The 57,671-nt window shown below is 69.7% G+C and carries 49 protein-coding genes (2 of these 49 only partly in view); 21 read left to right on the forward strand and 28 right to left on the reverse strand.

The features are described 5' to 3' along the window. Positions 1–1,765 carry the 5' portion of an ATP-binding protein gene (locus EG812_RS12635; protein ID WP_126711641.1) on the reverse strand. 1,484 nt of this gene lie to the left of the window's left edge, so the window shows 1,765 of its 3,249 coding nt (coding positions 1–1,765); the start codon lies at positions 1,763–1,765; its stop codon lies beyond the left edge, outside the window. A gap of 65 nt (positions 1,766–1,830) precedes the next feature. Then, positions 1,831–3,168 carry an AAA domain-containing protein gene (locus tag EG812_RS12640; protein ID WP_126711642.1) on the reverse strand — a complete coding sequence of 446 codons (1,338 nt, stop codon included), beginning with the start codon at positions 3,166–3,168 and terminating at the stop codon, positions 1,831–1,833. 135 nt (positions 3,169–3,303) lie between these two features. Between EG812_RS12640 and EG812_RS12645 the strand changes: the two genes are divergently transcribed. Beyond that, positions 3,304–3,624 (forward strand): GYD domain-containing protein, encoded by a 321-nt coding sequence (locus EG812_RS12645; protein WP_013731801.1) that lies wholly within the window; start codon positions 3,304–3,306, stop codon positions 3,622–3,624. Positions 3,625–3,684: 60 nt separating this feature from the next. Here the strand turns inward: EG812_RS12645 and EG812_RS12650 are convergent, their stop codons facing one another. Then, a complete protein-coding gene (locus EG812_RS12650) occupies positions 3,685–4,296 on the reverse strand; it encodes a TetR/AcrR family transcriptional regulator (RefSeq protein WP_233579464.1) in 612 nt (203 codons plus the stop codon). Positions 4,297–4,357: 61 nt separating this feature from the next. Here EG812_RS12650 and EG812_RS12655 point away from each other — a divergent pair, with 61 nt between their 5' ends. The 4 genes from EG812_RS12655 to EG812_RS12670 all read left to right on the forward strand — a co-directional run bounded on the left by EG812_RS12655 (position 4,358) and on the right by EG812_RS12670 (position 8,927). Continuing rightward, positions 4,358–5,260, forward strand: coding sequence for an alpha/beta hydrolase family protein (locus EG812_RS12655; protein ID WP_126711644.1), 903 nt, complete (start codon positions 4,358–4,360; stop codon positions 5,258–5,260). Between the two features lie 74 nt (positions 5,261–5,334). Beyond that, positions 5,335–5,991 (forward strand): hypothetical protein, encoded by a 657-nt coding sequence (locus EG812_RS12660; protein ID WP_126711645.1) that lies wholly within the window; start codon positions 5,335–5,337, stop codon positions 5,989–5,991. Between the two features lie 33 nt (positions 5,992–6,024). After that, a complete protein-coding gene (locus EG812_RS12665) occupies positions 6,025–6,927 on the forward strand; it encodes a cellulose binding domain-containing protein (protein WP_126711646.1) in 903 nt (300 codons plus the stop codon). A gap of 461 nt (positions 6,928–7,388) precedes the next feature. Beyond that, positions 7,389–8,927: a DEAD/DEAH box helicase gene (locus tag EG812_RS12670; RefSeq protein ID WP_286047713.1), complete on the forward strand. Its 1,539-nt coding sequence runs from the start codon at positions 7,389–7,391 to the stop codon at positions 8,925–8,927. 44 nt (positions 8,928–8,971) lie between these two features. Here EG812_RS12670 and EG812_RS12675 read toward each other — a convergent pair whose 3' ends face one another. The 5 genes from EG812_RS12675 to EG812_RS12695 form a co-directional block, all read right to left on the reverse strand. Next, on the reverse strand, positions 8,972–9,229 hold the full coding sequence (locus EG812_RS12675) for a DivIVA domain-containing protein (protein ID WP_233579466.1): 258 nt from the start codon (positions 9,227–9,229) through the stop codon (positions 8,972–8,974). Further along, on the reverse strand, positions 9,226–10,422 hold the full coding sequence (locus EG812_RS12680) for an FAD-binding oxidoreductase (RefSeq protein WP_126711649.1): 1,197 nt from the start codon (positions 10,420–10,422) through the stop codon (positions 9,226–9,228). Before EG812_RS12680 ends, EG812_RS12675 begins: the two co-directional genes overlap by 4 nt. Then, positions 10,419–10,682, reverse strand: coding sequence for a hypothetical protein (locus EG812_RS12685; protein ID WP_126711650.1), 264 nt, complete (start codon positions 10,680–10,682; stop codon positions 10,419–10,421). Before EG812_RS12685 ends, EG812_RS12680 begins: the two co-directional genes overlap by 4 nt. A gap of 201 nt (positions 10,683–10,883) precedes the next feature. Then, complete coding sequence (locus EG812_RS12690; protein ID WP_126711651.1) at positions 10,884–11,693, reverse strand: hypothetical protein; 810 nt, start codon at positions 11,691–11,693, stop codon at positions 10,884–10,886. Between the two features lie 61 nt (positions 11,694–11,754). Further along, positions 11,755–12,225: a glycine-rich domain-containing protein gene (locus EG812_RS12695; RefSeq protein WP_126711652.1), complete on the reverse strand. Its 471-nt coding sequence runs from the start codon at positions 12,223–12,225 to the stop codon at positions 11,755–11,757. A 326-nt stretch (positions 12,226–12,551) separates the two neighbouring features. Between EG812_RS12695 and EG812_RS12700 the strand changes: the two genes are divergently transcribed. The 10 genes from EG812_RS12700 to EG812_RS12745 all read left to right on the forward strand — a co-directional run bounded on the left by EG812_RS12700 (position 12,552) and on the right by EG812_RS12745 (position 26,213). Next, complete coding sequence (locus tag EG812_RS12700) at positions 12,552–13,856, forward strand: helix-turn-helix domain-containing protein (protein WP_233579467.1); 1,305 nt, start codon at positions 12,552–12,554, stop codon at positions 13,854–13,856. Positions 13,857–13,891: 35 nt separating this feature from the next. Continuing rightward, positions 13,892–14,779 (forward strand): phosphotransferase, encoded by an 888-nt coding sequence (locus EG812_RS12705; RefSeq protein WP_286047714.1) that lies wholly within the window; start codon positions 13,892–13,894, stop codon positions 14,777–14,779. A 266-nt stretch (positions 14,780–15,045) separates the two neighbouring features. Beyond that, positions 15,046–16,644 (forward strand): restriction endonuclease, encoded by a 1,599-nt coding sequence (locus tag EG812_RS12710; protein ID WP_126711654.1) that lies wholly within the window; start codon positions 15,046–15,048, stop codon positions 16,642–16,644. A 3-nt stretch (positions 16,645–16,647) separates the two neighbouring features. Next, the gene (gene darT / locus EG812_RS12715) at positions 16,648–17,334 is read left to right on the forward strand and encodes a type II toxin-antitoxin system toxin DNA ADP-ribosyl transferase DarT (RefSeq protein WP_126711655.1); all 687 of its coding nucleotides are present in this window, start codon (positions 16,648–16,650) and stop codon (positions 17,332–17,334) included. Further along, positions 17,331–18,503: a type II toxin-antitoxin system antitoxin DNA ADP-ribosyl glycohydrolase DarG gene (darG, locus tag EG812_RS12720; RefSeq protein ID WP_199743856.1), complete on the forward strand. Its 1,173-nt coding sequence runs from the start codon at positions 17,331–17,333 to the stop codon at positions 18,501–18,503. Before darT ends, darG begins: the two co-directional genes overlap by 4 nt. Continuing rightward, on the forward strand, positions 18,463–21,561 hold the full coding sequence (locus EG812_RS12725; protein WP_286047707.1) for a DEAD/DEAH box helicase: 3,099 nt from the start codon (positions 18,463–18,465) through the stop codon (positions 21,559–21,561). Before darG ends, EG812_RS12725 begins: the two co-directional genes overlap by 41 nt. Before the next feature lie 207 nt (positions 21,562–21,768). Then, positions 21,769–22,455: a lytic polysaccharide monooxygenase auxiliary activity family 9 protein gene (locus tag EG812_RS12730; protein WP_043719779.1), complete on the forward strand. Its 687-nt coding sequence runs from the start codon at positions 21,769–21,771 to the stop codon at positions 22,453–22,455. 336 nt (positions 22,456–22,791) lie between these two features. After that, positions 22,792–24,903, forward strand: coding sequence for a choice-of-anchor J domain-containing protein (locus EG812_RS12735; protein ID WP_126711657.1), 2,112 nt, complete (start codon positions 22,792–22,794; stop codon positions 24,901–24,903). A gap of 151 nt (positions 24,904–25,054) precedes the next feature. Next, positions 25,055–25,408 (forward strand): nitroreductase/quinone reductase family protein, encoded by a 354-nt coding sequence (locus EG812_RS12740; protein ID WP_126711658.1) that lies wholly within the window; start codon positions 25,055–25,057, stop codon positions 25,406–25,408. A 70-nt stretch (positions 25,409–25,478) separates the two neighbouring features. Beyond that, positions 25,479–26,213: a DivIVA domain-containing protein gene (locus tag EG812_RS12745; protein WP_126711659.1), complete on the forward strand. Its 735-nt coding sequence runs from the start codon at positions 25,479–25,481 to the stop codon at positions 26,211–26,213. Positions 26,214–26,273: 60 nt separating this feature from the next. Here the strand turns inward: EG812_RS12745 and EG812_RS12750 are convergent, their stop codons facing one another. Next, positions 26,274–27,497, reverse strand: coding sequence for a multidrug effflux MFS transporter (locus EG812_RS12750; protein WP_013731781.1), 1,224 nt, complete (start codon positions 27,495–27,497; stop codon positions 26,274–26,276). 54 nt (positions 27,498–27,551) lie between these two features. On the opposite strand from EG812_RS12750, the gene EG812_RS12755 reads away from it, so the two are divergent. Beyond that, positions 27,552–27,995: a MarR family winged helix-turn-helix transcriptional regulator gene (locus tag EG812_RS12755; protein ID WP_013731780.1), complete on the forward strand. Its 444-nt coding sequence runs from the start codon at positions 27,552–27,554 to the stop codon at positions 27,993–27,995. A gap of 82 nt (positions 27,996–28,077) precedes the next feature. On the opposite strand, the gene EG812_RS12760 is transcribed toward EG812_RS12755, so the two are convergent. The 4 genes from EG812_RS12760 to EG812_RS12775 form a co-directional block, all read right to left on the reverse strand. Then, positions 28,078–28,458, reverse strand: coding sequence for a YciI family protein (locus tag EG812_RS12760; RefSeq protein WP_013731779.1), 381 nt, complete (start codon positions 28,456–28,458; stop codon positions 28,078–28,080). A gap of 32 nt (positions 28,459–28,490) precedes the next feature. Then, the gene (locus EG812_RS12765; protein WP_126711660.1) at positions 28,491–29,165 is read right to left on the reverse strand and encodes a DUF998 domain-containing protein; all 675 of its coding nucleotides are present in this window, start codon (positions 29,163–29,165) and stop codon (positions 28,491–28,493) included. 131 nt (positions 29,166–29,296) lie between these two features. Further along, positions 29,297–30,571 (reverse strand): RNA polymerase sigma factor, encoded by a 1,275-nt coding sequence (locus EG812_RS12770; RefSeq protein ID WP_126711661.1) that lies wholly within the window; start codon positions 30,569–30,571, stop codon positions 29,297–29,299. Between the two features lie 78 nt (positions 30,572–30,649). After that, on the reverse strand, positions 30,650–31,807 hold the full coding sequence (locus EG812_RS12775) for a hypothetical protein (protein WP_126711662.1): 1,158 nt from the start codon (positions 31,805–31,807) through the stop codon (positions 30,650–30,652). Positions 31,808–32,105: 298 nt separating this feature from the next. On the opposite strand from EG812_RS12775, the gene EG812_RS12780 reads away from it, so the two are divergent. Beyond that, positions 32,106–32,303 (forward strand): hypothetical protein, encoded by a 198-nt coding sequence (locus EG812_RS12780; protein ID WP_013731775.1) that lies wholly within the window; start codon positions 32,106–32,108, stop codon positions 32,301–32,303. A 63-nt stretch (positions 32,304–32,366) separates the two neighbouring features. Here the strand turns inward: EG812_RS12780 and EG812_RS12785 are convergent, their stop codons facing one another. From EG812_RS12785 to EG812_RS12825, 9 genes are all read right to left on the reverse strand, one after another. Next, entirely contained in the window at positions 32,367–32,651 is a 285-nt protein-coding gene (locus tag EG812_RS12785; protein WP_043719777.1) for a putative quinol monooxygenase, read from the reverse strand. 93 nt (positions 32,652–32,744) lie between these two features. Next, positions 32,745–33,503, reverse strand: a complete 759-nt coding sequence (locus tag EG812_RS12790; RefSeq protein ID WP_013731773.1) for a MerR family transcriptional regulator — start codon at positions 33,501–33,503, stop codon at positions 32,745–32,747. Between the two features lie 39 nt (positions 33,504–33,542). Next, positions 33,543–35,867 carry a putative bifunctional diguanylate cyclase/phosphodiesterase gene (locus EG812_RS12795; protein ID WP_199743857.1) on the reverse strand — a complete coding sequence of 775 codons (2,325 nt, stop codon included), beginning with the start codon at positions 35,865–35,867 and terminating at the stop codon, positions 33,543–33,545. Positions 35,868–36,092: 225 nt separating this feature from the next. Then, entirely contained in the window at positions 36,093–37,622 is a 1,530-nt protein-coding gene (locus EG812_RS12800) for a hypothetical protein (protein WP_126711663.1), read from the reverse strand. Next, complete coding sequence (locus EG812_RS12805) at positions 37,619–38,866, reverse strand: collagen-like protein (RefSeq protein ID WP_126711664.1); 1,248 nt, start codon at positions 38,864–38,866, stop codon at positions 37,619–37,621. Before EG812_RS12805 ends, EG812_RS12800 begins: the two co-directional genes overlap by 4 nt. 420 nt (positions 38,867–39,286) lie before the next feature. Next, positions 39,287–40,126, reverse strand: coding sequence for an SRPBCC family protein (locus EG812_RS12810; RefSeq protein WP_013731769.1), 840 nt, complete (start codon positions 40,124–40,126; stop codon positions 39,287–39,289). Next, a complete protein-coding gene (locus tag EG812_RS12815; protein WP_013731768.1) occupies positions 40,119–40,676 on the reverse strand; it encodes a winged helix-turn-helix domain-containing protein in 558 nt (185 codons plus the stop codon). The genes EG812_RS12810 and EG812_RS12815 overlap by 8 nt, the downstream gene beginning before the upstream one ends. 131 nt (positions 40,677–40,807) lie before the next feature. After that, positions 40,808–42,151 carry a class I SAM-dependent methyltransferase gene (locus tag EG812_RS12820; protein WP_126711665.1) on the reverse strand — a complete coding sequence of 448 codons (1,344 nt, stop codon included), beginning with the start codon at positions 42,149–42,151 and terminating at the stop codon, positions 40,808–40,810. Continuing rightward, positions 42,148–43,530 carry an FAD-binding oxidoreductase gene (locus EG812_RS12825; RefSeq protein ID WP_126711666.1) on the reverse strand — a complete coding sequence of 461 codons (1,383 nt, stop codon included), beginning with the start codon at positions 43,528–43,530 and terminating at the stop codon, positions 42,148–42,150. Before EG812_RS12825 ends, EG812_RS12820 begins: the two co-directional genes overlap by 4 nt. 107 nt (positions 43,531–43,637) lie before the next feature. On the opposite strand from EG812_RS12825, the gene EG812_RS12830 reads away from it, so the two are divergent. Continuing rightward, a complete protein-coding gene (locus EG812_RS12830; protein ID WP_043719772.1) occupies positions 43,638–43,922 on the forward strand; it encodes a DUF427 domain-containing protein in 285 nt (94 codons plus the stop codon). Between the two features lie 57 nt (positions 43,923–43,979). After that, on the forward strand, positions 43,980–44,678 hold the full coding sequence (locus EG812_RS12835; protein ID WP_126711667.1) for an RICIN domain-containing protein: 699 nt from the start codon (positions 43,980–43,982) through the stop codon (positions 44,676–44,678). Between the two features lie 10 nt (positions 44,679–44,688). Here EG812_RS12835 and EG812_RS12840 read toward each other — a convergent pair whose 3' ends face one another. Further along, positions 44,689–46,041 (reverse strand): MFS transporter, encoded by a 1,353-nt coding sequence (locus EG812_RS12840; protein WP_431882627.1) that lies wholly within the window; start codon positions 46,039–46,041, stop codon positions 44,689–44,691. Positions 46,042–46,060: 19 nt separating this feature from the next. On the opposite strand from EG812_RS12840, the gene EG812_RS12845 reads away from it, so the two are divergent. After that, positions 46,061–47,035 (forward strand): GlxA family transcriptional regulator, encoded by a 975-nt coding sequence (locus EG812_RS12845; protein ID WP_126711669.1) that lies wholly within the window; start codon positions 46,061–46,063, stop codon positions 47,033–47,035. Between the two features lie 40 nt (positions 47,036–47,075). Here EG812_RS12845 and EG812_RS12850 read toward each other — a convergent pair whose 3' ends face one another. From EG812_RS12850 to EG812_RS12860, 3 genes are all read right to left on the reverse strand, one after another. Continuing rightward, positions 47,076–49,028 carry a vWA domain-containing protein gene (locus EG812_RS12850; RefSeq protein WP_126711670.1) on the reverse strand — a complete coding sequence of 651 codons (1,953 nt, stop codon included), beginning with the start codon at positions 49,026–49,028 and terminating at the stop codon, positions 47,076–47,078. A gap of 2 nt (positions 49,029–49,030) precedes the next feature. Then, positions 49,031–50,482 carry a magnesium chelatase ATPase subunit I gene (locus EG812_RS12855; RefSeq protein ID WP_013731760.1) on the reverse strand — a complete coding sequence of 484 codons (1,452 nt, stop codon included), beginning with the start codon at positions 50,480–50,482 and terminating at the stop codon, positions 49,031–49,033. A gap of 81 nt (positions 50,483–50,563) precedes the next feature. Further along, positions 50,564–51,142, reverse strand: coding sequence for a TetR/AcrR family transcriptional regulator (locus tag EG812_RS12860; RefSeq protein ID WP_126711671.1), 579 nt, complete (start codon positions 51,140–51,142; stop codon positions 50,564–50,566). Positions 51,143–51,229: 87 nt separating this feature from the next. Here EG812_RS12860 and EG812_RS12865 point away from each other — a divergent pair, with 87 nt between their 5' ends. After that, entirely contained in the window at positions 51,230–51,685 is a 456-nt protein-coding gene (locus EG812_RS12865) for a GNAT family N-acetyltransferase (RefSeq protein ID WP_126711672.1), read from the forward strand. Between the two features lie 293 nt (positions 51,686–51,978). Here EG812_RS12865 and EG812_RS12870 read toward each other — a convergent pair whose 3' ends face one another. Both EG812_RS12870 and EG812_RS12875 read right to left on the reverse strand, forming a co-directional pair. Beyond that, positions 51,979–52,947: an aldo/keto reductase gene (locus EG812_RS12870; protein WP_126711673.1), complete on the reverse strand. Its 969-nt coding sequence runs from the start codon at positions 52,945–52,947 to the stop codon at positions 51,979–51,981. Between the two features lie 474 nt (positions 52,948–53,421). After that, on the reverse strand, positions 53,422–57,671 hold the 3' portion of the coding sequence (locus tag EG812_RS12875; RefSeq protein ID WP_126711674.1) for an RHS repeat domain-containing protein. Its footprint extends 1,873 nt past the window's final position; 4,250 of the gene's 6,123 nt are visible here — the last part of the coding sequence; the start codon falls outside the window, past its right edge; its stop codon occupies positions 53,422–53,424.

Below are 57,671 nucleotides of genomic sequence, written 5' to 3' on the forward strand. Positions count from 1 at the left end.
TGGCCCAGAGCGGGGTTTCCTGGTCACCGGAGCGGCGGGCCACCTCGCGGATCTCGGCGGTCAGCGCCGCCCTGTTGGCGGCCGTCCCCGGCCCCCATGCGGCGTCGTGGCGGGCCCAGAGGCTGACGCTGAGCGCGTCGTCGTCCTGGTTGCGTCGGGCAAGCTCCTCGGTGGCGTTGATCAGGCCGACTTCCAGGGTTTCGACCGGCACGTCGGACCCCGGCTCCCCGACGAGCCGCCGGTACGCCTCCCGCACCAGCGCCTCCGTGTCGATCTCCGGCCGCGAGGTGAGCTGACAGTGTCGGTAGACGCTGAGCGCGAAGCGGGCCAGCAGCGCCGGTTCGTCGACCGCCAGCGCCTGCACGGTGGTCTCGGCGAGCAGTCGACTCGCCTCGGCCTGATCGCCGGTGTGGAAAAGGCGATCGGCCAACTCGATCATGATGCGTACCCGTTGCACCTCGTTTCGGCTGACCACCAGCGCCCGACGCAGGTGCACCGTCGACTCCTCCAACGCGAGCCGGCAACTGGCGTCGCGGGCGGCGGCGATCAGCAGGTCGGCGCAGCGGTACGGGTCGAGCCGGTCACCGGCCAGCCAGGCGTGCCGGGCCAGGTCGGCGGGGACCAGCCGCTCGGCGAGCGCGGCGTGCTCGTCGACGGCACGGACCACGGCCGCGTGGTGATCATTGCGATCGTCGTCGGTGAGCCCCTCGTAGAGGGTCTCCCGGACCAGGTCGTGGGCGAAGGCGTACCCGCCGTCGGGCTGGGCGAGCACGAGGCGCGCGCTCACCGCGACGTCGAGCAGCTGGTCGAGGCGGGTCGGCGGCAGCCCGGCGCCGGCGGCGAGGACCGCGCGGTGGAACTCCCGGCCGAGCACCGCGGCGACCACGAGCGTGTGGACCACCGCCTCCGGCAGATGATCCAAGCGTCTGCGCACCACCTCCCGGACACCGGGCGCGATGCCGCTCGCCGCGCCGTCGACGTGCCAGAGCCGAGCGGTCTGCTCGACGAAGAACGGGTTGCCACCGGTGCGCCGGTAGACGTCGTCGACGCAGTCGGCGGTGGGTTCCTGCCCGGTGACGCGGGCGATCAGCACCCCGACCTCGTCGCGGGACAGGCCGGTGAGGGTGATCGGGGTGGCCTTGGCGGTCAGCGACATCAACAGCGGGCGCAGCGGATGATCACCCGCTTCGACCTCGGCGTCCCGGTACGTGCCGACGAACAGCAGCCGCTCGAACCAGGTGTGCTGGGCGGCGAACTGCAACAACCGCATGGACGCCGCGTCGGCCCAGTGCAGGTCGTCCAGGACCACCACGACCGGCCGACGTTGGGAGACCGCGACCAGGGCGGTGGTGACCGCGTCGTAGAGGGCGAACGCCTCCTGCTCGACCGCGTCACCCTCGCCGTGCGACCCGCTTACCATGCGGTGGCCGGCCGGCTCGCCGTGCAGCAGGGCGAGGGCCGGCTCGGCGGACTCCCGGGCCACCGCCCAGTCGGCGGCCGACCGGCGCAACCCACGCAGCACCTGCAACCAGGGCCAGTAACCGGGAGCGCTCGCCGAATCCCAGCAGGCGGCACCGAGGACCAGCGCGCCCTGCCGGCGGGCCTCGTCGGCGACGGCGGTCACCAGCGTCGTCTTGCCGATGCCCGGCTCACCGCCGACCAGCACGAGACCGCCGTGACTGGCGGTGGCGCGGTCCAGCTCCGCCCGGAGCAGGCCGGCCGGATGTTCCCGCCCGATCAGCGCCGCGCCGGACTGCGTCCCCATGAACCGACGGTAACCGACACCACCGACACCACGGGCAGGCCCGGGGCGGCACTCCGACGAGCCGATCAGCCCGATTTCTGGTGCGGGACCGCCGTCGCGCGCAGGTGGGCCAGGATGGCCTGGTTGGCCTCCCAGCCGTCGGGGAACTTCACCGGCACGTCCAGTTGTGGCACGTCGGTCGACGGGTGGGCGTCGAGCAGTTCACCGATGCCGGCCCGGGCCACCACCACGCAGGCCTGCCGGTGCCGGGAGGCGAGCACGCAGAGCCGCCCCGACTCCAGGTGGAAGGCGGTCGCGTCGCGTCGGCCGGAGAGCGGGTGCAGCACGATTGTCACGTCGTACTCCCGGCCCTGGAGGCGGTTGGCGGTGTCGACGGTGATGCCCGCTCCCGCCTCGCCCAGCTGGGCCCGGATGGCCGCGACCTGGTCGCGGTGCGCGGCCCCCACGGCGATCCGGTCCGCGGTGACCGGCGCGCCGTCGGGCGCCTGCTCACAGACCGCGACCGCGCCGCGCGCCAGCACCCGCAGCGCGAGCGCGGCGCACGCGGCGGCGGCCTCGGCATCGGTACGCAAAGTGTGCCGCGCCGGCAGCTCGTAGAGCGCCCAGCCGGTGTCGGTCGCCAACTCCACCGCCCGGTCCACCGCGTCACCGCGCCCGGCCCCGGTCAACCGCAGGGCCCGGTCGGCGGAGCCGGTGCCGGCCCGGAAGCCGCTGAACGGGTAGAACGCCGTCGACACCACCGGGGCCGCCGAGGCGGGCAGCCGCCACGAGACCGGCAGCCGATGCACCGGCAGCTGCGGGTTGTGCCGCAGCAGCACCGCCACCGCCGACTGCATCGGATCCCAGGTCAGCCCCGCCCACCGACCGACCTCCACAGTGGAGAACGGGTCGAGCTGCCCCGGATCCCCCACGAACAGGGCCCGCTCGAACCTGCCGGCCACTCGCAGCAGGGCGTCCGAGCGCATCTGGTACGCCTCGTCCACGATCGCCCACGGCCAGCGGCCCTCGGTGACCGTGGCCCACTTGGCGGCCGTACCGATGATGACGGCCGAAGCCGCGAGGTCGGTGACCTTCGCGGCGACCCGGACCTGCTCGTGCGCCCGCACCCGGGCCGACGGCCGGTAGTCACCCGCGGAGAGCCGCCCGACCCGCAGCTCGGGTGCCTTGCGGGCGAGCCGGTCGATCAGGTCGTCCACCTGCTCGTTGGTCTGCGCGATGACCATGAGCGGCTCGCCGGCGCCGGCCAGCTCCACGGCGGCCCGCACCACAAGTGTCGACTTGCCCGCCCCGGGCGGCGAGTCGACCACCACACCCCGATGCTCCCCGGAGCGCAGGTCGGCCAGCACGGCGGTGATCACCCGCTCCGCTTCGACACCCGGCGGCACGTCCCACTCGGCCCGCATCCTCGCCCACCTTCCGACCGACTCCTGCCCGCACCATAGTCAGCGGCACCGACACGACCGGGTCCGCCAGCGCCTGCATAACCTCCGGCGCAGCGGGTAGGCGCGTCGCCGAACCAGGCGGAAGGCGGTGCCGGGATGGCGAAGTTCCTGCTCACGACGAACTACACGGGCGGCGGGCTGGAAGGGCTGACCGCAGACGGCGGGACGGTACGCGTCGAGGTCGTCCGGGCGCTCGTCGAGAACGCCGGTGGCCGCCTGGAGGCCCTGTACTTCTCGTTCGGCCAGTACGACACGTACGTCATCTGCGACCTGCCCGACGAGGTCACCGCCACCGCCGTGGCGATCGCGGTGCGGGCGGGCGGCCTGGTGAACGCGCGCCTCATCCCGCTGCTCACCCCGGAACAGGTCGACGCCGTCGTCAACCTGCCCGTCGCATACCGACAACCCGGACACTGAACCCGCTGCAGATCCTGGTACGCGGCCCTGCGAGGGCGCCGTCGTACCAGGATCTGCGCGTCAGGTGTGCAGCCCTCTGATCAGGATGGCGACCAGGGGGCGGGGGTCGTATCGGGGGTCGGCGCCGATGCAGAGGTTGCCGATGCCGCGTAGCAGGGCGAACGGCTCGATCGGGGTGATCTGACCGGCGTCGACGGCGGCGTCCAGCAGCAGCGTCACCGCGGGGATCAGATGCTCCAGGAAGTAGGTGTGCAGGGGCTCGAAGGCGGCCGCGTCGGAGCGCATCGCCTCGGCGAGGCCGTGCTTGGTGATCAGGAAGTCGACGAACAGGTCGACCCAGGCGGCGAGCGCGTCGTGCGGGGTCGGGCCGGTCGCCAGCAGGGTGGGGGCGGCCTCGGCGCAGGCCTGCACCTGGTGCCGGTAGACGGCCACGATCAGATCGGCGCGGGCCGGGAAGTGGCGGTAGATCGTACCCACGCCGACACCGGCCCGGGCGGCGATGTCACGGACCGGGGCATTGACCCCGGCGTCGACGAAGGCGGCGGCGGCAGCCTCCAGGAGCGCCTGCTTGTTGCGCTCGGCGTCCGCCCGTTTGCGCGGCGGCGGTGAGTCGGTGTTGCGGGCCGGCACGGTCCTGTGGCCTCCGTCACGATGACTGAGCAAACGGAACATGGTTCCGTATCGTCTAAACGGAACGCCGATCCGCTTACCTCTCTGCTGAGGAGTAACAGTAATGAGCATCCCCCAGCACCTGCCCAGCCCGGTGGTCTCGGTACGCCCCGTGGTGCTGCCGGCGCCGGCCCGGGGCACCGACCTTCAGGTCCGCATCACCGCCCCGATCTCCGGGAGCGGGCTGCCGATCATCGTCTTCGCCCACGGCTTCGGCGCCGACATGGACAGGTACGCACCGCTCGTCGATCACTGGGCGGGCCACGGCTTCGCCGTGATCCAACCCACCCACCTCGACGCGCGGACCCTCGCCATCGGCCCGGACGACCCGCGGTACCCGGAGATCTGGCGCATCCGGGTCACCGACCTCACGCAGGTCATCGACTCGCTGAAAACGATCGAGGCAGCCGTCCCCGGCCTGGACGGACGACTCGACCACCAGCGCATCGCGGTCGCCGGCCACTCCTGGGGCGGCCAGACCGCAAGCATGCTGCTGGGCGCCCGGGTCCTCGACGCCGACGGCGTACCCGGCGAGGACATGACCGACCCACGGGTCACCGTCGGCGTCCTGCTCGCCACCACCGGCACCGGCGGCACCGACCTGTCCCCGTTCGCCGCCGAACACTTCCCCTTCATGAGCCCCGACTTCGCGGGCATGACCACGCCCGCCCTGATCGTCGCCGGCGACCAGGACGACTCACCGCTGTCGGTACGCGGACCGGACTGGTTCACCGACCCGTACCACCTCAGCCCGGCACCGAAGAGCCTGCTCACCGTGGTCGGCGGCGAACACTCGCTGGGTGGCGTCTCCGGCTACGGCGTCACCGAGACCACCGACGAGAGCCCGGAACGGGTCGCCCTGATCCAGCGGGCCACCACGGCGTACCTGCACAGCGCCTTCAACCCGCAGGACCCGGCCTGGTCGACAGTCGATCCCGGCCCGCTGGGCCAGATCGAATCCCGCTGACCCGTCGCCGCGTCGCTGGTGATCTCGGCTGTTCCGCCGATGAGATTCCCCAGCGACGCGGCGACGATCAACCGATGCGACCAGAGCACCCGCAGCACGTACCCGATCGCGCCGGCCCGTCCGGCGTCGAGGGCAGGTGGCAGGTCGTCCGCTGGCGGCACGCCCTGGCGGTTCCCGCACCGCTGATCGCGATGGTTCTCGGCGCCGCGATGGCCACCCAATGGGAGGTCGGCGGCGGCCGAGCCATCTGGTCCCTACCCGCTCCGGCGCGATGGATGGCCGAGAACCTCCCGTTGTTCGCGGGGTCGGAGCCGGCGTGGATCTGGCGCGGGCCCTTCTTCGTCTCGATGCTGCTGACGCTGCCGCTCGTCTGGACGGTGACCCGCCACGCCACCGCGACACCTCGACGCCTCACCAGGTACGGGCTCCTCGCCGCGACCATCGCGATCGGCCTCGAATACAACAGCCCCGGGTACGGGTGGGTGTTCGACCTCGTGGCCCTGTTGACGGCGCTGGTGGGCACCGTCTGGTGCGGGGTGCAGGGGCTGCGTCGCGGGGTGCTGCCACGCCGGGTCGCGTGGGCGCTCGTCGCCGCACTGCCGCTGACGCCACCGGCCGGCTTCCTCACGTTCTGGTACCTGCCGCCCGGCCTGACCATGGGCATCCTGCTCGCCTGGGCGGCTGCCGCCATCGCCGCCGGTCGCGACGAGCGCGACACCCCTAACCATTGATAAACATGCATGTAACTCTCTAGCATTCTCACCATGCGTGCTCGTCGCTTCACCCTCGTCGCGTTCCTCGCCGCCACGCTGGGGCTCACCGGCACGGCCATCGCGTACGCGGCCGACGACCCGGTCATCCTCACCACCCCCGGCGCACCGGTGGTGGTGACCAACGAGCCGCACCTGCTCACCCTGAGCTGGGCACCATCGACCTGGATCGGCGAGCCCGGCGCGACGCCCATCCGGCACGAGGTCCGGGCGTGGCTCGGCCCCAACACCTACCGCAGCCTCGGCACCACCACCGGCACCGAGCTCACGCTCACCGACCTGGCACCCGGCACCGAATACCGACTCACCGTCTGGGCCTCAACCAACGGCGGATACTCCCTCGACTCACCGCAGATCCCGGTGCGCACCGCGTACGGGAAGGCCAGAGTGAGCTACCACAACATGGACTGGTCACCCACCGACAACCAGATCCAGCACGCCCTCCAGATCGTCAACACGGGCACCACCCCGCTGGACCTGACCGAGGTGCGGGTGCGTTACCACGTGACGTTCGAGGGCGGGAACACCTCACTTGTCACCAACTGCGACTGGGCCGCGATCGGCTGCGCCAACGTGCAACGCCACGTTCAGTTCTTCCCGCTGCCCCAACCGCCACCGCCGCCGACCCGCACTCCGACCCCGACTCCGACTCGGACGGTCCTGCCGCCGCACGGTACGTCGATCCCCGGCTGGATCGAGCTGACCTTCGCCAGCGGGACACTGGCCCCCGGCGCCTCGACCGGCCCCATCCAGCTACGCCACCACCGCCAGAACTGGACGGCCATCGACGAGCGCGACGACCCCAGCTGGCAGCAGAGCACCGGCGGCTGGACCGAGAACAGCCGCATCACCCTCGACGTCAACGGCACCCGCGAATACGGCGACACCAACGCCTAAACCGCTCCGCCCAAGGCGGTACGGCCACACGGCCCGTACCGCTGATGGCACCGGGTGCCCGCCGTAGATCTTGGTACGAAATCGCCCTTCCGGGGGCGGTTTCGTACCAAGATCCGCGCTTCAGAGGCGTAATTCGGTGACAGCGGAGATGGCGAGAGTCCGCCTTGTTCAGGGGGCGACGCGGACAGGGCTCAGCTCAGGCGTCGCGGTTGGGGATCAGCCGGCTGAAGCGTGGATTTCAGCGGTCAGCACCAGGACGTCCTTCGCATCCTTCAAGTTGCCGCTCACAGCCCGGGCGACTCCACGCAGCCGATGCTCCTGATCTCCTTGCGCAACACATAATCCGCCCTCGCCCAATGCGCGCTCGAAGCGACATCCGGCTGATATGACCTATGTGGACGGATGTGCAAGGCTAGGGCGTGCAGCGATCCCAAATCGAGTCAGCGCTGCGGCAGTTGCTTGTGGAGCAGCCAGGCCAGAACAAGCGGCAGTTGCTCGCTGGGCTACAGCGCAGGGGTCTACCCGTATTGACGACAACGGACGTCAACCGGACGTTGTATGCCAGAAGGACGACGTTCGCCCATGACGGCGACACCCCACCGCGCTGGTACCTGAACACCTCATCGGGATACGACGGGGTTGCAACTCTCGCGACGACAGTCCTGCCTCGCTGCTATGACGGCAACCCGCCGCGATCCTGGCAGACCGAGGCGTTGGCCGTTTGGCAAGCCCGAGGGCGACGAGGCGTCGTGGAGGCTGTAACCGGCACCGGCAAGACGGCGGTCGGAGTGCTGGCAGCAGCCGCCGCAGTGGATGTTGGTGAACGCGTGCTGGTGCTGGTGCCCGGGCGTGAGCTGCTCGACCAGTGGTACAGCGTGCTACGACGTGACCTGCCGGGTATCCGGGTCGGCCGGTTCGGGGACGGCCACAAGGACAGCCTCTACAACCACTGGATCGTCGTGGCCGTCGTCAACTCGGCGGCCAAATACCAGATGTTGCCGGCGGGTACCCCGGGCCTGCTTGTCGCCGACGAAGTGCATCGGTACGGCGCACCCACATTCGCTCAAGCCCTCGAGCCGGGCTTTCATGCGCGCCTGGGGCTGACCGCGACCTATGCGCGTGAGGACAGCGGCTTGGCCGAGCGCCTGGAGCCGTACTTCCGCAGTGTGGTGGCGGGTTGCAGCTACGAACGTGGGTTGACCGACGAGATCCTGGCCCCGTTCCGCGTCGGGTTCCTCGGCACAGACTTCACCCCAGACGAACGAGCAAAACACGACGAGTACGACGAACGCGCCACGGCCCTCCGACGCCGGCTGATCCTCGACCACGGCTGCCCGGATGAACCGTTCGGTGAGTTCATGGCCGCCGTGAACCAACTCAGGCAGGGCGGCCACCCAGACGCCCGTGCAAGGGACGACGCCCGCAGCTACCTGAGCGCGTTCAGCAAGCGGCGCCAACTGTTGGCCGATTGCCGCCGCAAGCACGAAGTACTTGCCTCGCTGACGCCGATCTTTGCGCTGGCGGACCGTGGGCTGGTCTTCACCGAGACAACGACCAGTGCCGAGCAGGCGGCCAGCGTGTTGTCCGGAAAAGGCTTGCCAGCGTTGGAGATCACCAGCGAGCTGAAGAGAGATGAGCGCAAGCAGCGCCTGGAAGCCTTCAAGAACGGGCATGTCAAAGTGCTGACCGCTCCACGCATCCTGGACGAGGGAATTGACGTTCCGCAGGCGGACGTGGGTGTGATCGTCGCGGGAAGCCGGAGCAAGCGCCAGATGATCCAGCGCATGGGTCGAATCATCCGCCCGAAGCAGGACAGGCGTGCGGCAACCTTCCTCGTCCTTTACGTCACGGATACCGCAGAGGATCCCGGCAGGGGAGCCCATGAGGACTTCCGTGAGCAACTCATTGAGGTCGCCCAGGATGCGGTCGACTTCGGGCCGCATGCAACCGCGGCGGACGTGTTTGCCTGGTACTACCAGGGCAGGCAGCAGATCAGCTGATCGAACGTCGACTAGCGCTCACGGCGACCGTACGAACCCGCTGGTCAGGGGCTAAGTCTTCGGGCTGTCTCGGCCGACTGCCAGCTCCGCAGCGCGTTCTTGATCCGCCGGTTCTCGGCGCGTACCTCGGCGAGCTGGCGCGACCGCTCCCCCAGCTCGTAGGCGAGCCGGTGCAGCAGGGCGTCGACCTCGTCGACCTGGTAGCCGCGGCGGGCCAGCCGGGTGCGGGGCAGGGCGAGTTCGGTGATCCCGTCCGGGGTCAACGGGCCGCAAAGGGCGTTGTGGCTGCGGTAGACCGTCATTGCCACGGAATCCGTTCCGGCAGATGGATCCGCTCGCCCGGCACTCCGGCGGCGAGCAGCCGCAACCGTGACCCGGCCAGCATCGCCGGCGGTCCGCACACGTACACCTCGTGCTCGGGGCGCAGATGGTCGAGGGCGACGGTGAGCGCGTCGCCCCGCTCCCCCGGCTCGGCCAACTCGTCGTGGGAGAAGGTCGGCACGATCGTCAGCCAGTCGTGGCGCAGCTTGTCGAGGGTGATGGCGTCGTACAACGCCTCGACCGAGCGTGCTCCGACGACCAGGGTCACCCGCCGGCCGTCCGGGTCCGCGGCGACCTGCTCGACCAGGGCCCGCAGCGGTGCCAGCCCGGTGCCGCCGGCCACCAGCAGCAGGTCACGCCCGTCGCCCAGGCTCAGCCCGGTATCCGTGGGCGGGCCGAGGTGGAGCAGCTCTCCGGGGCGTACCTCATGGGCCAGGCTGGCGGAGACGACGCCGCCGGGGACCGCGCGGACGTGCAGCTCGACGGTGCCGTCCGGGCGCGGCGCGTTCGCCGGGCAGAGCCAGCGCCACCGGCCGGGCCGGCGCGGCGTGCACACCGGCACCGCCTGGCCACACTGGTACGGCAGCCGCAGCCACGGCCGTACCGTCAGGATGGCGACCCCGTCGCAGGGCCGGTCGTGGCCGATCACCTCGGCCGGCCACCAGGCCGGGCCGTCGCCCGCCCGCGCGGCGGCCCGCTCGACCTCCGACCAGGGCACACCGGTCTGTAACGCACCATCGATGACCGCAGCGTGCGCCGGGTGCAGGCCATATCGACGGTACGCACGGCCGAGCACCGCCAGCAGCGCCAACCTGTTCGGACCGTCGACGCTGGTCGTCAGCTGGCGCAACGCGGCGTGCAGCAGCGGGGCCGCCCGCTCCGGCAGCAGACCCGGGAAGCGGTCCTCCACCGCCTCCCAGAAGCTCGCGACACTCAGGTCCCGGCGCGTTCTCAGGACCCCCATGAGGTAGTCGACCGCCCGCCGATGCTGCGCCTCCGACCAGCCCAGGCCCGGAACCTCGGGCTCGCCGCCGGTCCCGCTGGTCAGCGACCGCGCCAGGTGCGCCTTCAGCCGATCCCAGTCCACCCCGATCAGGTACGCGGACAGCTCCGCGTCCGCCGCCACCAGACTCAGCCAGCGGCCGACCGCCTCGCGTGCCTCCCCCTCGGTCATCGTGCGTGGTCCTCGGTCTCGCGCTGGTCCTCGGCTTCGCGCTGCTCCCCGTTGAGCTGCTCGGCGGTGAGGCCGGCGGCTTCGAGAGTGGTGTGGCCCCAACGAGCCAGGCGGCACGGGTACGGGACACGTTCGCTGCGGCAGAGCAAGCCCTGCGGCCAAGGCTCGGGTGCGTGAACGCGAACCGCCAGCGCGGCGAGGGCCAGGTCCTCGTCGGTGACCGGGATGAGAACGGGAAAGTCGGCGAGTACGGCGGACATCGGCGGGCGCCTCCGGTGGTGTGCTGCATGGAGCGGCACCGGGGCGGGCGGGGACAGCGAATCCGCGATCGGGGGACGCGGTACGCCGGAGCCAGCACCCGCCCCGGGCCATGTGCCCAATCTCGCTGTGGTTCATATGTGCTGGTATGCCGAGATGATCATGACCAGCATGCAAGATCCGTATAGGAGTGGTGACGTTGGTTAGACGGCGGTGGGTCGGCGGCTCAGCCGATAGGCGTGCCACTGGCGGGCGGCGTCGAGAAGGGGCCCGCGATGCGAGGCCGGGGCGGTACGTTGCATCCGGCCCCAGAGGCGGACCAGGGCATCGGTGAAGGCGGTGACCGCCTCGGCATCGGCGTCGGCGAAGGCGGGAATGCGGGCAGCCCAACGCTCGGCAGCGGCCGGGCTGTGGCCGGCGCGGATGAGCCGGACCAGCATGAACGCCGTGTCGATCCAGGCGGCTCCTCGGCAGGGAGCAGACCAGTCGACCAGCCGGAGCCGGTCGCCGAGCAGGAAGTTCCGGGGCGTCATGTCGGTGTGCAGCAGGGTGTCGCCGTCGACCAGCTCGGGGTTGACGAGCCCGCGCCAGCGCTCGGTGAACGGCTGCACGTCGACCGGCGGGCAGGGTGTCAGCTCCCGAGCGAGCGCCGCGAGTAGATCCGCGACCGCATCCAGATCCGGGGAACCGGGTTCCAGGCTGGGGTACAGGCCGGACGCGTACTCGAAGCCGAGCAGCAGCCACCCGTCCCGCTCGACAGTCCAGCGGAGCCGAGGTGCCGCATCGGGAAGCCACGGATTGATTCGGGCTTCCTTGCGGTAGAGCCAGGCGCCTGGGCCGTCCGCCGGTCCGCCCTTGCAGAAGACGCGCCCGGCGGAGCTGTGAAGGGTTACGGCAAATTCGCAGGTTGCGCCGTCGGACAGCGACTCGGCGTGGCTGACTTTGCCGGTGTGCCGCTCGACCCCGCGTCGCACCCCGGCGGGGAGATCGTGCCAGTGCTGGCGGCGCGGCATCGGTAGGCCCTCCCGAACGGCGGTCCCAGACAGCGTATGCCTGGAACCGCCGCCGGAGGCGTCAACGGGTCGGACTGTCGTGGCAGCCAGCGTGGCACTGGTTGCACTTCGACTGACAATCGGCGGCCCCGACCCACAGCTCCTGGTCGACGGCGAGGCCGGCGGCACGGATCGCGGCGACTGCCCGGGAAATCGGCACCCCGAGCGGTTCCGGGGCCGACGGGCCGGTTTCCTCAGCTGGCGGATCGGGCTGGTGGTGAATGAACCGTCCGGCGATGCGTTGGCAGAAGTCGGCGTAGTCGCGGGTGTGCAGGATGAACGTGTGCCAGCCGATGTCCACCAGGTCGCTCGGACCGAGTGGTTCGGTGGTGATGGCGCAGGCGGCGAGGAAGGCAAGCGCCTGGTCCATGATCCTGGCCGGTAGGTCGGCGGCCAGCTCAGGATGGTCGCGGGCGATGCGGGCAGTCAGCACGGCGAACAGCTCGTCGGAGACGAGCTCCCGGCCGGTGCCGACCCGGTCGATGGTGAGCATCCTGCTCCTTCCGTCGGTTATTCCTCTGCTGCCAGGCTGCCCAGGGCCGGTCGCGCGGCACATGACGTCATGCGAATCGTCGATATGCGTGGCACGTATACCGCGAGCCCGCAAAACGGTTTGAATGGATAGGCTCGACTGAGCACCATCGACACAGCCACACGCGAATGGCGAGGTTGCCGGTGACACGTGCGAACTGCCCCCGCTGCGGTGGGCGCCTGGCCCGCGACAACGACAGCGGACGCTGCGCACCCTGCCAGGCCGCCGAACGCGACCGCCTGAGCGTGCCACCGGAGGTCCCGGCGTCGTTCTGGTCGCATCCGCCGATGCGGGCAGCACTGGTCGAGCGGCATCTGGGGCGAGTAATCCGGGCGTACCGGCACCACCCGTACCACGGGCGGGCCGCATTGCCGCAGGCCGTCGTGGCCGGCTGGTTGGGGGTCACGCAGGCGCAACTCAGCCGGATCGAGAACGGCCCTCCGCTGGCTCACCTTGACCGGCTTTCGCACTGGGCAACACTGCTGAAGGTTCCTGCAGAGCACCTGTGGTTCGATCTGGCAGGTGGACGAGGCGGTTCTAAAAGGAAATCAACTCCTCAGCCCATCCCAGCGGTCGAAGGTCCTGATGAGAACCGGCGAATGCTGTTGGCCGGCATCGCCGCCGTCGCTGCGGGTGCGGGGCTGCTCTGCGGCAGCACCGTCTCGCAATCCCGACGAATCGGCACTGCCGATGTCGCGCGCCTGCACGCCATACTGGATCTATATCGCTCCGTCGACTACGAGTGCGGCGGCGGGGCGCTGTACCGAGAGGTAGCGCGATTCGCGGAGTCGGTCTACCGAATGCTCGACTGGTCGCATTCGGCCAGCCTGACACCGCAGCTTGTCGCCGCCGTGGCAGCAGCTCGCCAACTGGCCGGGTGGACGGCCCTGGACGCGGGCCGGCACGCGGACGCTCAGCGGCACTTCGTCGCCGGTGAACGGGCCGCAGTCGCTGCTAACGATGCGCCTCTGACCGCCATGATCCGGTATTCGCAAGCCAAGCAGCTACAACACCTACGGCACAACCGCGATGCCCTGGCCGCGCTACAGCTCGCCCACGGGCAGCTTGGATCGCAGGCTACCCCAGCGGTCAAAGCCCTTCTGCTGGGCGCGGAAGCGGCGTCGCACGCGGCTCTTGGCGACCACCAAACCGCAGAGCGTTCACTCGGCGAGGCAAGTACCCAGTTCGAGCGGATCGACGCAGAGCGAGAGCCGAGGTGGATGGCGTTCTACGACCGTGGGGAACTGCTGGCCCAGTACGGCCGCGTCTACCGCGACAAGGCCCGACAGGACAAGAAATACGGGTCGGCGGCCGTGCGCTTCGTGACCGACGCGATCGATGCCTTCGGCCCCGGGAACCTACGGAGCAGCGTGCTCAACGAGGTCGGGCTGTGCAGCGCGTTCTTTCTCGCCGATGAACCCGAGCAGGCGCTGAACGTCGGACGCCGGGTCTTGCACCAAGCCCAGAGCGTCAGCTCATCGCGGGTCATCGACCGGGTCGCCAACCTACGCCGCGATCTGGCCCGGCACCGGGAACTTCCAGAAGTTGGCGCGTTCGCCCATGACCTCGCCAGGCTCGGAGCCAGGAGGTGACCGTGGGAGCGGCAGGCCGGTTCACCGAGGCGGCGATGACAGCAGCGATGCGGCAGATCGCCGCCGAACTTGCCGTACCGTCCGACGATGCCCGGCTGCTACAGCTCACCAACAACGCCGTCTTCGCTCTACCCAAGGCGAAGCTGGTAATCCGAATTGCGCGGACTCATCGGCTCCACGACCGAGTAGCGAAGGTGACCGATCTCGCGCGCTGGTTCGCGGCCATCGACGCACCCACGATACGGCTAGCTCCGGCCGTTCAGGGGCCGGTGGCTCTGGGTAACCTGCTCGCCTCCGTGTGGACCTATGTCCCGAACACGCCCCCGGCTCCCACCGTTGACGATCTCGGGCAAGTCCTGCGGGAGTTTCACTCCCTTCCCGCTTCCCCGGTCGACCTCCCTGGGTGGGATCCGATCGGCGACGCGCGTCGCCGACTCGCCGACGCCGAAGGGCTTCGCCGAAACGAGCACGACTTCCTCTCCCGGTGGTGTGACCGCCTGGAACCACAGGTGACAGCTCTGATTCAACGGACGACCCCGCGACTCGTCCATGGGGATGCCCATGTTGGCAACCTGCTCAGAGCCCCGTCTGCCCGGGTGGTCCTGTGTGACTTCGATGCCACCTGCCTCGGCCCCTGGCAGGTCGACCTCGCCGCTGTCGCCGTCGGCGAAGCCCGTTTCGGCGGAGTCGGCAACCACGCCAGACTGGCCGCCGCCTATGGCTTCGATGTCACCACGGACCCGGGCTGGCCACTGCTCCGCGAGGCCCGCGAGTTGAAAATGATCGCCGCCGCAGTGCCACTCCTGGCAAGCTCGTCGGCCGTCGCGACAGAGTTCCGGTGCCGCATCAGGTCGGTACAGAGCAATGATCACGCTGCGCGCTGGACGCCTTTCACCGACCTCGGAACGTCGGCCACAAAGTAGCCAGCCAGCCGCCGAGGATCTGGCCCCTGGCGGAACGATCACGTTCGCTGGCAGTTGCCTGGTTGGCGATGTGCACGATTAGGACGACTTTGGACACCGCCACCGACAAATCACGAAGACTGTCCGGCACACGACAGAGCATGCCCCGATCACTTGGTATGAACGGATCTTTCACGCGGGAGACGTGGCTGCCGGCCGAATGGTCACCGCTTCCTAGCTGCTTTCCAAGGTGCGACTTTGCACCCACCTACCCCTGAAGGACAAACGTGGGCATCCTCAAGGAGTTGCAGCGGGCGCACGCACGTCAGGTGCGCGCTCAACGGCAGGCTCAAGCTGCGGCATACCGGCAACACCAGCAGTTGCAGCGGGAGGCGGAGCGGGCTATGAGGGAAGCCCAGCGTGCTGCCGTTGTGAATGAACGTGAACGCAAGCGGCTCTATGCCGAAGCGCGTTTCGCAGAGGTAGCAGCCATGAACGCGGACCTCCAGTTTCGCCTCGACGCGCTGGAGAACCTCCTAGCCGCGACGCTCGAAGTTGATGATCATATCGATTTCAGCCAGCTTAAAAAGAACGTGATCCATCAGCCGTTTAACCCCGGAAGGCTCGGGGCACCTCTGCCACCGCCGGATTGGCGCCGCTTCGAACCGTCACCGCCAGCGGGCTTGACCAAGATGTTCGGGGGGCAGACCAGGTACCAGCAGCAGCTGGCCGTCGCGCGGCATGCCTTTGCCCATGCTCAAGCGGAGCACACAACCGCCGAAGCCGAGCGCCAGCGAAAACTCGCCGCAATGCACCAGGCCTACCAGCGCCGCTGTGCCAAGGCTGACGCGGACGCTGCCGCGCACAACGCCGAGATCGATCGCTTCGCCGCCGCGTTTGCCGGCGGGGAGCCGGCGGTGGTTGTCGAATATTTCAGCATGGTGCTCGGCAACTCGGTCTACCCCGACGACTTCCCGCAGCAATACCGTCTGGCGTACGTCCCCGAGTCCAGTCAGGTGGTCGTGGAGTATCACCTGCCGACGCTTGATGTCGTCCCACCGGTTCGGGAGTACCGCTACGTCAAGGTCCGCGACGAGATCACGTCGGCCGCCCGGCCCGCAAAGGAGATCAAGGAACGGTACGCGAACCTCGTCGCTCAGGTCACGCTGCGTACCGTGCACGAGATCTTCGAAGCCGACCGTTCTGGGCTTGTTGACACGATCGTCTTCAACGGCATCGTCGACACCACCGATCCACGCACTGGGGCGTCCGTGCAACCCTGCCTGGTGACGCTCCGGACCACCCGCACGGCGTTCGGCGGGCTGAACCTCGGCATGGTCGATCCCAACTCCTGCCTGCAGCACCTCAACGCCTCGGTGTCGAAGCGCCCGGCTGAGCTGGCACCCGTCCGCCCAGTGCTGGAGTTCGACATGGTCGACAAGCGCTTCGTCGACGAGGTGGACGTGCTGGCCGAGCTCGACCAGCGACCGAACCTGCTCAAGTTGAGCCCCACCGAGTTCGAGAGCCTAGTTCAGAACCTGTTCGCGAAGATGGGGCTGGACACCAAGCAGACCCGGCCCTCCCGCGATGGCGGAGTCGACTGCGTCGCCTTCGACCCTCGGCCCATCTTCGGTGGGAAGGTGGTCATCCAGGCCAAACGCTACCGCAACACCGTCGATGTCTCGTCGGTCCGAGACCTCTTCGGCACAGTGCAGAACGAGGGTGCGTCCAAGGGGATCCTGGTGACCACCAGTGGTTTCGGACCGGCGTCGTACGAGTTCGCCTCCGGCAAGCCGCTGGAACTCATCGACGGCTCCAATCTGCTCTATCTGCTCGCCGAGCACGCGGAGGTGAAGGCCCGCATCGATCAGAGCGAGCTGGACTGATCGATGGCAAACGATGCCGGCCGACCGAAGCCCACCCTGATCAAGCATTTCACCCATATCGACAACCTGCCAGCCATTCTGGCCGCCGGTCGACTCTTTGCGGACAACGCCGTAGGAGGGCGGCTTGCCATGAACGTCGGTGCCACCGACATCAAGGCGAGCCGACGCGAGCGCATCGTCACGTGCCGACCGGGTGGTGTCGTGGCTGACTACGTGCCCTTCTACTTCGCGGAACGCTCGCCAATGATGTATCGGATCGCATGCGAGCACCGAGACGGCAAGGCCGGATGCTACCCGGACGGGGATGATCCCCTGGTCTACCTCGTCAGCTCCGTGGAGCGAGTGCATGAGGCTGGGCTGAGCTGGGTCGCGAGTGATGGAAACTGCGCACACCACTTGTCCAACTTCTGTCGATCACTGAACGAGCTTGAGGAGTTCGTGGACTGGCCACTGATGCGGGAGCGGATCTGGAGGAACCTCCCCGAGGATGCCGATCGAGTCAGACGACGCATGGCGGAGTTCCTGGTCCACCGCGAGCTTCCAGTCGACCTACTCCTCGGCTACGCCGTACGGACGCCACAACGGGAGACACAGCTGAAGCGCGCCCTGCAGGCGGCTGGCATCATCGACGCGTACGTTCGTGTCATACCAGACTGGTACTACGGGTACAGACGGGAGGAGGTGGGATGATGATCACTATTTGCCACGGTAACCTTCTAACTGCTGAGGCCCAAGCGCTAGTAAATACGGTTAACACTGTCGGAGTGATGGGCAAGGGAATTGCCCTCCAGTTCAAACGAGCTTACCCGGCTAACTACGCGGCTTACCGGGCAGCATGCGCCGCCAGTGAAGTCAAGCTAGGCAAGATGTTCGTTTTCGATTCAGCTCGCCTCGGCCCCCGCAGATACGTAATCAACTTTCCCACGAAGGGGCACTGGCGGGCCGACTCAAAGCTGTCCGACATCCAGGCAGGGCTCGCTGATCTCGTCCGTGTGGTACGCGAACGCCAGATCACCTCCATAGCTGTACCCGCCCTGGGCTGCGGCAACGGCGGGCTCAACTGGGACGAGGTTAGGCAGGCAATCGAGCATGCCTTCGCCGCGCTACCCGACGTGCAAGTGCTGCTATTTCCTCCGGAAGGGGCACCCCGCCCGGCTGACATGCCGGTAGCCACTGAGATGCCCCGACTGACCGAAGGCCGCGCCACTCTGCTGCGGGCTATCGAGCGTTATTTACAACGAGCACAGACACTCGAACCGCGCGATGGTGTAACCGTGCTGGAAATTCAGAAGATCGCCTACTTCCTTCAAGCTCTGGGGCAGCCGCTACGTCTGCAATTTGTTCGCGGCCGGTACGGTCCATACGCCGAGAACCTGAACCATGTCCTCGACCGCTTGGAAGGGCACTACCTCACTGGCTTCGGCGACCGGTCCGCGCGCGTCGAAGAGCTTCAGCCAATTAGGCTCACTGACGGCACGTCCGATGCCATTGCGACCTGGTTCGAGGCGCACGGCTCCCCGTCGCCCGACACGCTGGACCAGTTGGCCCGTCTGGTTAACGGATTCGAGGCGCCATACAGTCTTGAGCTACTGGCCACTGTGCATTACGCCGCCGCGTTGCACCCACCGACCAACGATCTCGCCGAGTTGATCGAGCGGGTTCGTAGTTGGAGTGGTCGCAAGGCACGCCTCTTCACACGCCCGCACATCAAGCTGGCCTACGACCGGCTGCAGTCCGCCGGCCTCCTGCCCTGCACTGGTTCCGGCGTGATCGCTGGCGGTGCCGAGCAATCCCCGCAAAATCGTGAAGATCAGCAGAATGACGAGAAGTTGGTTGGGTTCCCGAGTGACGAGTCTTGAGCGGGGTGTCTACGAGCACATCGTCACGCGCGACCTGGCCGACCGGCTCCAGCACATCGATCCTGCGCTGATCCAGCACGCGAACCTCGACACGGCTGACGCCCCCGATGCCCTCGCCCGGCACATCGCCACCCTGGTCCACCGCGCCCTGCACGCTGTCGCCAGAGACGACCAACTGCACCGCCAAGTCGATTTGGCCAACCGCATTGCCGAGGCGATCGCCGTCCTCAGCCCACAGGCCGCCACCATCGATGACCAGGTCGCGGACGCAAATCGGCTCCTGCACGCCATCGCCGCACCGCCCACCCAACCGGCCGCGACCACCTTCCCACCGCGCCCCACCACTCCGCTCTCTACCGGCGCGCTGCTAGTCAACGGTCGGCACCAGCCGCGCATCGGCCACGAGGTCACACACGAGATGGCGTCGGCTGACCAGGTGGACCTGCTCTGCGCGTTCATCAAGTGGCACGGCCTGCGCCTCATCGAGCCCGCCATCCAAGAACTGACCGCTCGCGGCGGCCGCCTCCGCGTCATCACCACCACCTACATGGGTGCCACCGACCAGCGAGCCCTCGACCGGCTCGCCGAGTTGGGGGCCGACATCAAGGTCTCCTACGAGACCAGGACCACCCGCCTGCACGCCAAGGCATGGCTGTTCCGCCGCAACAACGGCATGACCACTGCTTACGTCGGCTCCTCGAACCTGTCGAAGTCCGCGCTGGTCGACGGGTTGGAGTGGAACGTACGGATCTCGAACGTCGAGCAGCCGCACGTCATCGACACGTTCACCGCCACGTTCGAGGACTACTGGAACGACCCTGCGTTCGAGGCGTACGACCCGGCGAAGGATAGTGAGCGGCTGGGGTACGCGCTGCGGGGCGAGCGCGCCGACGAGGCCCCGACCGAAATCGCCAACCTGGACGTACGGCCGTACCCGTACCAGGCGGAGGTCTTGGCTGACCTGGATGCCGAGCGGCGCGTACACGGCCGCTGGCGCAACCTCGTCGTCATGGCCACCGGCACCGGCAAGACCGTAGTGGCCGCGCTGGACTATCGCCGGCTACACAAGGCCGGGGACGTCGACTCGCTGCTGTTTGTTGCGCACCAGGAGCAGATCCTGAGGCAGAGCCGGTCGACCTTCCGGCAGGTCATGGGGGACGGCAGCTTCGGCGAGACGTTGGTCGCCGGGGACAAGCCGAAGCAGTGGCAGCATGTGTTCGCCTCGATCCAGTCGCTACACCGGCAGGAGATCGACCCCGAGCAGTTCGACATGGTGATCGTGGACGAGTTCCACCACGCCGAGGCCAAGACGTACGCCCGGCTGTTGGAACGGCTGCGGCCACGCGTACTCCTCGGCCTGACGGCGACCCCCGACCGGGCCGATGGCCGCGACGTGCGGCGGTGGTTCGACGGGCATGCGGCCGTGGAGCTGCACCTACGGGAGGCGCTGGACCGGCAGTTGTTGGCGCCCTTCCACTACTTCGGCCTGCACGATGACGTGGACCTGTCACATCTTCAGTGGAAGCGCGGGCAGGGTTACGACCGATCGGAGTTGGAGAACCTCTACACCGGCAACCAGGCGCGGGCGCGGCTGGTGCTACGGGCTGCCCAGAGGCTCGTTGACGTGGGGCGGATGCGGGCGCTTGGGTTCTGCGTGAGCATCGGGCACGCCGAGTTCATGGCCGACTGGTTCACCCAGCGGGGCGTATCGGCGGCGGCCGTGACGTCGGAGGTCAGCCGACCGGAGCAACGCGACCTGATCCGGGACTTCAAGGCCGGCAAGCTGCGCGTGCTCTTCACCGTCGACCTGTTCAACGAGGGCGTCGACCTGCCGATGGTCGACACGATCTTCCTGCTCCGGCCCACCGAGAGCGCCACGATCTTCCTTCAGCAGCTCGGCCGTGGCCTGCGCCTGGACGACGACAAGCCCTGCCTGACCGTGCTCGACTTCATCGGCGCGCAGCACGCCAACTTCCGGTTCGACCTCCGCTGGCGGGCGCTGACCGGGGTCAGCCGCCGCCAGGTGCACGGCGCGGTGCAGCAGGACTTCCCGATGCTGCCGAGTGGGTGCCACATCGAGCTGGACCGGGTCGCCAAGGAGGTGGTGCTCCGCAATCTGGAGCGGGCGGTCCCATCCTCGAAGAACAGCATGGTGACTGAGCTGCAGCAACTCGGTGACGTGACGCTGGCCGACTTCCTGCGGGAAACCGGCCTGGAGGTGGGCGACGTGTACCGGTCGGCGACGCTGGGCGGCTGGACCGGACTACGTCGGCTCGCCGGGGTGGAAACCACGAAACCGGGGGCGTACGACCGGGAGTTGGGGCGGGCGATCGCCCGGATGCTGCACACCGACGACCTTGAAAGGTTGGCGTTGTGGGAGCAGGTAGCGGCCGGTGAACCAGTGCCCGATGGGCGACTGCTGGACATGCTGCACTTCAGCCTATGGGGGCCGAACGTGCCCCTATCGCAGCGAGACGAACGGCTCGCCCGGCTGCGGGCTGAGCCAGCTCGGTGCGTCGAGCTGCGCCAGGTCGCGGAGGTGCTACGAGAGCAAATCCACCGGATCACCGAGCCGGTCGGGCTTAATCAGGTGCCGCTGCGGGTGCACGCTCGGTACAGCCGCAACGAAGCCTGCGCGGCTTTCGGCATGCCGAACCCTGGGTCGCTGCGAGAGGGCGTGAAGTGGTTGGAGTCCGAGCAGGCGGACATCTTCTTCGTCACCCTGGTCAAGTCCGAGCAGCACTACTCCCCCACGACCATGTACGCCGACCGGGCGATCACCGACACGCTGTTCCAGTGGGAGTCACAGAGCACCACCTCGTCGGCATCGGCGACCGGACAGCGGTACATCCACCACGTCCAACGTGGCTCGACGGTGCATCTCTTCGTCCGCGAAACCAGGGTGGCCGACCGTGACCTGGGCGCACCGGCCTACCTGTACGCCGGACCGATGACCTATCAGGAGCACAGCGGTGACCGCCCGATGCGCATCATCTGGCGGCTACAACACCCACTTCCCGCCGACATGTACGCCGCCGCCCGCGCCATCGCCGCCTGACGGTCCACCACACCTCCACGGTCGCGCCCGCAGCGACGACCGAGGCGCACCTTCCCATGCAGATGAGGGCAGATCAGCACCGTGGCGACTAGCGGGATCAAATCATCGCCAGCTCAACGTCAATAGACGATCGTTGCCAAATCGGGCTATGAGTGGCAGACTCGCGGAAGCGCTCCCATCGACGTCCATGGATGTCTAGAACGGAGGATGCAAGTGCGATCACTCGAATCCGAACAGTCCGGCCAGCGATCCCGGTCCGCTGCCCGCCGGCCCGCACGAGCGCTCGTCCTGCTGCTCGCCCTGGTGGTGGGCATGCTGCCCTGGGCCGGTACGGCCCAGGCGCACGGCACCATCGTCAACCCGGCCTCTCGTGCGTACCAGTGTTGGAAGACCTGGGGCAACAACCACATGAGCCCGCAGATGCAGCAGCAGGACCCGATGTGTTGGCAGGCGTTCCAGGCCAACCCGGACACCATGTGGAACTGGATGAGCGCGTTGCGCGACGGCCTCGGCGGGCAGTTCCAGGCCCGTACTCCCGACGGCCAGTTGTGCAGCAACGCCCTGTCCCGCAACAACAGCCTGAATCGTCCCGGGGCGTGGAAGACCACGAACATCAGCCGTAACTTCACCGTCCAACTGCACGACCAGGCGAGCCACGGTGCTGACTACTTCCGGGTCTACGTGAGCAAGCAGGGCTTCAACCCCGCTACCCAGCAACTCGGGTGGGGAAACCTCGACTTCATCACGCAGACCGGGCGCTACGCACCGGCGCAGAACATCTCGTTCAACGTCTCGACCTCCGGCTACACCGGACACCACATTCTGTTCGTCATCTGGCAGGCATCGCACCTCGACCAGGCGTACATGTGGTGCAGTGACGTGAACTTCGTCTGATCCACAAATGCCGATGCATTCGGCGCGCCGCCGGCCCAGGACCTTGGCCTCCTGGGCCGGCGGCGTTTTCTGCGGTAGCCGATTCCGACAGGCCCGGGGCGGGGCCCTCTTGCCTGATCGATGTGCATGTGTTGAGGTCACGGAGACGCTCAATCAGCGTGCGTAGATCCACTTAATGCCTGGTCGACTGTGACAGGACCTGGGCGGATCTTCCATCGATGAGGAGGTTCCATGGCACGTCGCCGCTTTGCGGGGATAGCAGCAAGCGCCATTGTCCTACCGTTTATCTATGTCGTCGCCGCACCGGCGACCGCGTCAGCCGCTCCCGGCCCGCAGGTGGCGCCCAGCGCCGCGGACACCGGCGGGCTCGTCAGCGACATCCGTGAGTTGACCCGCAAGGACTTCACCTTCAACGGTAAGAAGGTCGAGGTGCCGACCCAGTACCAGCCGAAGGCACAGTCGCGCCGGACGCAGGCCGCGGCCGAGACCCCGCCGGTCGGGACCGTACGCAACTGGTTGGCCCTGGACGACTACCAGGGTGTCATCTACCTCAAGCCGTACACCCTGCGTGGGGTGGGCGACAACATCGAGGTGTGGGTAGCCAACGACACCGAGTTCCCGGAGGGCGACTGCCGTCAGCAGATCCCCAACTCGACGGTGATCACCGATGCCCAGGTCAACCGCCTGATCAGCGAGTTCGACACGAACATGTACCCGAAGTCGATCGCGGCGTTCAGCACCCCGCCGGAGCGCGACGGCACCAACGCGGAGCTGGCCGGTGACTTCACCGGGGCCGGCAACCGTACGGTCACCCTCATCGACAACGTCCGGGATGACAACTTCTACGACTTCCCGGCCGCCGCCAGCTACATCGCCGGGTTCCACTTCTCGCTCTTCGACGAGCTGCTCGATCGCAACATCATGACGGTGGACGCTTTCGACTGGGCGCACCGCACCGGCGAGAACCCGCCGAACGAGCCCACGGACGACGTGTGCACCTCCCGGCCGGCCCGGCCGAACCTCTACGAGGGCGTCTTCGTCCACGAGTGGCAGCACCTGGCGCACTACCACGCCGACCCCTTCGAGTCGGTCTGGCTGAACGAGGGACTGGCGGACTTCGCCCAGACGCTCGCCGGCTATGTGGACGCGCGGGCCCGGATCGACCAGCCCGGCACGGACAGCCACATCTACTGCTTCCAGGGCTTCGGTACGGTCCAGACGCCGTACAACACCAACCCACGTGACTGTGGTGGCCCGGAGAACTCGATAAACCTGTGGAACGAGGGCAGCACCAGCAGTGCCGTGCTGGCCGACTACGGCAACGCGTACTCCTTGATGCTCTTCCTCTACGACCGCTACGGCCTGGACTTCATCTCCCGGCTGCACCAGGACGGCGACCTGCAGGGGTTGGCCAGCCTGAAGGCGGCGCTCGCCGACGAGGGCGTCAAGGACATGTACAAGGTGCTGCACGACTACCAGACGATGAACCTGGTCGACCGGATCGTGGGCAACTCGAAGCTGGGCATCATGCTCGGTGTCGACAAGCGGCGGGTCACCACGGACAGCCTGAACGCCACGGTCAACCTGGACAACCCGGCTTCGTACGCGACTCCGGGCGCGGCGCCCAACGGTGCCGACTACGTCCAGTTGCGCAAGGCGAACGGCAAGCCGCTGGGTCGGGGCGACCTGCGCTCGATCAAGTTCCAGGGCGCGAAGTCGCTGCCGGCGATCCCGCTGGCCTGGACGACGGTGAGCAACGACCCGGATCGTCCGGGCAACTCGGTGATCTGGTCCGGCAACGGCAACAGCACCGACGCCGCCGCCGTCACCCCGGTGACCGTACCGGCCGCCAACCCGACGCTGACCTTCCTCGCGAAGTACGGCGCCGAGGTCGGCTACGACTACGGCTACGTCAGCGTCTCCGCCGACGGCGGCAAGTCGTACACGCCGATCGCCGGTGACAAGACGGTGAGTGGTCCGCTGGGCCCGGCGCTCAACGGCACCACGAGCGGGTTCGAGCCGCACTCGTTCGACCTGTCGGCGTACGCCGGTCAGCAGATCCTGCTCAGCTTCCGGTACGTCAGCGACGGTGGGGTCAACGAGGGTGGCCTGCTGATCGACGACATCACCGTGGGCGGCACGTTGGTCAGCGACGGGTCGAGCCTGGCGCCGTTCGACTCGCCGTCGGAGATCTACCCGACGCCGGTGGCGAACTGGAACGTCCGGTTCGTCGGTCTCGACGAGAAGAACAAGATCGCCTACCAGTACGAGGTGAACGGCAAGTCGAGCTTCACCCTCGGTACGCTCCCGACGCTGGCCCTGCTGACCTTCCCGAAGGTGGTCGCGATCGTCGCGTACGACGAGCCGACCGAGCAGGTCACCCAGTACGCGCCGTACAAGCTGACGGTGAACAACGTGGTCCAGCCCGGCGGTGGCACGCTGAGCTGATCCATCCGACAAGGAACGCCCGGTACCGCGACCAGCGGTGCCGGGCGTTTCCTTTCCGGGGACCGGGGGCCGAACCGGCCGCGCGCACCTCGCGCGCTGCCTACCCTGACGGGCGAGGGCATCGTCGCAGGGCAAGCTGCCGGAGGACACCATGACCAACGCGATCGGTGAGGCGCTGTCGGGCGTACAGGAGGTCGAGCTGACCGTGACCGGCCGCAAGAGCGGACGGCAGATCGCCCGCCCGGTGTGGTTCGTGCAGGACGACGACAACGTCTTCCTGATGCCGCTGACCGGCTCGGACACCCAGTGGTACAAGAACGTCCAGCAGACCCCGATGGTGCAGTTGGCGGTCGACGGCACCTCGTTGAGTTCCAGCGCCACCCCCATCACCGACACCCGCCAGGTCGAGAACATCGTGGCCATGTTCCGCGACAAGTACGGCCCCGACCAGGTCGAGTCCTACTACCCCAAGCACGACGTGGCGGTGCAGGTCCCCCTCGGCTGATCAGGGTCCCCACCGGCTACGGCAGAGATGGGATGCTGTGGTCCGTGCTGGCCGGTGATCGGGGGCTGCGGTGGGCGTGACACAGAAGCGGGCCTGGCTGGTGCTGGCCGTCGGGTTCTTCCTTTTCGGCCTGTCGATGCTGGTGCTGACGGATGATCCGGGCGTGCTCACGGTTGTCGGCGGCGTGCTGCTGGTGGCGTTCAACGGGTGGCGGTTGGTCACCGCCGTGGTCCGGCCGTTCCGGTTCCGGATCGACGCCGACGGGTTGGACGTACGGGTCGCCGGGCTGCGCCGCACGCTCGCGTGGCACGAGATCGACGCGATCGTCCTGTGCCGGCCGGCGGCCACCGGCCCGGCACCGTGGTTACTGCTGGTGCCGGCGGCCGGTGTCCTCGATCGTCCGCTCACCGAGCCCAGCCCCGTCGACGGTCGCAAGGGCCTGCTCCTGCTCGATCTGGGCACCGTACGGCAGTCGGTCGACGAGGTCACGGCTGCCCTGATCCGCTTCGGCGGTGGCCGGTTCGTCGACGGCCGCCAGCACCGCCGTCCGGCGTCCGAGACGCCGTCGTTCACCACCGCGCTGCGCGGCTACGACCAGCGTCAGATCGACGAGTTGGTCGGGCAGGGCCTGGAGGCGTTCGCCTCGGGCGTGCCGGCGCAACGCTCTGCGGTCCGGGCGCAGATCGAGTCGGCCCGCACCGACCTTGCCGTCAGTCTGCGCGGGTACGACATCGCCGAGGTCGACGCCTATCTGGATCGCCTGTCGGCCGACCTGGCCGACGAGCCGGGGCCGCGAGCCGGCTGAGCCTGGCCTGCGGAGTAAGCGGCGGCGGAGTCAGCGCCTGCGGAGTCAGCGCCTGCGGAGTCAGCGGCGGCGGGCCAGGGTGAGCACCACCAGCAGTGATCCGGCGGCCGCACCGGCGATCACCAGGGCCATCGGCAGGGCGCTGCCCTCCCCGCCGATGCCGACCAACGGCGCGGCGCCGGCGGCGACCACGGCCTGGATGCCGCCGAGCAGCGCGGCGGCCGTGCCGGCGTGGGCACCGTGCCGGTCCAGGGCCAGGGCGGTGCCGTTGGGCATCACCATGCCGAGCGAGCCGAGGAACACCAACATCGCGACGATGACCAGGGGCAGGGCTTGCAGCAGCGCGCCGGCGATCAGGCCGAGCGCGGCGAGCAGCCCGAGACCGAGGGCGGTGATCAACAGCTGGCGGGGGCCGTGCCGGTCGAGCAGTCGGGCGTTGAGTTGACCGACGGCGACGAAGGCCAGGGAGTTGACGCCGAAGATGAGGCTGTACATCCCGACGGAGAGACCGAAGACGTCCTGCAGGACGAACGAGGAACCGGAGAGGTAGCCGAGCAGTCCGGCGAAGGCGAGGCCCTGGGTCAGCGTGTAGCCGAGGTAGATGCGGTCGGTGATCAGCACGCGGGCGATGCGGGCGATCGAGAGCAGGCCACCGGTGTTGCGCCGCGCGACGGGCAACGTCTCGGGCAGCCGCCAGGCGACGACGGTCGCGAGCAGGGCACCGATGACGGTGAGGGCGACGAAGATGACCCGCCAGTCGCCGAAGTTGAGCAGCAGACTGCCGAATGCGGGGGCGATCATCGGGGCGAGGCCGAAGATCAGGGTGAGTCGGGAGAAGTACTTCGCCGCGGCGCGACCGGCGTAGAGGTCACGGACGATGGCGCGGGCGACGACCGTGCCCATGCCGCCGGCGAAACCCTGGAAGAAGCGGGCCGCGGCGAAGGTCTCCGCCGACGGCGCGAGCGTGCAGAGCAGCGACAACAGGGTGTACGCGGCCAACCCGACGATCACCGGCCGGCGTCGCCCCCAGCGGTCGCTGAGTGGACCGGTGACGAGTTGACCGACGGCCACGCCGATCAGGCAGGTGGTCAGGGAGAGCTGGATGCGCGCCTGGCTGGCGGACAGGTCGCGGGTCATGTCGGGCAGCGCCGGCAGGTAGGTGTCCAGCGACAGCGGCCCGATCGCGGTGAGGCTGCCGAGCAGCACCAGCAGCCCGATGGCGGCCCGGCCGGTCGGTACGGCGACTCGGTCCGGCGCGGTGGAGGGCGTGGCGGTCTGCGGCATGGCGGCTACGATAGCTCTGCCTACAGAGGCATTTGATCCGGACGGGGGCGCACTGTGACGGAGGAGACCCTCGCCGAGCTCGGCGCGGCCCTGGGTGACCTGCACCGGGTGCTGCGCCGTACGGCCAGCCAACGGACGGGTCGGGCGGCCCTGCCCGACGCTCAGGTGGAGGTGCTGCGTCTGGTGCAGCGACAGCCCGGGATCAGCGTCCGGGAGGCCGCCGAGCGCCTGGGCACCGCGCCGAACACGGTGAGCACCCTGGTCGGTGAGCTGACCTCGGCGGGCCTGCTGAGCCGGGAGCGGGACCCGGGTGACCGGCGTACCGTCCGGTTGGAGTTGACCGATGCGGCGCGGGACCGGACGGCCGCCTACGGCCAGCACCGCAGCGAACTGCTCGCCGCCGCCCTGGCCCAGTTGGAGGCCGCAGATCGGGAACGGCTGCTCGCCGCCACCCCGGCGCTGTCCCGGCTGGCCGACCAGGTCGCCCTCCAACGCTGACCCGTCGACAAACGCCCGAGCGGCCTGACGAGCGGGACCGGCCCGGCCGACGCGCGACCGAGCCGGTTCCGTTCCACGGCGGTCAGGCCGGCGGGGCCAGGTCCTCCCACTCGGTGACCCGGCGGACGTCGACCTCGACGTCGATGTCGGCGGCGATGAAGATGTCGGTGAACTTCTGCGCCCAGTGCATCGCCTCGGCCTTGTCTCGGACCTGCAACAGCGCGAACCCGGCGATCAGCTCCTTGGTCTCGGCGAACGGCCCGTCGGTCACCGTCGCCTTGCCCCCGGTGACGGTGATCCGGCCGGCGTCCACACTGCTCGGCCGCAGCCCTTCACCGGCGAGCAGCACACCCGCCTGGTTCGCTTCGCCCATGAACGCGCCCATCCGGGCCATGAAGGCCTCGTCGGGCTGCCACAGCTCGGGCCTGTTCTCGTCGAGCTTGTGCATGACCATGAAACGCATCGAAGTTGTTCCTCTCCTGTTGTGTGACGAATTCAGCGGGACGTGACAGCCAGCAGACGGGCGCAGACAACCGAGAGCCAACCGAAGAGAACAGCGGAGCCCAGCGCCATCCGTACGCTGATGCTGTCCTGGTGCGGCCAGGCCATCACGAGCACCACCACGGCGGCACCGGCAACCGACAGCACGGCGGCACCGGGCCGGCCCAGCCGGGCCTCCCGGCGGGCGAAGACCAGGCATGCCACGGTGAGTGAGCAGAACGCGAGCATCGCACCGACACCGTGGCCGACGGCATGCCAGCTCATCGTCTCCGCCGGCCCCTGCGGCGCGCCCGCCGGCCATCCCATGCTCGGGTCGGCCACCAGCACACCGCCGACGATCAACCCGAGGCCGAAGACGGCGACCAGCCGAGGCACCCAGAGAGCACCGGGCTGGCCGGGCGGCAGCACCCGACGCATCCCGGCCGCGCCGGCGAGCGCCAGCAGTCCGGTCATCACGAACGTGGTGATCTGGATCCACCCGTGCTCACCGAGCGCGAGCAGGCTCAGTGGCTGCCGACTCAGGTCGAACCCGTCGCGGGTCAGCACCTGCGCGGTGACCGACACCGCGAACACCGGCCCCGCGGCGATACCGCCGGCCAGCAACACCCCCGTCGTACGATGCTTGCCGGTGCCCGCCACCTCGGGCCGTGCCGTCGTCGCGGTCGCCATGTTCGCCTCCTCGTCCTGCCGGCCGGTCGCCGGTGTGCCGGGCCGGTGGTCAGACAGACCGGCTGTCACTGACGCGTCGGGCGACCCGACCGGGATTCGACATCGCGGCGGGATTTTTTCCAGAAGGATTTTCAGCGCCTCGGCGGCACCCCGGCGGCGCAGTCGGCGGCCCGGTCGCGCAGCAGCGCCTGTTCCCGGGCGTTGCCGGTGAGTTCGGCCGCGCGGGTGAACTCGGCGGCGGCCTCGTCGTAGCGGCCGAGCTTGGCCAGCAGGTCGCCGAGCACCGCGGGCAGCAGGTGGTAGCGGGCCAACGCCGGTTCGGAGGCCAGCGGACGGGCCACCGCCAGGCCGGCGGCCGGCCCGTCGGCGAAGGAGACCGCCACCGCTCGGTTCAGCTCCACCACCGGCGACGGCGCGACCTGTGCCAGCTCGGTGTAGCTGGCCGCGATCCGCGCCCAGTCCGTCTCCTCGGCGGTACGCGCCCGCGCGTGACACGCCGCGATCTCCGCCTGGAGGGTGTACGGGCCGGCCTGGTCACTGCTGGTCCGCGCCCGCTCCAGCGCCGCCAACCCTCGGCGGATCAGCAGGTGGTCCCAGCGTCGCCGATCCTGTTCCAGCAGCAGGACCGGTTCCCCGGCCGCGTCGGTGCGCGCAGCGGTCCGGGACGCCTGGATCTCCAGCAGCGCGGCCAACCCGTGCACCTCGGCTTCGTCCGGCATCAGCGTCTGCAACATCCGGGCCAGCCGCAGCGCGTCCTCGCAGAGCGCCGGGCGCATCCAGTCCTGCCCGGCGGTCGCCGCGTACCCCTCGTTGAAGATGAGGTAGGTGACCTCCAGGACGCTGGCCAGCCGCTGCGGGCGGTCGGCCGCACCGGGCACCTCGAACGGCACCCCGGCCTCGGCGAGCGTCTTCTTCGCCCGGGTGATCCGCTGCGCCATGGTGGACTCCGGCACCAGGAACGCCCGCGCGATCTCCTCGGTCTTCAGGCCGCCGACCATCCGCAGGGTCAGCGCGGCGCGGGCCTGCGGGGTCAGCACCGGATGGCAGGCAGTAAAGATCAACCGGAGCAGGTCGTCGTCGATGGTGTCCTCGAAGGCCGCGTCGAAATCCGGGGTGAACGCCCCCTCGCCGAGGTCACGGCCGAGTTCGGCGACCTTGCGGTCGCGTACCTGCCGGTGGCGCAGGCCGTCGATGGCCCGCCGCTTGCCCACCGCGGTCAGCCACGCCCCCGGATTTGTCGGTACGCCGTCACGCGGCCACTGCTCCAGTGCGGCGACCAGCGCGTCCTGGGCCAGTTCCTCGGCCCAGGAGACGTCGCGCACCAGCCCCGCCAGGGCGGCGATCACCCGCCCGGACTCGATCCGCCACACCGCGTCGATGGTGCGGTTGACCTCGGCAACTCCCATTGGCGCATCAGACCAAACCGGTCCGCCCCGGGCAACAACCACCCGCCGGGGGTCGACGCCCGGCGTCACGTCAGGCCGTCAGTGCCACACCGTGCGGCGTACGCCGCCGTGCAGTCCGCACGCCCTCGGGCTGCCACCGGCCAGGCTGATCTTGCCGTTCGCGCACTGCACCAGGTAGCCGCGCCCCTCCCAGAACCCCGGCACACAGTCGAAGTGCTCGCACACCTGCGGGTCGGGCTCACGGATCCGCTCACCGGAGCAGAAGTCGTACCCCATCGGGTTGGCCGGGGCACCGCACCGTCGCTGCGGGCTGCTCCGATCCGCCGTCGGCGAGCCGCTGGCGCGGGGTGTCTTCGGGCCGGTGACCCGCAATGCCTTCGGGGAGCCGGTGGCGCGGGGTGCCTTGGGTGCGACGGTGGCGGCGACCGGTGCCGGGGTGGCCGCGACCGCCGTCTCCCGGCCGGTCGGATCCGACGGGCCGGAGTTCGCCAACGCCAACGGCACCAGTACGGCCAGGGCAGCCGCGACCACCGCGGTCCGCCGGCCGCCGGGCAGCAGCGCCAACAGCCGGGCCTGTGCCGGCGTGGCGATACCGGGCCGGGACGGGCGCGCCTTGGTGTGCTCGGCGATCAGTTCGTCGAGTTGGGCGATGACGGCGTCACGCTGCTCGATGGCGTCGGCGAAGGCCAGGGTGAGCAGGAACCGGAACTCGGCCGCCACGTCGGCGGGCACCAGCACCCCGGAGGTACGCCGCCGGTCGAGCACCTGGATCAGGGAGACGGGCGCCTGCGGGTCGTGGGCCAGGCCGCTGATCCGCCCGTACGCCCAGTCCCGTCGACCGCGTCCACCGAGCAGCACGAGCCGCCGGTTGGTGATCACCGCCATGCCGGCGTCGGTGACCCGGACGCCGTCGGGTAGGCGACGGTGCAGCCGGCCGTGCTCCACGCCGACTGTCAACTCGGGGGCGGGCAGCACGGCGGTGTGCCGTACCTCCACCAGTTGGGCCGCCGGCACCACCCGGAGCACGATCTCGTCGGGGCCCAGTTCGAGCAGCAGACCCTCGCCGGCCGCGGCGGAGCCGTGGCACTGCTCGGCGAGCGTACGCAGTCGGCGCAGTTCGTCGTCGCGTCGCCGCCAGGCCCTCTCGGCGCTGCGGAACAGCCGCAGCCGGCGCTCGTTCTGCCGGCGCGCCCACCGGTACCGCCATGTCGAACCCGTCGAATCAGTCCTCGCCACGCCGACTCCTTCGCCGCGCATGCCACCAACCGCAGGCCATTCAGAGGGGTGTCACAGTGATTAACGGCACAAGGCAGCACGATGGACACGGCCGACACCGGGCGAAATACCCGATCGGTGGACCAATAAGGACGAGTTGGTGGTTTTGCTGCGCCCGTCCCGCGTGCCGACACCACCTCACCGGACCGGTCAGCCGTCGGCAGGTGTGACGCATCCAGCAGCGCTGACGCCAATCAATCGGACGAGTTGACAGGACCGACATCGAGGCTGACGGGATGATGACGAACAGGGCCACGAGATGAGCAGCCCGACCCGCCAGATCGATCGGGACACCGCCGACCTGCTCCTCGACGGCGACCCGGTCGCCCTCAGCCGGGTCGGACGGCTCGCCGCCACGCTGCGTGCGCTGCGCGGGCCGGCCCGCCCCGGCGAACTGGCCGGGGAACCAGCGGCGGTGGCCGCGTTCCTGGCCCGACTGGCCCGACGCCCGCCGTAACATCGTCGTACGGCAGGCGTCGGGTGGGTCGGCCGCGACCGGCGTGGGACCGCCGGGGCAGGGTCAGGGGGACTCGACCGCGCTGATCCGGAACTTGTGCACCTCGGCGCCGACCAGAGCCACCTGCTGTTCCGGCTCGGGACCGGAACCGCGGAAGTCGAGCAGCTGCTCGTCGGACTCCCACCGCTCGTAGACGTTGATCCGGCCCGGCTCGACCAGGTCGGCGCTGATGGCGAAGTCCACACAGCCGGGCGCCGACCTGGCCTGCCGGACGATCTCGGCACAGGTGGCCAGGTAGTCGTCCCGCTCGGCCGGATCCACATAGAGCGTGCCGGCGACTATCAACACGAATGACCTCCGCAGATCAGGACATGACCCCGTCAGTCATACTCCCCCGCCCCGACAGTTCCCGCCCGTCGAACCACCGACGCGCGGCTCCTGTCACGCCCGGGTGATCGCGTTGGCGTGGATCGCCTCGTGCAGGTACTGGCCCAGCCCCGGCGCCATCGCTTCGTAGTGGGCCAGGAATCGCTCGTCGGCCAGGTACATGTCGGCCAGCCCGGTGTGGATCTCGTACGAGCACTCGTAGAACCACCGGCTGATGTGCTGCCGGTGTTCCTCGGCCAACTCCATCGCCGCCGGCCCGTCCGCCGGGGCGCCCGAGGCCATCAGTGCGACGATCCGCCGCCCCCAGTCCTCGGTCTCGCCCTTGATCCGCAGCCAGTCGTCCTTCGAGTAGCTCGACGCGCGCCGGTTCGACTCCCGGTACGCGTCGGTGCCACCCCAGCGCTGCTCCGCCTCCTCGGCGTACGCCTCGGGCTCGAAGTCACCGAACACCTCGAAGCGCTCCTGCGGGGTGAGTGGGATGTTCAACTTGTTCGCCTCCATCGCAAACTCGATAGCCGTGACCATCTCCTGCAACCGCTTGATCCGTACCGTCAGCAGTTCGTGCTGGCGGCGCAGGTGCGCGTCCCGGTCACCGGCCGGGTCGTCGAGGATCTCGGCGATCTGTTCCAGCGGGAACCCCAGCTCGCGGTAGTACCGGACCAGTTGCAGCCGCTCCAGGTCCGCGTCGCTGTAGCGGCGGTAGCCGGCGCCGGTGCGCCCGCTGGGCGACAGCAGCCCGATCTGGTCGTAGTGGTGCAGCGCCCGCACGGTCACCCCGGCGAGCCTGGCCACCTGGCCGACGGTGTACGCCATGGTTCCCTCCCTTCTGAGAAACCACGGTCCCGCCTGCCGTTACGTGAGGGTCAAGCCCGATTCTGCGACATCGGACACCCTCGCGGGCGCGGAGCCGGCCAGCACCGTACGCAACTCGTCAAGCGCGGCGGGCCGCCCGTACCGGTAGCCCTGCCCCTGCACACAGCCGATCGCAGCGACCGCGTCGTGCTGCCGCTCGGTCTCCACCCCCTCGGCCACCACGCCCAGGCCGTACGCCCCGGCCAGCCGGGTCACCATCTCCACCGTCGCGTACGCCCGGGTGTCCTCGGAGAGCCGGGCCACGAACGACCGGTCGATCTTCAACTCGGTGGCCGGGATCCGGTGCAGATAACTCAGCGAGGAATAGCCGGTGCCGAAGTCGTCGATGGCGATCCGGATGCCCAGCTCACGGAGTTGACCCAGCCGGTCGAGCACCGCATCGCTGCCCTCGATCAACGCCGACTCGGTGAGCTCCAGGGTCAGCGCCCGCGGCGCCAGTCCGGCCCCGGCGGTGGCCTCGGTGACCGTGGCGATCAGATCCGGCCGGCGCAGGTGCGCCGCCGCGATGTTCACCGCGACCGTGGCCGACGGGACCTGGGTCTGCCAGGTGGCCGCCGCCCGACACGCCTCGTGGATCACCCACCGGTCGATCGACAGGATCAGCCCGGTCTCCTCGGCCAGCGGCAGGAAACGCGCCGGGCTGAGCATGCCCAGCCGGGGATGCCGCCACCGCACCAGCGCCTCGGCGCTGCGTACCGTGCCGGTGGACAGGTCAACGATCGGCTGGAACTCCAGGTGCAGCTGCTGCTCGTCGACCGCCCGCCGCAGGTCGGCGATCAGCTCCGCCCGACTGACCGCGGACTCCCGCAGGGCCGGCGTGCAGCGCCGGTACGCCGACTTGCCGGCCGCCTTGGCCGCGTACATCGCGATGTCGGCGTCGCGCAGCAGATCCGTGTACGTGACGTGTTGTGGTCCGTACTCCGCGATGCCGATACTCGCCGACGGGTGGACGCCGACAACCTCCTCGCCGGCCGACGGGTGCAGCGACGCCAGCAGCCGCTCCGCCAGCCGCTCCGGCGCGGCGGTACGCCCGGTGACCAGCACGGCGAACTCGTCGCCACCGATCCGGGCGATCATGCCGTCGTCGGCGACCGCGCGCCGCATCCGCCGCGACAGGCCGGTCAGCAGGGTGTCACCGGTGCTGTGCCCGAACCGGTCGTTGACCTGCTTGAAGCCGTCCAGATCGAGCAGCAGAACGGCGACCGGCTGGGCCCCACCCAGGGCGCTGCGCAGCCGGCGGGTGAACGCCAGCCGGTTGGGCAGCCCGGTGAGCTGGTCGACGTAGGCGAGGTGCCGCAGCCGCGCCACCAGGCGCAGGTTCTCGTTGGCCGCCAGGATCTGCCGCAACGCCAGCGCCGCCAACAGCCCCAGCAACGCCAGGAAGACCGGCAGCGGGCTGTGCCCGGAGGGCTCCCGGGCCAGCAGCGCCGCCGCGATCACCCCGCCCACCGGCAGGTACGGCAGCGTCACCCGCCACCACGGCGGCAGCGGCACCTCACCGACGTCGACGCCGCGCTGACAGTGCTGCGGCGGAGCGAGCCGGGCCGCCACGCCGATCAGCAGGTAGCTCAGCGGCCACAGCACGTCGATCAGGGTGCCGGAATGGTAGGTGCCGGCAGCCGCCGTCGACACGTACATCGAGTCGGCCACCGCACGAATGGTCAGGCTCGCTCCGAGCAACGTCAGCGGACGCCACACCGGCCGACCCGGCCCGATCACCACGACCAGGACGGTCAGCTGCATCAGGTCGAACAGCGGGTAGAGCAGGCCGGCGTAGCGCAGCGGCTCGTTCAGGTCCGTCAGGGCGACGTTACGGAACAGCAGCAGCCAGCCGATCGGCATCAACGCCAGCGCGACGATCACCCCGTCGAGCAGGGCCCGGGCGCGTCCCAGCGAGGTGCGGGGAGCGGTCAGCGCGCACAGCAACGCGCCGGTCCCGGTGAGCAGGCTCGCCGTGAAGATCAGCCCGATCGGCAGGGTGTGCGGCAGTTCCTGGCCCGCGAGCCGCTGCGACGTCCACAGGGCACGGCCGGCGAGGGAGAGCAGCATGGTGGCGGCGAGCAGAAGCCAGAACCGGCGCAGCGGTCGAGGGTGCCGGCGGGCAGCACCCACGCAGGCCAGCGCCGCCCAGCAGGCCACGGTGATCGCGCCGAGGTCGCTGACGAGAGCCGTCTGCGGCAGTTCGAGGGCCAACCAGACGGTCTCGACGGCCACGACCGCGCCGGCGGCGTACACACCTGCCGGGCCGACCCGGGTCTGCCCGGCCGGCCGCACGGTGGCCTGTTCGATGTCCTTTCGCGACACAGCGATCGCTCTGGCTTTCTCTCGTTCGCGCACCCTCGACGGCGAAGACCGGTCCCGGCAAACCCGGAAAGACTAGCCACGCAATCGACCGCACCGCCAGATCCAGCCGGACGGAGTCCGCAACCCGACGGCTCGACCACGCCATCCACGTCCATCAGCAGCAGGTCGGCCGGCACCACCAGGGCCACAAAGGACACCCTGCGCAACGATCACGCGACCCAGTGTCTACGCCCAGTCCTCATCGGGCACCGGTGCCGCACCTTCGCCGGTCGGCAACGGGCCGACGGGCGCGCCGGCGGCGGGCGGGCCGCCGTGGGTCCACGGGGTCTCCTCCACCGCCGGGAAGCCTCCCGCCGGCACGTACGCCTCGCTGAGCGTGGTGTAGCACAGCCGCTCCCCCACCTCGGGCACGCTGCCCGGCGCGGCGGTCAGCCCTCGCCCCATCCCGCCGGAGAGCTCCACCACCACCTCGGTCTTGCCGTCGGCCACCGGAGTCACGAAGACCACCCGCGCCTTCTGCGCCGGCCGGTTCGGACTGGACAGCACCGCGCCCACCGGCACCAGCACCGGGTCGGTGGTCACCAGTTGGATGCGTGGACGCAGCACCGGCCGCCGGCCACTGTCGTCGATGCGCGCCGCATCGGCCAACACCACCTCGCCGACGAACGCCTCGCCGGTCAGCCGGTACTCGGCCATCACCAGCGGATCGTCGTAGGCGCGTTGCACCGCGTACAGGTCCGCGGCCCGCTCCAGGCGGTGCAGCCGGGCGGCGGCGGCCACCGCACCGTCGCGACGCGGCTGGGGCGCACCGTCGGCGTCGACATGATCGGCGTACGCGGTGAAGGCGTCCCGGTCACCGTCCCAGCGGGCGGCCACCCGGGCGCCGGGCGGCAGCGCCCGCAACAACCCCACCCCGCGCCACATCAGCTCCCAGGTGGGCGTCAGCTGATCGCGCAGCAACTTCTCCAGCTCCGCGTACGCCTCACCCCGGGCCACCTCGTCCGACTCGGCGGCGGCGTACGCCTCGATCGCCGGGGCCAGCCGCTCGTTGTCGAAGCTCGGATCGGTCGCCGGGCCGGCGGGCGGACACCTCGCCGGGTCCTCGGCCCAGGCCGCCGCCTCGACGCCGCTGCGCCCGGCCGGCGGGGCGATCCAGCCGAGCAGTGCCGGCAGATGCAGGTCCTCCACCGCGCTCTGCCCGGTCGCCCAGTGCAGACTCAACGCCTGCGTCATCGCCACCAACGCCGACGAGCCCGGATGCTCGGCCCGCTCGGCGAAGAAGGTCAGCCACCGGCCCAGCAACGGCACCTGCGGCGGCACCGGATGATCGCCGTCGACCCGTCGGAACCGGGTGGCCCGACCCAACAGCCGCAGGAACGTCACCCCGGCCGGATTCGGCACCAGCAGCTGCGGTGCGTCAAGGTAGCGGTACCGCACGTCCCGCCCCCGGTCGACCGGCACCGCCTCGTTGGCCCCCCGATGCGCGTCCACATAGGGCAGTACGGTGGCCGCCAGTTCGGCGACGAATGCGAACCGCTGGTCCCGGTTACGTGGCTGCGGCACGATCAGCAGCCGCGCCTCGCCCGGTGCCGCGCCGACCATCGCCGCCAACGGCGCGTTCGCCTCACCCGCCATGGCCAACGGCACCAGCACCAACGGCCGCCGGGACAGGTGCAGGTGCCGGACGGTGGCCACCGGTTGGGCCACCCCGGCAGCCACCGCCTGCGCTGCCGCCAGCGCCCGCAGCGTACTCACGCCGCCCCGCTGAGGGCCTCGGCGCGCAGCCGGGCAGCGGTACGCAACAGCGCCGCCGCCTCGGCCCGCTGCGGATCGGCGACCGGCTCACCGGCGGCGAGCGCCAGCACCTCGGCCACCCTGTCGATCCCGCCCAGCGCCTCACGGACCGGCCGCCCCAGCGCGGCCGTGTGCCCGCCCGCCTCCTGCCGACAGAAGTACGCCAACTCGCAGCTGGCCAGGCAGTCCGGGGCGTAGCGGGCCGGCACCTGCGACAGGGACGCCACCAACGTCGCCGGGTCCGCGGCCGGATCGGCGGTGAAATCGGCAGGTACGCCAGCCAGCAACTCGTCGAGCTGAGCCATCCGGTCCAGTTGCCGGCGTACCACCAACAACTGCTTGCGCACGTCCAGCAGGTGAGCCACCGGCTGGTTGGTGAAATCGCGCGGGCAGATCAGCACCACCTCGTGCGACACCAGATCCGGATCGACTCCGCGCGTGGCGAGCAGGTCCCGCAGCGCCAGCACGTACACCGCCGACTGGACCGCCGCGGCGGCCAGCTTGGCCGCATCGGCCTGCCCGTCGACCACCGGGAACGACTTGATCTCGACCACGTGGAACCGGCCACCCAACCGCGCGGCCACCAGATCCGGCTCCAGATGCACTCGCCGCCCGGCGACCTCCAACCCGAGCAGCGGATGATCGAACAACGCCGCACCCTGATCCACCAGGTCAGGACTACCCGCGTGACCGGGGCTTCCCGCGTGACCGGGGCTTCCCGCGTGACCGGGGCTTCCCGCGTGACCGGGGCTTTCCGCGTGACCGGGGCTCGCCGCTTGGCGTGGGTCCGCCGCGCCGTCGGGCTCGGTCGGCTCGTGGGGCGTGACTGCGTCGGTGAGCAGCGCGGCGGAGCGTTCCACCCGACCGGCCAACTCGTCCCCGTCACCCAGGTCGGTCCAGGTCGCCACCGCCGGCACCGGGACACCCAGCCGCTCGGCCACCAGGCGCAGCAGTTCGGCACCGCCGTCCGCCTTCACCTGCGCCTCGAACGTGTTGCCCCGGGTGATCGCGAATCGAGACTGCCCGAACCTGGCGGGAAACCCGACCCGCTCGGCCAGCGACGGCTTGTCCACCCCCGCACCGTCGAGAACGGCTCGGCGGGTGCAACCCGGGTTACCGGTCAACGCCGCGATCGTCCGCGCGTTGTGCCGCCGCGGCGGCAGCCCACCCCGAATCTCCGCCAGCCGCTGCTCGCTACTCGTCACGACACGCCACCATAGCCCCCACCCCCACCCCCACCACCCCACCAACACCCCTCCCTGCCCCACCCCGTCCACCCCCACCCCACCGCACCCCTGCCCACCCCTGCCCGCACCCGCACCCGCACCCGCACCCGCACCCGCACCCGCACCCGCACCCGCGATCTTGCACTTATGGTCGCCGATCTGCACCCTTCACCCCTTATTCCCCGACCACAAGTGCAAGATCGCGGGCGCGGGCGGGCGGAGCGGGCGGAGCGGGCGGAGCGGGTCAGGCCGGGCGGGACGGCGCGGGGCGGGGCGGCAGGTGCGGGACGGGGCGGGGCGGGGTCGGCGGCGTGAGGGAGGTGGGGGACGGGAGCGGGGAGGGCGGGCGGGGGCGGGACGGGTGGGCGGGGGTGGGGGTGGGGGTGGGGGTGGGTGCAGTTAGTTCGTGGGGATCCAGATGGGTTGCCAGTTGGGGATCTCGTGGTAGCGGCGTAGTTCGGCGAGGCCGGAGACCAGGCCGGCCCAGGCGGCGTACGGCGGGTTCTGCTCGTCGAAGCCGCTCTGTACGAAGGTGAGCCTCGTCTTCCCCTCGGACTCGGCCAGTTCCCAGGTCGTCACGCCTGGCGCTTTCCAGTCGACGGACATCCGCCGCCCCGGCTCCAAGTCAACGATCTTGGCCGCGTCGCCCTGATCGAGGCCACCCATGGCGTACCGGCCGCCGAGCCAGGGCTCGATGCCGATCGGGTAGCCGAACCAGGCGGTGGCCTGCTCCGAGTCGGTGAGCGACTCCCAGACCTTGTCGGCCGGGGCGTTGATGAACATCTCCACACGGAAGTCGGTGCTGGTGAAGTCCGTCTTCGGCAGCAGCGGGCTGCCTTCCAGATAGGCGTTCAGGTTGGCGGTGGCCAGCGCCCAGTAGGTCTGGAGCACGCCCCGGATGCTGGTGCCGTTGATGACGTCGTTGAAGTCGAAGTGGGTCTGCGACAGGTGCAGCACGGTGGCGTCCGGCCCGTCCGGGCGCAAAGTGATCTCGGTGGTGGTCTCCTCACCGTCGAGTAACCAGGCGAAACGCAGCCGGTCGTCGTCGACGTCCAGCAGTCGCTGGTGTGGGGCGTCGCCCTCGGGCGTGTAGCGACCCCAGAACTCGTACCGCTTCGGCAGGTCGACCTCAACATGCTCGGCCAGCCAGATCCGCAGCTCGGCCGGATCGGTCAGGGCCTGGCGCACCCGCGCGATCGGTGCGGCGAGGCGTATGGCGATGTTCATCGGTTCAGTCACGGTCGGTCTCCTTCGGATAGCAGGCAACGGCGAGCTTGAAGGCGTCACCTTCGGTGCCGCCGTAGCGGGTGAACAACTCCTGTAACGCGGACTGGAGGTCGTGCAGGAACTCCTGCCGGCGCTCGGCCGGCACCCGGATCTCGCCGGAGACGCCGATCGAGGGCAGCTCGGGTGCGCTGCGGTCGAGGGCGGCGACATCGGCCTGGACCTCCTCCATCAGGTCCAGCAGGTAACCCAGGCTCAGCTCGTCGCGGGTGCGACGCAGGCCGATCCGTCCCACCACCCGGGGCGAGAGCCAGTACGACCGGGCGGCGGCCTGGTAGATGCCCTCGGTGATGCCTCGGACCTTGCGTTTGTCGACCTGCTCGACCAGCCCGGCCGCGACCAGTTGCTTGACGTGGTAGTAGACGCGCTGCGGCGTCTGCTCCAGTCGGGCGGCCACCTCTGTGCAGGTGCGCGGCTCGGCCAACTGCCGCAGCACCTCGACACGCTGCGGCTTGAGCAGGACCTCGGCCTGCTCGATCTGCTCCAGGTACAGGACGTCTCTCATCGCAAAAACCAGCTTGTACGTACAAAATCTGTTTGTCAATCGATCCGACAAAGGGCCGCGCCGGGCAATTCCGGCGCGGCCTCTGTCGATCAGTAGGTCAGCAGGTCAGTGGGTCAGGAGGCCAGAGGAGGTCAGGCCAGCCAGTCCGGGCGCAGGGGATAGCTGTTCACCCCGTCGGGGCCGTTGCGGGTCGCCACCACCTGGTGCAGTTGGATGCCGTTGCGTTCGAACGCCAACCGCGAACCGGCCATGTAGAGCCCCCACACCCGGGCCGTGCCGGCACCCACCTCGCCGACGCAGAAATCCCAGTGCTCCACCAGGTTGCGGCACCAGGCAGCCAGCGTCAGCGCGTAGTGCTGGCGCAGGTTCTCCTCGTGGTGCACCTCCAGCCCGACGTCGTGGATCTCGCTGATCACCCGACCCGGCCCGGCCAGCTCACCGTCAGGGAAGACGTACCTGTCGATGAACGCCCCGGAGCGGTGCGGCGCCCGATTGTCCGCCCGGGTGATGCAGTGGTTGAGCAGGCGACCCTCGGGCCGCAGCCGGTCGGCCAGGAACCCGAAGTACGCCGGATAGTTGCGCACCCCGATGTGCTCGGTCAGGCCGATCGAGGAGACCGCGTCGAACTGCTCGTGCGGGGCGTCCCGGTAGTCCAGGTGGCGCACCTCGGCCAGCCCGGTCAGCCCTTCGCGCTCGATCGCCGCCTGCGCCCACTGCGCCTGCGCCCGGGACAGCGTCACCCCGAGCGCCTTCACGCCGTACTCGCGGGCCGCGTGCCGGACCATGCCGCCCCAGCCGCAGCCCACGTCCAGCAGCCGCATCCCCGGACGCAGCGCCAATTTGCCCGCCACCAGGTCGTACTTGCTGGCCTGGGCCTCTTCCAGGGTGTCGTCGGGACTGCGGTACACCGCGCAGGTGTAGGTCATCGACGGCCCGAGCACCTTCTCGTAAAAGGCGTTCGACACGTCGTAGTGGTGCGAGATGGCGCTGCTGTCGCGGGTCCGCGAGTGCCGCAACCCGCCCACCACCCGCTTCCAGCGGGGCAACGCCTCCTGCGGCGGGGCCGGCGGCGGCAGCAGCCGCTCCCAGCCCAGCCCGCGCACCAGCGCCAGCCCCTCGGCCAGCGCCGGTGGGCGCACCCGCAGCTCGTCCTTGAACACCCGCAACGCTTCGTACGGGTCACCCGGGTGCACACCCTCCAGGGCCAGATCCCCGCTGACGTACGCCCGCGCCATGCCCAGATCGCCCGGGGCGGTGAGCAGGTACGACAGCCCTCGCTCGGTGCGGATCGCCAGGGTGATGCCGGAGTCGGCCGGCCCGATGGCGCTGCCGTCGTAGCCGGTGACCCGTACCGGCAGGGGGCCTGCGGTCACCGCCCGGATGACGTCCGCCACGGTCGGCCCACGCCGCCCGGACCCCGGGGGCGGCGTAGCGGACGCCCCGGTCGCGCCCTGCTCTCGATCAATCAGACTCATGCTCGTGCTACCGCCTTTTCGTACAGTCCGGTGAGGCGATGCTCCGGGTCGTACCGGTCCCGCACGGCACGCCACGTGTCGCCGCCGTAGAGCCGGTCGAACGAATCCCGGTCGTAGTACGCGTCGGAGTAGAGCGACTTGTGCCCGCCCACCTCCGACACCGCGCGCTCGATCTCACGGTTGACGTCGCCGTCGGCGGCGCCCTCGGCGATCGGCACAGTTCCCCAGAACCCGATGTTGACGTAGTCCTGCGCCGGCCGTAGCGGATACAGCGGCCAGGACCGGGCCGATCCGGCGCCCGTCGGCTCACGCAACCGCAGCGGACACAACCACACCGGGCTCATCCGCACCCGGTCGGCGAACCAGTGCAGGAATTCCGCCGTACGCTCCAGCGGAATCTCCACGTCCTGCACGACCCGCTCCCGGGGTGGCTGACCGCGCCAGCGGTCGATCCGGGCAGCCACCTGGTGCCGGTGCTCCAGGCGCACGATGCGGTGGTAGACGTCGCTGCGCCGCCAGCGCGTCGGCCACAGCCGCCGCACCACCGGATGCTGCACCCCGAACGCCGCCGAGCACCAGAACCAGTCGGTGTCCCACCGCCACAGGTAGTCGTAGCTGGTCAGGGCGTCGCGCTGACGTCGGCGCAGTGACCGGTAGTAGATGTCCTGGCCGGTGTAGTCGGAGACCGCCGGCACGTCGTCGGCGAAGGTCCCCAGCACCAGGTACGCCTCGTCGGGGCTGAACATCACCCCGTCCAACGCGTCGACCGGCTCGCCGTCCCAACTGCGGCTGGCGGTGATCTGGCCGATCGCGGCGGTCAACTCGGACAGGTCGGTGAACCGCACGTTGCGCAGCGCGACGTGACGGCGCACCGGTTGCAGCTCGATGCGCAGTCGGGTGGCGTAACCGAGGCTGCCCAGCGAGTTGGGGAACGCCGCGAACAGGTCGGCGTGCTCACCCTCGCGCCGGGCGCTGACCACCTCGCCGGCACCGGTCAGCACATCCAGCTCGATGACCGACTCGTGCGGCAGGCCGTTGCGGAACGAGGTCGACTCGATGCCCAGCCCGGTGACCGCCCCGCCGAGGGTGATGGTGCGCAGCTGCGGCACCACCAACGGCATCAGCCCGTGCGCGAGGGTCGCGTCGACCAGCCGTTCGTAGGTGCACATGCCCTGCACCTCGGCGGTGCGGGCGACCGGGTCGACACTCAGCACCCCGTCGAGCCCGCTGACGTCCAGCCCGGGAGTGCGGGGAGCGTTGCGCGGGCGGAACAGGTTTGACGTGCGCTTGGCCAGCCGCACCGGCTGGCCCGGAGGCACCGCCTCGTACGACCGCCGCAGCTGGGCCACCGCCAGGTCATGATCACGGACGGCGTGCATGGGATCACTGTACGCTCCGACGCCGTCCTGGGATGTCCATGAGGGGCATTTCGGATACTCCGTCTCCGCGATACCGCCCGGCCTCCGGCGGGCATAGCGTTGGGGTCATGCCGAAAGCCGTTTGGAACGACCTGGTGATCGCCGAGAGCAACGACACCGTGGTGGTGGAGGGCAACCACTACTTCCCCCGGGCCGCCCTCCGCGAGGACCTGATCCGCGACTCCGACACCCACACCGTCTGCCCGTGGAAGGGCACCGCCTCCTACTACACCCTCGAACACGCGGGCCGGACCAGCGCCGACGCGGTCTGGTACTACCCGGAGCCGTTCCCGGAGGCGGAGATGGTCCGCGACCGGGTCGCCTTCTGGAAGGACGTCCAGGTCGTCGACTGAGTCACCCGGGCCGGGGGCGACTGGCCCGAACCGGCCGGCGTGCACCAGGATGCCGGCATGTCGGAAACCGATGGACCGGGCACCGTCTACGGCACCCGCCGAGGCGGGTTGCTCCGCGACCCACTGCTGGGCACGGCGCTGGCGATCGGGCTGATCGGCATCCTGGCCGGGGTGGTGTTCGCCACCGGCGCCCTCGACGACGGTGACCCGCCACCGGCGGCGAACATGGCCGTGAGCAGCGCACCCTCGACCGAGCCGAGCCCGACCGAGGAGCAGCCACCGCCCACCACCCAGGCGCCCGAGCCGACCCCGTCGGCCACCTCCAGCGCCGCCCCTGACCCGCTCGTCGGCCCGAAGGTGTTCGCCGGCGTCGGCTCGGGCCGGTGCCTCGGCCTCGACGGTGCCGGTGAGCGGGCGATCGCCGAGTTGGCCGTGTGCACCGGCGGTCCGGAGCAGCGGTGGATCGTCAGCCGGTACGGTCCGGACACGGTGACGCTGACCAACGCCGCGTACAACCAGTGCCTCGACGTCGAGGGGGGCAGCGGCGACGACGGCGCCCGGCTGTTGCAGTACGGCTGCCACGGCGAGGTCAACCAGCAGTGGCGTCTCCAGCCGGTCGACGGCGGCGCGATCCTGCTGGTGGCCGTGCACAGTGGCAAGTGCGCCCAGGTCCACGGTGGCGGCACCGCCGCCGGTGACGACGTCACCCAGGCCCCCTGCAACGGCAACCCGGCCCAGCGCTGGACACTGCGGTGAGGCGACCCGGTCAGTCCCGGTAGCTCCACGCCTTGGGGGCCACCGCGACCGGGGCCGGTTCCATCAGGACGGCACCGCGTCGGCGCAGCAGCATCAGCGACAGCACCGCCGCGCCCACCGACAGGGCTCCCGCCACGTGCCAGGCGAGGGTGTACGTGCCGAGTTCGTCGCGGACCAGTCCCGCCCCGATGGCGGCCACTGCCGCACCGAACTGGTGTGCGGCGAAGACCCAGCCGAAGACCACCGCGCCGGAGAGGCCGAAGTACTCCCGGCACAGCGCCACGGTCGGCGGAACGGTGGCCACCCAGTCCAGGCCGTAGAAGATGACGAAGACCAGCATGCTCGGTTCGGTGGTGGCCGCGAACAGGCCGGGCAGCACCAGCAGCGAACCGCCGCGCAGCGCGTAGTAGGCGCCCAGCAGCAGCCGAGGGTCGTACCGGTCGGTGAGCCAGCCCGAGGCGATCGTGCCGACGATGTCGAAGAGACCGACGAGCGCCAACAGCCCGGCGGCGGTGGTCTGCGGCATGCCGTGGTCGTGGGCGGCCGGGATGAAGTGCGTCCCGACCAGACCGTTTGTGGTCGCGCCGCAGATCGCGAAACCCGCGGCCAGCAGCCAGAAGGGCCGGGTCCGGGCCGCCTGGGCCAGCGCGCCGAGGGCACGGGCGGCGGCACCACCGGTCGGCCGGACCGGCTCGACGATCTCGCTGGCGCCGTACGGGGGCAGCCCGAGATCCGCCGGATACTCCCGCAACAGGCGCAACACCAGCGGTACGACAAGCAGCGCCGCCCCGGCGACGACAAGTGCCGCCGAGCGCCAGCCGTACGCCCCGACCAGCATCGCCAGCAGCGGCAGGAAGACCAGTTGACCGGCCGCCCCGCCGGCGGTGAGCACGCCGGTGACCAGGCCCCGACGATGCACGAACCAGCGCCCGGTCACGGTGGCCACGAAGGCCAGCGCCATCGAGCCGGTGCCCAGCCCGACCAGCACCCCCCAGCAGGCGATGAGCTGCCAGCTCGCGGTCATGAACACGGTCAGCCCGCTACCTGCGGCGACCGTCGTCAGCGCGGCGGCCACCACCCGGCGGATGCCGAAGCGGTCCATCAACGCCGCGGCGAAGGGCGCGGTCAGCCCGTAGAGCAGCAGGTTCACCGAGACGGCCGCGGAGATGGTGGCCAGCGGCCAGCGGAACTCGGCGTGCAGCGGATGCAGCAGCACCGACGGGGTGGCCCGGAAGCCGGCGGCACCGACAAGCGCGACGAAGGCGACGGCGGCGACGATCCAGGCGGGGTGCAGGCGGACAGGTCGACTCACCAGGAGAGTCTGCGGCCACCGGGCCGGACGGACGAGTGGCCGAAAGGCCATCCTCCGCAATAATCGGGCCATGACGCCGCACCGTATCGCCGTCCTCGCCGTCGACCAGGTGGTCGGGCTGGACCTGGGCACCCCGTCCCAGGTCTTCCGCACCGCGCGGAACGCCGACGACCAGCATTTCTACACCGTCGACACGTGCACCCCGGGCGGTCGGCCGGTGCGCAGTACGGCCGGTTTCCAGGTGCTGCCCGACCACGGCCTGGAGTTGCTGGCGGACGCCGACACGGTGATCGTGCCCGGGGTGAACGGTGACGCGACCCGGCGACGCGACGTGATCGAGCCCGAGGTGATCGAGGCGCTGCGCGCCGCGTACGACAGGGGTGTTCGGGTCATGTCCATCTGCACCGGAGCGTTCGTGCTGGCCGCCGCCGGCCTGCTCGACGAGCGCCGCGCCACCACCCACTGGGCGTACACGGACCGGTTCCGTGAGTTGTACCCGAAGGTCGACCTGGACCCCGACGTGCTGTTCGTCGCCGACGGCCCGGTGCTCACCTCCGCCGGGGTGGCCGCCGGAATCGACCTGTGCCTGCACGTGGTCCGCACCGACCACGGCAGCCAGGTCGCCAACCAGTCCGCCCGCCGGTGCGTGATGCCACCCTGGCGCGACGGTGGACAGGCCCAGTACATCGAACGCCCGGTGCCGCAGGCACCGGACACCAGCACCGCCGGGGCCCGCCAGTGGGCCCGCCAGCGGCTGCACGAGTCGGTCAGCCTGCGGGACCTCGCCGAGCAGGCGCGGATGAGCGTCCGCACGTTCACCCGACGGTTCCGGGCCGAGACCGGGCTCAGCCCGGCGCAGTGGCTGCTGCGCGAGCGCACCGACCACGCCCGGCTGCTGCTGGAGAGCACCGACCTGAGCATCGACCAGGTCGCCCGCCGCAGCGGTTTCGGCACCGCCGCCGCCCTCCGCCAGCAACTGCACCAGCGCGTCGGCGTCGCACCGACGGCCTACCGCCGCACCTTCAAAGGAAGGGCCCCTTGTTAACGCCTCCGGTAGAGGAAGGGCCCCTTGTTAACAAACGACGCTAGCGCCGACCGCGACGGGCCCGCAGGTAGTCGCTGACCACGTACTCGCCGAGGTCCTCGGTGTCGGGGGTGAACACCCGGCCGCCGCTGCGTCGGGCCACCGCGTCGACGAACCGGCGCAGCCCGGGGTCGTCACCGAGCATGAACAGGTTCAGCGTGGCTCCGTACCGGCCGAGCCGGTCCACCTCACGGATGGTCGCCTCGATCGTCTCCCGCAGGGGCGGCCAGCAGAACACCGCCTCCCCGTCCTCCGGATCCAGGTGGGCGGTGGGTTCCCCGTCGGTGACCACCAGCACCACCGGCTCGGCGTCCGGATGACGACGCAGGTGCCGACCGGCCAGCCGCAACGCGTGTTGGAGATTGGTGCCCTGAGCCATGTCCGGTTCCACGGCCGCCAGCTCCTGCTGGCGCAGCGGCGCCGCCTCCCGACCGAATCCGATGATCTGCAACGCGTCCTGCGGGAACCGGGTCGCCATCAGGTGGGCCAGCGCGAGCGCCGTCTGCTTCATCGGGCCCCACCGGCCCTGCGAGATCATCGAGTACGACAGGTCCACGCAGAGCGCCACCGCCGCCGAGGCCCGCCGCTCGGTCTCGACCACCTCGAAGTCCGTCACCGCGAGCGGCACCGGCACACCCGGTCCGGCCCGGGCGACCGCCCGGGTGAGCGTACGCACCACGTCCAGCGGCTGCTCGTCGCCGTACTCCCAGGGGCGGGAAGCCCCGCTGACCTCACCGGCCGCCCCCGCCGAGCGCAGGTCGTGATGCCCGCGCGGGCCAGCGGTCAGCTCGGCGAAGACCTGACGCAGCGCGGTGCCGCCGAGGCGGCGCAGCGCTTTCGGGCTCAACGTCAACCCCTCGGCGTCGCGGGTCACCCAACCCTGGCGGCGCAGCTCGCGCTCCATTTCACGCAACTGGCGTACGGCGGCAGCAGCGTCACGGCCCAGGGTCCGGGCGACCGCGTCCACGTCGATGTCGTCCAACGTGGCCCCGGGATGCGCCTGACCGAACTGGTCGAGCAGGTCGTCCAGCTCGGCCACCTCGTCGAGCACCCCGGTCGCCTCGCCGTAGCTCAAGGGCTCGCCGCCCTGCGTCCGCTCGCCGCGCGCCCACCGCAGGTCGGGCCGCAGCGACCGCAGGTTCTGCTCCAGCGCCGACAGTTCCCCGGCGAGCCGGTCGCCCAGCGACTGCCGCATCAGTTCGGCGAGCTCCGTACGCTGGCGCTCCGACAGCGAATTCATCAGCCGCTGCCCGGCCGCCGCCCGGCGGGCCAGCAACTCGATCAGCTCGTCGACGTTGCCCGGTCGTTCCGGGAAGAACTCGCCGTGCCGGCGCATGAACTCGGCGAACGCGTCGGTGGTGTCCTCGGCGCGCGCATGCCGGGCCAGGAGGGCGTTGAGGTCCTGCATCATCTCGGCGAGCCGTTCCTGCACGGCCGGGTCGGCCGCCAACTGTGCCGACTCGCGCAGTCCGGCGAACCGCTGGCCGAGCACGTCGTCGCGCAGCCCGTCGAGAATCCGCTGGTAGAGCTGCCGGGCCTCGTCGCTGGCCCACTGGTAGCCGGAGAGTTCCCGCACCGCCTGGGCGGTGGAGCGAGGCAGGTTGTTCAGCTCCGTCTCGGCGAACCGGGCCGCCTCGTCCTGCCGACCGGCCAACTCGTCGCGCTCGGCCGCCAGGGCCTGGTCGAGCAGGGCACGGGCCCGGGTCACCGCGCCGTCCAGCTCGCCCCGGCGCAGCATCTCCCGGCGCAGTCGGCGGGCTCGGGCGGTCAGCTCGTCCAGCCCGCCGCGCCCCTGCAGGCCCCGGCGCAACAGGTCGCGCAGGGCTTGCCGCAGGCTGCCGCCGGCCAGCACCTCCTGGCCGACCTGGTCCACCGCGGCCTGCACGTCGTACGGCGGGGCCAGCGGGTCGGGGCCGCCGTGCCACTGCCCGTACCGGAACCGGTTGCCGGCCATGCTCAGTCCCGGCCGGCGTAGCGGGTGCGCCCCGAATCCGTCACGTCCTTGCCCAGCCGGCGGCTCAGGTGCAGCCCTTCCAGCACGAACTCGACCGCAGCGGCGGCCTGCCCGGCGCTCGGCGCGTCACCGACGCCGAGCCGGTCGAGCACCTTCGCCAGGCCGGGTACGGTGCCCACCTGACGCAGCAGATCGGTCGCCGGGACCAGTTCCCCGGTCTCGATCGCCTTGCCGTCCTCGACCAGCGTGGTGAATCCGGACAGGTCCAGCCCGGCCAGCCGGGCCCGGAAGGTCTCGGCCGTGGCGGTACGCAGCAGATGACCGAGGATCTCGATCTCCCGGCCCTCCTCACCGCTCTCGAACTCCACCTTGCCGCGCAGCGTGGAGGTCACCGACACCGCGTCCCCCACCCGCGCCACCGCCTCCGGCGCAAGGAAGGGCTCGGCGGTGGAGGCGTCGGCGAGCAGGCTGGCGCGGCGCAGCGCGGCGGCGGCGACGGTCTCCGCGGCGGCGATGGCGAACCGGGCGGAGACCCCCGAGCGGGGATCCACCGACGGCGACTCGCGCACCGCGCGGGCGAAGCGGGCCAGCACCTCCAGCACGTGCTCCGGCACCTCGGCGACCAGGTCGGCCTCCTGCCGGATCAGCGCCAGTTCCAACTCCAGGTCGGTCGGATAGTGGGTACGGATCTCGGCACCGAACCGGTCCTTGAGCGGGGTGATGATCCGCCCCCGGTTGGTGTAGTCCTCCGGGTTGGCGCTGGCCACCAGGAACAGATCCAGCGGCAGTCGCAACTGGTAGCCGCGTACCTGGATGTCGCGTTCCTCCAGCACGTTGAGCAACGCCACCTGGATCCGCTCGGCCAGGTCGGGCAGCTCGTTCACGGCGAAAATACCCCGGTTGGTACGCGGCACCAGACCGAAGTGGATCGTCTCCGGGTCGCCGAGAGTCCTTCCCTGCGCCAGCCGGATCGGGTCGACGTCACCGATCAGGTCACCGACACTGGTGTCCGGGGTGGCCAACTTTTCGCCGTAGCGCATCGAGCGGTGCAGCCAGCCGACCGGCAGGTCGTCGCCGGCCTCGGCGACCAGCGCCCGGGACGCCGGGGTGATCGGATGCAGGGGATGCTCGTTGAGCGCCGATCCGGCGATCACCGGGGTCCACTCGTCCAGCAGCGCCACCAGGGATCGGATCAGCCGGGTCTTGCCCTGGCCACGCTCACCGAGCAACACCATGTCGTGCCCGGCGAGCAGCGCCCGTTCCACCTCGGGCAGCACTGTGTCGTCGTACCCGACGATGCCGGCGAACCGCGGCCCGCCGTCTCGCAGCCGGGCCAGCAGGTTGTCGCGCAGTTCCTGCTTGACTGTGCGGTACCGGCATCCGGCGGCGCGTAGCGCGCCGAGCGTGCCGGGCAGATCGGGTGGCGGGACCGGAGTTGCCGGAAATCTGCTCACCCGACCACGCTAGCTCGCCGTCGCCGCGATCAGGTCTGGTCGCCCGGCCCGATTTCGCCCTTCCCTGGTCTGATCGAGAATTCAGAGTCGGGCGAGGGCGGCGTCGATCGCAGCGCGCTGGGTCTGGTCGCCGTAGGTGGCCGGGTCGACGGCCGCGAGCGCGTTGAGCCCTTCGACAAGCGCCACCAGGCTGGTCGCGGTGGCGCGGCAGTCGGCCGACGGCCGGTCGCGACAGACCGCGGCAACCAGGGCGGCGACCCGGTCGACGAACCGACGGTTGTACGACCGGTGCAGGTCGGCCAGGACCGGGTCGGCCAGCGCGGCGGCGAGGAACCCCAGCCACACCCGCGCCTCCTCCCGCTTCTCCTCGGTCGGTGACGCGGCCTGCCACAGCACGGCCCGCAGCGCGGCACGGGGTGTGTCTGCGGCGGCCTGAGCCGCGTCGGCCCGCTGGCCGGTACGCCGATGCAACAGTTCGCGAGCGTGCACCAGCAGGGCCTGCTTGTCGGCGAAGGTGTGCAGCACCATGCCGGTGGTGCAGCCGGCCCGCTCGGCGACCGCACGCAGGGTCAGGCCGGGCAGTCCCCGCTCGGCCAACACCGACCAGGTCGCCGCCGACAGACGTTGCTGCTGGTCGACGAGGTCACGTCGTCTGGCCATCCGTACCTCTTCCCCGGCGCTGGATCCGATCCGTAGCGTACGTTACGGTAACGCTCGTTACGGAATCATGGTGGGAAGGAACGTCGCATGGTCTCCATCGACCACGAAGCGTGGGACTCGGCCGATGCGGCCCGGCTGCGCGAGGCGCAACGCGTCGAACTCGACGCCCGCTACGGCAACGACAACCACGAGCCGGGGGAACCACCCAGCGCCGCGAGCGTCAGCGTCTTCCTCGTCGCCCGCGACGCCGACGGCACCGCCATCGGCTGCGGCGGGCTGCGTCTGCTCGACCCCGGCTCCGCCGAGATCAAACGGATGTACGTCACCCCGTCGGCCCGGGGCACCGGCGTCGCCGTCGCCATCCTGCGCACCCTGGAACACCAGGCCCGAGAGGCGGGCGTACGCACCCTGCTGCTGGAGACCGGCACCGCCCAGCCCGAGGCGATGCGCTTCTACGAACGCGAGGGCTACCACCGCATCGAGAACTTCGGCCCGTACCGGGGCGCACCCCTCTCCGTCTGCTACGCCCGCGACCTGCCCTGAACGACCCGCCCCCGCACCCCGGGAGACGGCGCCAGCACCTTCCGGAGACCATCGCGGTGGCGCGCGGAGCATCGACCATCGGATTGTCACCGTCCGTGATCCGCGCCAGGCACCGCCCCTATCAACCTGCTCCCCCTTTGCTCTGCTTCAACCCACGCAATAGCGCCTGAGCAGGGCCAACATTCGGCAGCAACTGCGGAAGACGAACGGCGACGCTTGCGGACAGTAACCGTTGCGTGGGTTGAAGCAGAGCAAAGGGGAGGTGAGGGGGTGGGGAGGGTGGTCGCCCCGGGTCAGCGTCCGGCGCGGGCCCGCACCATTCCCGGTACGGCGGCCAGCCCGGTGACCGGGCGGAACGCCCGCGCCGCGTTGACCAGAGCGGCGTACTCGTCCTCGGTCAGGTCGATCTCCGCAGCGGCGGCGTTGCGTTCCAACTGCTCCACCGTGGATGCCCCCGGAATCGCCACCACGTTCGGGTGCCGCAACACGTACGCCAGGGCGATCTGGCTCGGCGTGGCGTCGTGCGCGGCGGCCACCTGGCGCAGCGTCTCGATCAGCGCCGTGCCACGGACCAGGTTCTCCGGCAGGAAGTACGGGTTGGCCCGGCGTATCGCGCCGACCGGGGGATGATGCGCGTCGTACCGCCCGGACAGGAACCCCTGCGCCAGCGGGCTGTACGCGATGACTAGGCGGCCGGCCTGCTCCGCGTACGGCAGGAGGTCTTCCTCGGGCTTGCGGTCGAGCAAGCTGTAGCGGACCTGGTTGCTCAGCACCCGACGGCCCAGCGCGGCCTCGGCGACCTGCCAGCGGCGCAGGCTGTAGTTGCTCACCCCCACCTCGCCGACCAGGCCGACGTCCTGAAGGGCCCGCATGCCCCGCATGGTGCTCTGGTCGCTGACCACCGGATTGGGCTGGTGCACCTGGTAGAGGTCGATGCTGGTGACCCCGAGCCGGGCCGCCGAGGCGACCGCCCGCTGCTGCACCACGGACGCCACCGGCAACACCGGAAATATCTTGGTCGCGATGGTGACCTTGTCCCGATCGGCGGCCAGCGCCGCGCCGAGAATCCGCTCGCTGCGGCCGAAGCCGTACACCTCGGCGGTGTCGAAGACGGTGACACCCAACTCGACGGCACGCCGGACGATGTCCGCCGCCAACCGCTCGTAATCCGGGCCGTAACCCCACTCCCGCGACCCGAACTGCCAGGTGCCAAGGCCGATCTTGGACAGGGGTTTCGGCGTGTCGAGCCGCACGTAGCGCATGGCTGGAACCGTACCCGTCACTCGCTCGGCCGGCCTGCTGGTTCCCCCCGTTCAGTGGCGTCCGCTGGTCGACTCAACCAGCGGACGCCACGGAACCCATCACGGTTGTCCACCTCACGACACGGCTGCGAGGCGCTTGGCTGCGGGAGCGGCCAGTTCCCGGGGTCGGTGCTCTCTCATCTTCACTGCGGCCTTCGCGAGTCACCGCCCCCCTCTGCCCTGGGAGGCTCGGGAAGGTTGACCTTTGGCTGCCCCTCGTTACCCATGGTGGGACGGAGCCCGAACCAGTAGAACGAGGGCGTCCAGATGACCAACCAGACCAAGAAGGTTGCCACTGAGTGACCTCGGTCGGGGACAAGCCACACGAACAGGATTCCTCCTGCCACGCCACTAGCAATCGCTACCGCCGCGCGACGCCATGTCTTCATTTCAAGAGTGTACACCTCCGCATCGGCCCCCTTTCTTGCCGCACGCTCATTCTCGCGCCAACTCAACACGCTCGGGGACCATCCAGATGGGCTTGGGCTTCTTCGACTCGAAATAGGCCTCGTAGTAGTAGTAGAGCCCAACCTCAAAACCAATCACGCCACCGATCAGAGCACCCTTTGCGGCCAGCACCGGACACGCAACTCCCGCACCCAACAAACCGGCAGCGCAGCCAATTGCGGCTCCCCCCGCAGTGCCCGAGGAAGCGTACGCCGCCGGCATCATAAAGAAATCCTTAACGGCGTGAAACTCTTGCGCATCCTTGCCGGGCGCTGCCGGTGAATGCTTCCAGACGTAAAAAATGCAGGAGTCCTTGACGCGACACGCCAGTTTGCCATCCACAGCAGAGTTTCCGACGGAGCACGATTTCTGCCCATTTCGACAGTCAGCGTCCACCTGGCAGGCACCGGGCACATTGCAGTTGTATACCGCCCCACTGCCGCGTCCGCGGTTTTCGATGATGCATGATCCTGGCGAGTTGCACTCGTAGACGACGTTCTTGGTGTCTTTGTCCTGGCCACGGATGGTGCAGGTGGTCTGCTTGTCACAGCGGAAGATATCAGGCGTTCCGCCGCCGGTCTTGCTCGAACTGGACTTGTTTGAGGTCCACTTCCCATTCTGGTAGACGACCTTCTCGCCGGTCTCGCGGTAGTGCTTCTCGTCGCCTTGGACGCTGTCGGTGATGAGGGGCTTGAGGCCGTCCGGGTCACTGAAGGTGATCGGCGAGTTGTTGGCGTAGGCGTAGCCGTGCCACTGGAGTGGGTCATCGTGGTCCTGGAGCGGGTCGATGCTGATGAACCGGCCAGTCGCTGGGTCGTACGCTCGGACGCCGATGAACACGAGTCCGGCGCTCTCCACCGTGCCGCCGACGAAGCCCTTGTCGTTCGGCCATCCGGACGCGCTGCCGCGGACCGTCCCGTAAGGCGTCTGCCTGCGGGTGGTGGCCGTACCGGTGGCGGCGTCGACCGCCACCTGCGCGGTGCGCTGGTGGTCCTCGACCAGCCAGGTCAGGCCGGCTGCGGAGCGGGAGGCGACCGTCTTACCGGCATGCGTGTAGTAGCGGGTGCAGGAGGTCTGGTTGGTGTTGGTGTTGTGGCGGATCTCCTGACCGGGTAGGTAAAGGGTGGTGCCGGTGGGGTCGCGGCGGATGAGCCGGTTGCCGTCGGCGTCGTAGAGGTAGCTGGTGACGCCGGTGGAATCGGTAGTCGATTCCAAGCGGCCTTCATGGTCCCAGGTCAGGGTCTGGGTACCGGCGGTCGCGGTGGGCCGGGTCAGGGTGTTGCCCGAGTTGTCGTAGGTGTAGGAACCGACCTGGGCCCCGGCGGTGGCGGTCACGGCGTGCGGGCGTGCCGCGCCCGCACTCGGATAGGTGTAGGTGGTGACCTGGTCGCCGGAGCCTGTGTGGACGGTCTGGCTGGTCCGGTTGCCGATGGCGTTGATCGTCCAGGAGTGCCAGTACGGCGCCGGGCCGCCCAGGGCGCTCACCGAGCGGGGCGCGGCACAGTCGCCCGAGGCCGGCGTCCACGCCTGGGTCAGCTGACGCAGATGGTCGTAGGCGAAACACTGGGTGTCGTCGACCGGGTCGGGTGCCTTGTCCGAGATCCGGGTGATGTTCCCAGCCTCGTCGTAGCTGTACTCCAGGTCGGCCAGCACGCCCGGGTTGATGGCGTCGCGGGTCGTCAGGAAATCAGTGATCCGTCCGGTCTCCAGCTCCCGGTCGAATCCCTGCCAGACCCGGGCACCGCTGCCGGTGTACAGCTCGATGTTCTCGACCTGCCCCAGCGCGTTGTAGTCGGTGTCCGGCACGTAGTTGCTGGTCGTGCTCCCCGAGACTCGGCTGAGCGTCTTGGGCTGGCCGAGTGCGTCGTAACCGTAGCGCAGAGTCTCCGCCGGCAGGTCGCTGTTGGTGTTGGGCAGCGTGACGGCGCTCAGGCTGCCGTCGAGGTTCCAGGTCTTTTCGTAGAGGTACGCACCACCGATTCCCGGCTCGGTGGTCGGGATGTCGTACTTGACGCCGCTTTCCTGGTAGAGGTCGGTGTAGCCGAGGTACTCGACCTGGTAGGCGAGACCGTCGACCTCCCGGATGCTCCGGGTCAGGAGGCCCTTGGCGAGCGTGTCGTACTGCCACTCGGCCCGGAGCACTCCGCTGGTGCTGTTCTCGTACACCCCGATCTTCCGGCCTAGTTGGTCGTACCGGTAGGCCAGCTTTCGGTTTCGACCATCGGTGCTGCTGGTCATCCGGTCGGCGTTGTCGTAGGTGAAGGTGCTGGTTCCGCTGTCCGGATCGTCGACCTGGATCTGCCGACCGCGGATGTCGAAGGTGTAGGTCCAGGAGTTGCCGGCAGCGTCGGTGAGCATGGTCAACTGGTTCTTGCGGTTGTAGGTGTAGGTGGTGGTGTCCCAGGAGCCAGTCGTCCATGGGGTCGGGGCCGCGCCGTGGTACCGGCGCTGCTCCACTCGGTTGCCCCGGGCGTCGATGATCGCCGAGGTAGCGGTACCGCCGGTCGGCGGTGTCACGTCCTCCCGGTCCCCTCCGTAATGGATGGAGGTGCGCCACCGCTCGGCGTTGTAAGGCTGGAAAATCACGGCAGTCGGTCGGCCCGCGCCGTCGTACTCGATACGGTTCTGGGTGTGGATGTGCGCGCCGTCCACAGCGGTGGCCAGCGTCGTGCCGGGGTCACCGCTGGTGTGGTACTTGTCGTACTCACGCACCTTTCGCCCAGCGGTGTCGTAGAACGTCTCGGTGATCAACCGACCGCCTGCGGGAGACGGTGCCTGCGTCTGCCGCGTTCGCAACAGACCGTCGAACAGTTCGTACGAGCTGACGTAGTTGCCCTCGGCGTTCAGCTTCGAGGTGCGTACGGCGGTGGGCGCGTTGTTGCGGACCGTATATCCGAAGGTCATGTTCGCAGACTCGGTGGCTCTGCTCCGGTTGGGCAGCCAGACCGAGGTGAGTCGGCCGAGTGCGTCGTACGCCAGCTCGGTCCGTTTCTCGTTCGGGTCGAGAATGCTGCTCTCAGATCCCCACGCCGCAATGAGGGTCGTCTTGGTCTCGTGGTTCCGCGGGTTCTTGACGACCACCTGGGTGGTCGGCCCACCGAGCGCCGGCGTGTAGGTGGTGGTGGTCAGGAAGTTCATCGCGTCCCAGCTCGACGTGGGTCGGCCGTGGCTGTCGTACGCGGTCCGTTCCTTGGTGACGAAGCTCGGTGCACCGGCATTCCACGCCGCCATCACCTCGGTACGAGTCGGCAGCCCACGAACGTCGTTGTTGTTCGCCGGCAGCGTCCCGTATGCCGCGTCGTCGTAGGAGAGTCGGGTCTCTCCGATGACGTCGGCCTCTGTCAGGGTGCCGTTGCTGGCCGAGCAGGACACCGCGAAGTCCCGGGTCCGCTGGACCCGATCCATCAGCCACTTGGTATCGCGGCGGATGTAGTCGGTCTTGGTGCACCGCTCGTCGCCAGTGGTGCCCTCCACACCGAAGTCATCCACCTGTGTTGGCATGCCCAGGCTGTCAAAGCTGGTGGTGGTCCGGGTAACCCGCTCGCCCCGACCGCCGTCGAGCGCGACGTAGCTGCGGGCGGTCCCGACCCGCACGAAGCGTGCGGTCGTCGTGTCACCGTTGGCCGTCCGGGAGGCGGTCGGGCCCGACGCCCAGGGATCGCTGACCTCGCGGGAGACCACCGCTCCGGTCGGTCCGTTACGGACCGTGACCTCGCGGGCCATGCCGGCGAACCAGTCCTGATCGGTGATGCCGTCCAGGCTGGCGCTCTTCGTGCCGCCGGAGGGTGCTGCACGATCGCCGTGCATGCCCCGGAAGTAGCGGGTTTCGGTGTATGCCTGTTCACCCGCGTCACCGACGGTCACCCCGACCCGCCCGTAACCACGGAACACCGACCAGGTCTTCTCGTCCTTGTCGACGAGCCCGTCGTCATCCGTATAACGCCAGGCGGCGCCGTCGTGGTAGCTGTACGAGTAGGCCTTCCGTGGGCTGCCGAACGGCGGCGACCCGCCGGTGTGGTCGATCTCGTAGATCGTGGTGACGACGTACTTGTGGAACCAGTCGGTCACCGCCGACTGGTAACCCTCCGGGGTCCACCGCACCGGATAGCACCGTCTGGTGTTGGTCTGCGCGGTCGGGGTGCTGCCGGCGACGCAGTCCTCCTGCGAGTAGGTGATGTTGATCGTTCCGCCGGTCTCGTTGCGGATCCGGGCGATGCGCCACCAGTTCATCGCCGCGG

Origin of the sequence: Verrucosispora sp. FIM060022, from assembly GCF_003977705.1 — a bacterium.
Taxonomy (GTDB): Bacteria; Actinomycetota; Actinomycetes; order Mycobacteriales; family Micromonosporaceae; genus Micromonospora; species Micromonospora gifhornensis.

Excerpts from the sequence above, each read along its gene's own strand:
- EG812_RS12640 (WP_126711642.1), bottom strand. The coding sequence starts at position 3,168 with ATGCGGGCCGAGTGGGACGTGCCGCCGGGTGTCGAAGCGGAGCGGGTG.
- EG812_RS12645 (WP_013731801.1), top strand. The coding sequence starts at position 3,304 with ATGGCGAAGTTCCTGCTCACGACGAACTACACGGGCGGCGGGCTGGAA.
- EG812_RS12650 (WP_233579464.1), bottom strand. The coding sequence starts at position 4,296 with ATGTTCCGTTTGCTCAGTCATCGTGACGGAGGCCACAGGACCGTGCCG.
- EG812_RS12655 (WP_126711644.1), top strand. The coding sequence starts at position 4,358 with ATGAGCATCCCCCAGCACCTGCCCAGCCCGGTGGTCTCGGTACGCCCC.
- EG812_RS12660 (WP_126711645.1), top strand. The coding sequence starts at position 5,335 with ATGCGACCAGAGCACCCGCAGCACGTACCCGATCGCGCCGGCCCGTCC.
- EG812_RS12665 (WP_126711646.1), top strand. The coding sequence starts at position 6,025 with ATGCGTGCTCGTCGCTTCACCCTCGTCGCGTTCCTCGCCGCCACGCTG.
- EG812_RS12675 (WP_233579466.1), bottom strand. The coding sequence starts at position 9,229 with ATGACGGTCTACCGCAGCCACAACGCCCTTTGCGGCCCGTTGACCCCG.
- EG812_RS12680 (WP_126711649.1), bottom strand. The coding sequence starts at position 10,422 with ATGACCGAGGGGGAGGCACGCGAGGCGGTCGGCCGCTGGCTGAGTCTG.
- EG812_RS12685 (WP_126711650.1), bottom strand. The coding sequence starts at position 10,682 with ATGTCCGCCGTACTCGCCGACTTTCCCGTTCTCATCCCGGTCACCGAC.
- EG812_RS12690 (WP_126711651.1), bottom strand. The coding sequence starts at position 11,693 with ATGCCGCGCCGCCAGCACTGGCACGATCTCCCCGCCGGGGTGCGACGC.
- EG812_RS12695 (WP_126711652.1), bottom strand. The coding sequence starts at position 12,225 with ATGCTCACCATCGACCGGGTCGGCACCGGCCGGGAGCTCGTCTCCGAC.
- EG812_RS12700 (WP_233579467.1), top strand. The coding sequence starts at position 12,552 with ATGCGGGCAGCACTGGTCGAGCGGCATCTGGGGCGAGTAATCCGGGCG.
- EG812_RS12705 (WP_286047714.1), top strand. The coding sequence starts at position 13,892 with ATGACAGCAGCGATGCGGCAGATCGCCGCCGAACTTGCCGTACCGTCC.
- darT (WP_126711655.1), top strand. The coding sequence starts at position 16,648 with ATGGCAAACGATGCCGGCCGACCGAAGCCCACCCTGATCAAGCATTTC.
- darG (WP_199743856.1), top strand. The coding sequence starts at position 17,331 with ATGATGATCACTATTTGCCACGGTAACCTTCTAACTGCTGAGGCCCAA.
- EG812_RS12725 (WP_286047707.1), top strand. The coding sequence starts at position 18,463 with ATGACGAGAAGTTGGTTGGGTTCCCGAGTGACGAGTCTTGAGCGGGGT.
- EG812_RS12730 (WP_043719779.1), top strand. The coding sequence starts at position 21,769 with ATGCAAGTGCGATCACTCGAATCCGAACAGTCCGGCCAGCGATCCCGG.
- EG812_RS12740 (WP_126711658.1), top strand. The coding sequence starts at position 25,055 with ATGACCAACGCGATCGGTGAGGCGCTGTCGGGCGTACAGGAGGTCGAG.
- EG812_RS12750 (WP_013731781.1), bottom strand. The coding sequence starts at position 27,497 with ATGCCGCAGACCGCCACGCCCTCCACCGCGCCGGACCGAGTCGCCGTA.
- EG812_RS12760 (WP_013731779.1), bottom strand. The coding sequence starts at position 28,458 with ATGCGTTTCATGGTCATGCACAAGCTCGACGAGAACAGGCCCGAGCTG.
- EG812_RS12765 (WP_126711660.1), bottom strand. The coding sequence starts at position 29,165 with ATGGCGACCGCGACGACGGCACGGCCCGAGGTGGCGGGCACCGGCAAG.
- EG812_RS12770 (WP_126711661.1), bottom strand. The coding sequence starts at position 30,571 with ATGGGAGTTGCCGAGGTCAACCGCACCATCGACGCGGTGTGGCGGATC.
- EG812_RS12780 (WP_013731775.1), top strand. The coding sequence starts at position 32,106 with ATGAGCAGCCCGACCCGCCAGATCGATCGGGACACCGCCGACCTGCTC.
- EG812_RS12790 (WP_013731773.1), bottom strand. The coding sequence starts at position 33,503 with ATGGCGTACACCGTCGGCCAGGTGGCCAGGCTCGCCGGGGTGACCGTG.
- EG812_RS12815 (WP_013731768.1), bottom strand. The coding sequence starts at position 40,676 with ATGAGAGACGTCCTGTACCTGGAGCAGATCGAGCAGGCCGAGGTCCTG.
- EG812_RS12820 (WP_126711665.1), bottom strand. The coding sequence starts at position 42,151 with ATGAGTCTGATTGATCGAGAGCAGGGCGCGACCGGGGCGTCCGCTACG.
- EG812_RS12825 (WP_126711666.1), bottom strand. The coding sequence starts at position 43,530 with ATGCACGCCGTCCGTGATCATGACCTGGCGGTGGCCCAGCTGCGGCGG.
- EG812_RS12830 (WP_043719772.1), top strand. The coding sequence starts at position 43,638 with ATGCCGAAAGCCGTTTGGAACGACCTGGTGATCGCCGAGAGCAACGAC.
- EG812_RS12835 (WP_126711667.1), top strand. The coding sequence starts at position 43,980 with ATGTCGGAAACCGATGGACCGGGCACCGTCTACGGCACCCGCCGAGGC.
- EG812_RS12840 (WP_431882627.1), bottom strand. The coding sequence starts at position 46,041 with ATGGCCTTTCGGCCACTCGTCCGTCCGGCCCGGTGGCCGCAGACTCTC.
- EG812_RS12845 (WP_126711669.1), top strand. The coding sequence starts at position 46,061 with ATGACGCCGCACCGTATCGCCGTCCTCGCCGTCGACCAGGTGGTCGGG.
- EG812_RS12850 (WP_126711670.1), bottom strand. The coding sequence starts at position 49,028 with ATGGCCGGCAACCGGTTCCGGTACGGGCAGTGGCACGGCGGCCCCGAC.
- EG812_RS12860 (WP_126711671.1), bottom strand. The coding sequence starts at position 51,142 with ATGGCCAGACGACGTGACCTCGTCGACCAGCAGCAACGTCTGTCGGCG.
- EG812_RS12865 (WP_126711672.1), top strand. The coding sequence starts at position 51,230 with ATGGTCTCCATCGACCACGAAGCGTGGGACTCGGCCGATGCGGCCCGG.
- EG812_RS12870 (WP_126711673.1), bottom strand. The coding sequence starts at position 52,947 with ATGCGCTACGTGCGGCTCGACACGCCGAAACCCCTGTCCAAGATCGGC.